Origin of the sequence: Undibacterium sp. Di27W, assembly GCF_049340345.1 — a bacterium.
In the GTDB taxonomy this organism is placed as follows: Bacteria; Pseudomonadota; Gammaproteobacteria; order Burkholderiales; family Burkholderiaceae_D; genus Undibacterium.
Genome location: NZ_JBMPOS010000005.1, coordinates 345113 through 402783 on the forward strand (window position 1 = coordinate 345113; position 57671 = coordinate 402783).

Genomic DNA, 57671 nt, shown 5'->3' on the forward strand with positions numbered 1-57671 from the left:
CAGATCTATTACTTGCTGGTCTGCCGGGCCAAAAGTGCCAGCTTCTATGATGTACAAAATCACATCTGCCGCTGTCAGCGTGGTGGTGACAGTACGGTTCAACGTACGGTTCAGTGCATTTGAATGGCGGGTCTGAAAACCCGGCGTATCGATATACACGAACTGGGTATTATCTTTGGTTTGTATGCCAGTAATGCGGTGGCGCGTAGTTTGTGCCTTACGCGAGGTAATACTGACCTTGGCGCCTATCAGGGCATTCATCAGGGTCGATTTACCGACATTAGGTCGCCCGACGATGGCGATGTAACCACAGCGGAAATCAGGATTGTCTATTAATTCAGTCATGCGGTCGTCAGGCAGTCTTAGGGTGAGTCTCAGGGTGTAGCAGTTCATCTGCTGCAGCTGTGTTGGTGGTACTTGTTGCGGCTTTGGGCTTGTCAGCCTTGGGCATTTCAGCATCCAGCAAACTTTTTTGCTTGCCAGATTGTGCTTTGGTCTCGGCAGCAGGCTCACCTTGCACGGTAGCGATGCCAGCCAGTTTTAATTGCGATGCACGTGGCTTGGATTTCTTGGCAGCGGGTGAGCGCACCAGCATGGCCAAGGCAGTCTCCAGTGCCAGCTTGGCAGCAGCTTGCTCACCAGCACGACGACTGCCACCTGTACCAAAGACTTGTATTTCAAGCTTAGGCACCAGGCATTCGATTTCAAATTCCTGGTTATGTGCAGCGCCATGGGTTGCCACTACATTATATTGCGGCAAGGCGATTTTTTTACTTTGCAAGAACTCTTGCAACAAGGTCTTGGCATCCTTGCCCAGGGTAGTTGGATCAACACTGGCCAATACTGGCGCATACAGGGCGCGAATGACTTCACGAGCCGCATCAAAACCAGCATCCAGGAAAATCGCACCAAACAAGGCTTCCAACGTATCCGCCAGGATGGATGGGCGACGGAATCCACCGGACTTCAACTCCCCCTCCCCCAGGCGCAAGAACTGTGACAACTCTATTCTTTGGGCAATTTCATACAAAGATTGTTGCTTGACCAGGTTGGCACGTACGCGCGACAAATCACCTTCATCAATATTGGCAAAGCTATCAAACAACAAGGAAGCAACGACACAATTCAGAACTGAATCACCGAGGAATTCCAGACGTTCATTATGCAAAACACTATGACTACGATGTGTCAAAGCCTGCTGCAACAAAGCGGGGTTGCTAAACTGGTGCCCCAGCCTTTTCTGCAATAGTTGTTGATTCATACGCGTAACTTAATCTACCTTGGTAGGTTTTGTAGCAACGATGCCACTCTTTGCTGTGGTACCTGAGTACTCCATCAAGATGCTTGCCGGGCCGATCAAGGGGATTTTCTTTTCGTAAGCAAAACTGAGGTCAAAACCACCATCATTATTTCTGACGATAATCAAATCCTTGGAAGTAACGGCGTCAAAATAGCCAACACCTCTTTGCCTTTCAAAGGCGAGTTGTATATCTTTAGGTGTAGTACCTGCATTCTTGGTGCTATTGATGGCCTTCATAATGGAATTGTATTCAATTGCCGTAGGTACCACTTTCATTGCAATCATTGCAACCAAAATAACCAAGGATATCGCCATCAGCAAACCAATCAGGGTCATCCCTTTTTGTTTTTGCAAATAAAAATGTTGATTCTTAGACATAAATTTATTGTTCCTGTTTAAGATTGAAGTTTAATGAAAACTACCAATGCGTTCGATATCACCAAAATTCATCCAGATAAAAAATGCTTTACCAACAATATTTTCATCTGGCACAAACCCCCAATAACGACTATCAAGACTATTGTCGCGGTTGTCACCCATCATAAAGTAACGTCCCTGAGGCACAGTGCAAGTAAAACCATCATTTTCATAAGTACACAATTCCCGGCCTTTGAAGTCATGTGGATTGTCCACGTATGCCGGTCTTTGCTCGTTCACTAAAATACTATGGTTCACGCCTGTCAGGTCTTCCTTGTAATGTTTCAGGTAGTCCAGATTATCACGGAAGTCAGGCATGGTCGTGTATGAAACTTCCTTACCATTCACGGATAAGCGCTTGTTTTTATACACGATTTTATCACCAGGCACACCCACTACACGTTTAATATAGTCCACACTGGGGTCTTCTGGGTATTTAAATACCATCACATCACCGCGGTGCGGGTCATTGATGGAAATAATTTTTTTATTAATCACTGGCAAGCGTATGCCATAAGTGAATTTATTCACCAGTATCAAATCACCTACAAACAAGGTAGGCAGCATGGAACTGGATGGAATTTTAAAAGGTTCAAACAAGAAAGAACGCAAGAAAAACACCAGCGCAATGACAGGAAAGAAACTGCCGGAGTATTCTATCCATACTGGCTGCTTGAGCAAGTTCGCTTCCAGTTCGTGACGGGTACTTTCTTCCAGTCGTATACCTTCAGCAGTCAGCTTGGCTCTGCGCGCATCGTATTCAGCCAGGGCCTTGTCGGCAATTTGACGACGTTGCTTGGCAAACACAAAGACATCCAGGAACCAGATAACACCGGTTACGACAGTCAAAACAAACAGAATCAGTGCAAAGTTGCCTAAAATTGATTGAAAACTCATTTTTCATCCACTTGTAAAATCGCCAAAAACGCTTCTTGCGGGATCTCTACCGAACCTACTTGCTTCATGCGTTTCTTACCTGCTTTTTGTTTTTCCAGCAATTTGCGCTTACGGCTGATATCACCACCATAACATTTGGCCAACACGTTTTTACGCAAGGCTTTGACGTTTTCACGCGAGATGATGTTGGAACCAATTGCCGCCTGGATTGCCACGTCAAACATTTGACGCGGGATCAATTCACGCATTTTTGCTGCCACGGCACGGCCACGGAAATGGCTGTTTGCCCTATGGACGATAATTGCCAGCGCATCGACTTTTTCGCTATTGATGAGCATGTCCACCTTGACCACGTCGGCGGCACGGTTTTCCTTGAACTCATAGTCCATGGATGCATAGCCACGGGAAGTCGACTTCAGGCGATCAAAGAAATCCAGCACGATCTCGGCCATAGGCATTTCATAAGTCAGTTTGACCTGGCGACCGTGATAGTTCATATCCAGCTGCACACCACGCTTCTGGGTACACAGGGTGATCACCGAACCAACATACTCTTGTGGCATATAGAGATTGACGGTGACGATAGGTTCGCGGATTTCTTCTATCTTGGATGGCTCAGGCATCTTGGACGGGTTATCCACCATCAGGATACTGCCATCGGCCATCAGGACTTCATATACCACTGTTGGAGCAGTAGTGATAAGGTCCATGTCAAATTCACGCTCCAGGCGCTCCTGGACGATTTCCATATGCAGCAAACCCAGGAAACCGCAGCGGAAGCCAAAACCCAGCGCTTGCGAAACCTCAGGCTCATACATCAGGGCCGCATCATTGAGTTTGAGCTTTTCCAGGGAGTCACGCAGCGCATCATATTGATTAGCCTCAACCGGGAACAGACCGGCAAACACTTGCGGCTGGACCTCTTTAAAACCAGGCAAAGGTTCGGCAGCAGGCTTGTTGGCAACAGTGATCGTGTCACCGACTTTTGCAGACTTCAGTTCTTTAATGCCAGCAATAACAAAACCCACTTGACCAGCAGACAATTCTGTACGGCTCAGTGACTTGGGTGTAAATACACCAACACTTTCCACCAGATGCTGTGCTTCTGTTGCCATGAACAAAATCTTGTCTTTAGGGCGCAAAGTACCATTCTTGATACGCACCAGCATGACTACGCCTACATAGTTATCAAACCATGAGTCAACAATCAATGCTTGCAGAGGCGCTGTTGGGTCACCTTGTGGTGGTGGTACTTTTACAATCAGCGACTCCAGCACATCTTCCACGCCCAGGCCTGTTTTGGCAGAGCAATGCACGGCATCAGATGCATCTATGCCTATCACTTCTTCGATTTCCTGGCAGGCGTTGTCAGGGTCGGCGGATGGCAAATCTATCTTGTTCAAGACTGGCACGACCTCTACACCCAGCTCAATCGCGGTATAGCAGTTTGCTACTGTTTGCGCTTCTACACCTTGCGACGCATCAACCACCAGCAAGGCACCTTCGCAAGCAGACAGGGAACGACTGACTTCATAGCTGAAATCGACGTGGCCAGGCGTATCGATGAGGTTCAGGTTATAAATCTGACCATCACGTGCCTTGTAATGCAAGGCTGCTGTCTGGGCCTTGATGGTGATACCACGTTCACGCTCAATATCCATGGAATCAAGCACTTGCGCTTCCATCTCGCGGTCGGAAAGGCCGCCGCAAAGCTGGATAATACGATCTGCCAGAGTGGATTTGCCGTGATCAATATGGGCAATAATCGAAAAATTGCGGATGTTATTCATTGAAATTACGAAAGAAACAAAGGTGAAGCGAATACCAGCTATAAAAAAAGCGCTCTGAGCTGGGCAAGCTTCCCCAGGCGAGCGCCTTCAGTTTGGGTTTTGCAAAACGCCATTTTACCGGATTTCACCCCGGAAAGCCGATAAATCGTCGAGTTGATGTCAGTTGAGCACTACAAAAAAGACAAGAAAGCCAGAGTTTCCACCAATTCCCTTTGCGGCAAGCCCCATTTCTCTTCATAGTCAATTCTGGCCAGGTATAAACCATCAGGCATGAAGGTCGGCGCGGCGATTTCGCGGTTCATGCTGGCCAGCACTTGCCCCATCCACTCCGGCTCTCTCTTGCCCGTCCCAACAAAGATCAGTGAGCCGACGATATTCCTGACCATGTGATGCAAAAAGGCGCTGGCACGCAAAGTAAAAATAATCATCTCTCCCTGGCGTCGTATTTGTATGTCATACATATGCTTGACCGGGGTCTTGGCCTGGCAACCAGAAGCACGAAAGGCTGAAAAGTCATGCTCGCCCAAGAGATGAGCAGCGGCAGCACGCATACGATCCACATCCAGGGGACGAAAAGCCCAGCCCGCCCGCCCACTCCACATTGGTGAACGGATGGGAGCATTATGCAAAATATAATGATACGTGCGGGCGCGGGCACTAAAACGCGCATGAAAATTATCTTCCGAGTCTGGGTCCATAGGCAGTTCTTTCACCCACTGCACCGCCACTGACGCAGGCAAAAAAGCATTTACCCCATTCACCCAGGAATAGGGCTCTCGCACCAGATCAGTATCAAAATGCACAACCTGCTCTATACCATGGACACCAGCATCCGTACGCCCGGCGCAAGTAGTCTTGATGTCCGCCTTGGTGAATTGCTGCAAGGCTCGCTCCAGCGCATCCTGCACCGTATTTCCTGAAGGTTGCGTTTGCCACCCCTGCCAGGAGTTGCCATCGTATTGCACACCCAAAACTAATCGCTTCACCACAATCCCATATCCCCAAAAACAAAACGGGCGCCAGCATTTGCCGCGCCCGTCGTGATTACATCAAGAAACTCAAGCCATTTGCGCCATCATGGACTTGGCTCTTTCGATTTGCTCAGCAGTACCACCTTTGAGCACCTCGTCGAGCAGTTCACGGGCACCTTCCTTATCACCGATTTCATGATAAGCAACCGCCAGATCCAGCTTCGTCGCCATCTCTGCATTGTGCGCAGGAGCCTCTTCGAGAACTGAAGTGGCAGCTGGTTCCAGGTCAAGATCAATACCGGAAAGATCAAACTCAAATGCAGAGACTGCTTCTTCCTCAGCTTTTGCGCCAGTCAATTCTGGCAAGGGTGCATCTACTGGAGTTGTAGCAAGTGAAGCTGCCAACAGGTCTTCGTCAATTTTCTCATCCGCTGGAGAAAGGTCCAGAGACAATGGTGCCGCTGCAGCTTGATGGTCAGCAAAATCAATATGACCCAGATCCAGCTCAAATTTTTCAGGTGCATGCTCAGGGGCAACGACAGGTGCCACTTCAGCAAACACTGTAGCTGGTGCAGGCTCAGGCTCTTTAGTACCAAAATCAAAGTCTATGGTGCCAAAATCCACTTCAGGTATTGCATGGGATTCTTCAACTGGGGCTGCTTGCTTTGCAGCCTCAGGAATTTTTGGCACTTCTGGCTCTGGTATGGCAGAAATATCCAGATCAAAATCCAGGGCATGCTCATCCATAGCAGGCTCTTCTGCCTTGGCTTTTGCACCACCATCGCGCTGTGCCGTATCGATGATACTGATGGCTTCCAGCATGTCCTGGGACAAGGAGTTAGCCAGCAAAGCTTCTGGATCAAGATCTTCCAGCGGTTGAGTACCTGAACCCAGGCCTGATGCCGCAGCCATTTCAGCCTTAGCCTTGCCGCCAGCATACAGAGGATTGCCTGGCTCAAGCACAATACCCATGGACGCTGCTTGCGCCCAGTCATCGCCTTCACCACTGGTCATACCATACAATTCGCTAGCCAGACGCTCGAAAGTTTTTGCATCCTTGCGACCGAAATAAATTTCCAGCAGCTTGACCCTGACCGCATGACGATCTGGCTGGGTACGCAGCGCTTCTTTCAAAATTTCTTCCGCTTGCGAATCGCGGCCATAGGCGATGTAGACGTCGGCTTCTGCTACCGGGTCTACTTCATTGGCATCAAGCTGACTGGCTGAAGGCGCGAAATTGGAATTGAAGACACTGTTATTGGTATCCACACTCTGACCACCAGTAGAGCCAAACATGGAGTTGGCCTTCATGCTGGAACCGGTCAGGATACTATCTTCAAATTGCTGCAATTTTTTCTTGCGCTGGCTAGTCCAGATACCAACGCCGCCAAGAATGGCCAGCAAACCTATACCGCCAGGCAACAGATAGTCGGAGATACTATCAAAGAAGCTAGGCTCTGGAGGTGGCGGTGGTGGTGGCGCAACAACTTTACGTTTTGGCGGCTTAGGTGTTTCTGTCGAAGCGACTGAGGCTGTTGCGGCAGTTGTCGCTGCAGGCATGCTGGCAGCAGCACTGGCTGGTGCAGCTGTCGCAACTGATGCCGGCGCTGCAGCTGTTGATGCAGGTGCTGGCGTAGAAGCAGGGGCAGCAGCAACGCTGGCAACGGCTGGTGTGGATGCAGGAGCAGTAGCCGATGCACGCACACTGGCGCTAGCAGCAGATGCGCTGGCACTCGCACTGGCTTTGGCATCCGCACGCGGCTTGCTCAGCTCGGCCTGCTTCGCTGCCATTTCTTTGTTCTTGATTTCTATCTTTTGCGCTTCCAGCAAACTTTTCAGATCGCTGACGTTTTTTTCCAACTCTTTGACACGCGCATTGGATTCTTGTGCCGCTCTCTCTTTAGCTACCTTATCTTCTTCGCTCGCCTTGCCAGCACTACGTGAAGAAGCAGGTCCAGCCTTGGACAATTTCAGCTTGTCTGGGGAATCTGTTGTGGGATTTGGCACTTCCTTGACTTTGGCAGTGATCTTGCCTCCGCCACTTTGCTTGGTTGTCGGTGCCCGCTCCGCAGGTGCTTCAGCAACCTGGCCCGCCAGTTTATTGCGATAAGCATTGAAGTCAGCTGCATGGGCGATGACGACTGAATGCGCCTCACCAGTGCCACCAGCATTGGTGCGTGCAGAGTCAGCATCAGGAATCGTCAAAATCTGCCCTGATTTCAGGCGATTCATATTATTCCCGGCAAAAGCTTGCGGGTTCGCACGATAAAGGCTGACCAGCATCTGGTCGAGAGAAACACCTTCAGTACGATAGTTACCAGCAATCTTACTTAAACTATCGCCGGCTTTGACTTGATATTCGCCGGCTGATTTAACTTCTTTGCCGGCGTCAGGGTTTTTTGCTGCGGCCCTGCTTGCGGCAAAAGCTTCAGCAGCACTTGAACGGTTATTTTTTCCAGAATTTGCAGTACTGGAATTTTGTGGCTGATTAGCAACAAGTGTTGGATTACTGACTTGCGCAGATTGACTATTTCGCAATTCAGCGGGGTCCAGCAAGAAGGTGTACTCTCTCAGCAACTTGCCGTTGGAGGAGTTCATTTCCAGCAACATGTCAACGAATGGTTCGTTCATGGCCTGGGAAGAACTGATGCGAATGACATAATTGGCACCACGCTGCTCAATAGCAAAACGCAATGACAATAATGCAGCATTAAAGTCTATGTTCGCTTGTTTAAAGGCTTCCTGAGATGCCAGCTTGGGCACGAGGGAATCAATTTCCTCTTTAGATGGAGAAGTTAACTCCACCTCTGCGCGCAAGGGCTGCCCCAGTGCGGATAGCACAGTAAGCTTACCGAGACCGGTAGCATGGGCGCTCGAAAGCGCAAACAAGGACGACGCAACAGCAACACTTAACGCCTTGCGTCCCAGGGTACTCACAGACGATTTTTTTTGATTATGCATTTTGTCAGACATATTGGGAATTTTTGGCGAACAAAGTCCGCTGGGTGACGCTTTTCACACAACCTAGCGACGCGTCCTAATGTTTCACATTAACATTACAAACATAGCCACGCAAGCTTAACGCGATTTATCACAGTGGTAAATACATTAAGAAGCTTGGCATGCAAGGATATCGCATAAATGTTGTTGCCAAATGACAAGTGAAATAAAAATCACCAAATCCTAATTGTTTATTTATTAAAAATTAAAACTAAAAACCTCCGCCAGCAAATAAGGCTGAGTTTTTAAAGTTTTAAAAACGACAAGGGGGCGTTAAACGCCCCCCTATATTCTACAACATCTTTCTCAGACTACCTCAAAACATCAGTCTTCGATCAAAATTCGCAACATGCGGCGCAACGGTTCTGCGGCGCCCCACAGCAATTGATCGCCAACCGTGAAGGCACCAACATACTCTGGGCCCATCGCCAATTTACGAATACGACCAACCGGTATGGTCATCGTACCGGTGACTGCCACAGGTGTCAGATCACGGACGCTGGCTTCACGGGTATTTGGCACCACTTTTACCCATTCATTGTCAGCAGCAATCATGGCTTCGATATCTGCCAGCGGCACGTCTTTTTTCAGTTTGAATGTCAAAGCCTGGCTGTGGCAACGCATAGCACCTATGCGTATGCAAAAACCATCAACTGGCACGGCTGCAGTACCGAATCCCTCACCTTGACCCAGGATTTTATTGGTTTCTGCCATGCCCTTCCATTCTTCCTTGGACATGCCATTACCCAGGTCCTTGTCTATCCAGGGGATCAGGGAGCCACCCAGTGGGACGCCAAAATTAGCCGTCTCAGCTTCCGACAAGGAACGCTGTTTCGCAATGATCTTGCGATCGATTTCCAGAATTGCGCTCTTGGGGTCATCCAGCAATGCGCGCACTTCTGCATTCAAGGTGCCATATTGCGTCAGCAATTCACGCATATGCTGTGCACCGCCGCCAGATGCCGCCTGGTAAGTCTGGGTGCTCATCCACTCCACCAAACCTGCCTTATACAAAGCACCAACACCCATCAGCATGCAGCTGACTGTACAGTTGCCACCTATCCAGTTTTTCTGACCTTTGACCAAAGCCTGTTTGATCACGGGCAAATTAACGGGGTCAAGCACAATCACTGCATCATCATTCATGCGCAGGCTCGATGCGGCGTCTATCCAGTGACCATTCCAGCCTGCTGCACGCAACTCGGGATAAATGTCGCTGGTATAGTCACCACCCTGGCAGGTAATAATAATCTCGCACTTCTTGAGCGCATCAATATTATTTGCGTCTTGCAAGGTCTTTTCATTCTTTGCCATTGCAGGGGCCGTGCCACCTGTATTGGACGTTGAAAAGAACACGGGTTCAATATGATCGAAATCACCTTCTTCCTGCATGCGTTGCATCAGGACAGAACCCACCATACCGCGCCAACCTACCAGACCTACCAGTTTCATCATTTTTCCCTAAAATTTTGCAGGACGTCCCTGCCCTTCACCAACAAAAACTTAACTCAATGCCTGTAAAACAGCCTGCCCCATCTCGCCAGTACCCACCTTGGTTGTGCCAGCCTCGTAAATATCCGGGGTACGCAAACCCAAAGCCAATACTTTCTTGACGGCATTTTCTATACGGTCAGCCTGCTCAGCCTTATTCAAGGAATAGCGCAGCATCATAGCCGCAGACAAGATAGTTGCCAGAGGATTCGCCACACCTTTACCGGCGATGTCTGGCGCTGAGCCATGAGAAGGCTCGTACAAACCTTTATTGTTCGCATCCAGGGATGCCGATGGCAGCATACCTATGGAACCAGTCAACATGGATGCCTGGTCAGACAGGATATCGCCGAACATATTACCCGTCACAATGACGTCAAATTTCTTCGGTGCGCGCACCAGTTGCATGGCAGCATTGTCGACATACATGTGATCGAGCGCAACGTCTGGATATTCTTTATGGACATCAGTGACAATTTCTTTCCAGAACTGGAAAGTCTCCAGCACATTGGCCTTGTCTACACTGGTCAAGCGCTTGTCGCGCTTTTGCGCCGCCTGGAAAGCCACATGCGCAATACGGCGCACCTCGGACTCGGCATAACGCATGGTATCGAAACCTTCGCGCTCGCCTTTGAACGGGCCATCAGGACAGACTCGCACACCACGCGGCTGACCAAAATAGATATCGCCAGTCAGTTCACGGATGATCATGATATCCAGACCAGAGACGACTTCAGGCTTCAGTGTTGAGGCACCTGCCAGTTCTGGATACATGATGGCCGGACGCAAATTGGCGAACAGTTGCAGGTTTTTGCGCAAACCAAGGATAGCTTGCTCAGGACGCAAAGGACGGTCCAGCGTATCGTATTTCCAGTCACCGACTGCACCAAACAGGATAGCGTCAGCGTCCAGCGCCAGCTTCAAAGTTGCTTCAGGCAAAGGGTGGCCAGATGCTTCATATCCGGCGCCGCCGACAGGCGCTGTTTCCATTTCAAAAGACTCGCCCAGTGCATTCAAGACCTTGACTGCCTGTTCAACGATTTCCGGGCCGATACCATCGCCCGGCAAAATAGCAATTTTCATATTTTTTATTTAATTTAGATGGTGTTGGCCAGCCAGGGCTGTGCAGCAATATGGCGCTCTTCAAAAGCGCGTATCTTGTCAGCCTGACGCAGAGTCAGACCGATATCATCCAGGCCGTTGAGCAAGCAATATTTGCGAAAAGCATCAATCTCAAATGGGTAGCTGGCACTGCCATTGCTGGTGCGCACGACTTGCTGTTCCAGATCGACGATAAGACGATAGCCCGGGAAGGCCTTGACTTCATTGAACAAGGCATCAACTTGCGCCTCACTCAAGACAATGGGCAGCACACCATTTTTATAGCAGTTATTGAAGAAGATATCTGCAAAACTGGGGGCAATGATGGCACGAAAGCCGAATTGCTCCAGCGCCCAGGGGGCGTGCTCACGTGAAGAACCGCAGCCAAAATTTTTGCGTGCCAGCAAGATGGACGCACCCTGGTAGCGTGCTTGATTCAATACAAAATCCGGATTGACAGGACGCTGGCTATTGTCCATGCCAGGCTCGCCATGATCGAGATAACGCCACTCATCAAACAGATTAGGGCCAAAGCCACTGCGTTTGATGGATTTTAAAAACTGCTTGGGGATGATGGCATCGGTGTCGACATTTGCCCTGTCCATGGGCGCAACCAAACCATCCAGTAAAGTAAATTTTTCCATGTCGCTACTTATTTTTTGCCTGCATTTTCGACTGCTTCGCCAGCCTTTTTAACGTCCTTACCCAAACCCTGAACGGTATTGCAGCCTGCCAGAATGAAAGCGCAAATCGCCAGTGCAAATAATTTCTTCATGTCTTTCCTCCGCAATAATTAATTCAAGCTACGTATATCAACAAAATGTCCGGCCACGCCTGCTGCGGCAGCCATGGCTGGAGACACCAGATGGGTACGCCCGCCCTGTCCCTGACGCCCCTCGAAATTACGATTCGAGGTAGAAGCACAGCGCTCACCCGGCTCCAGCCTGTCGGCATTCATGGCCAGGCACATGGAACAACCTGGTTCACGCCATTCAAAACCAGCCGCCTTGAATATTTGATCCAGGCCTTCACGCTCAGCCTGCTCTTTGACCAGACCAGAACCTGGCACTACCAGGGCCAGCTTGACATTCGATGCGCGATATTTACCGCGCACCACCGCAGCGGCAGCACGCAAATCTTCTATGCGCGAATTGGTGCAAGAGCCAATGAAAACCTTATCTATGCGAATATCTGAAATTGCCGTATTTGGCTGCAATGCCATATAAACCAGCGCTTTTTCTATCGCATCACGTTTGACAGCGTCTTTTTCTTGCTCAGGATCAGGTACACGACTATCTATCGCAACGACCATTTCAGGTGAAGTGCCCCAGGTGACTTGCGGTTTGACTTCAGCCGCATTCAAAGTCACTACCATATCGAATTTGGCACCGGCATCTGTGTGCAAGCTACTCCAGTATTCAACAGCCCTGTCCCAATGCGGCCCAACCGGTGAGAAAGGACGACCTTTGACATAATCTATCGTAGTTTGATCCACTGCCACCATACCAGCGCGCGCGCCAGCTTCTATGGCCATGTTACAGACAGTCATGCGACCTTCCATGGACAGGCTGCGGATAGTGGAACCGGCAAATTCAATCGCATAACCAGTGCCGCCTGCCGTACCTATCTTGCCTATGATGGCCAGAACGATGTCTTTTGCTGTCACGCCAGCAGGTAATGCACCATCGACCTGCACCAGCATGGATTTGGATTTTTTAGCGATCAGGGTTTGCGTCGCCAGTACATGCTCAACTTCAGAGGTCCCTATCCCATGCGCCAGGCAAGCAAAAGCGCCATGGGTGGAAGTATGTGAATCACCGCAAACCACGGTCATACCGGGCAGGGTTGCACCTTGCTCAGGGCCGATCACATGAACGATGCCCTGACGTTTATCTGCCATACTGAAATAAGTCAGGCCATAATTCTTGGCATTGGCATCCAGTGTTTCCACCTGCAGACGCGAGGTCGGATCATCAATACCATTGATGCGATTTGTGGTGGGCACATTATGATCAGCCACCACCAGATTGGCCGATAGTCGCCATGGTTGACGACCAGCCAGCTTCAAGCCTTCAAAAGCTTGCGGGCTAGTAACTTCATGTAATAAATGGCGGTCTATATACAGTATCGCAGTGCCATCGTCCTCGGAGTGGACTACATGGGACTCCCATAATTTATCGTAAAGCGTTTTAAGCATAATCTGAAGCCTGGAAATAAGTCATTGGTTCTTACTACATCCTGTACTGCATCTTTTTTTCGCATTTGATTATGCCACAATTGTGCAACGCAAAACCAACCCTCACGCCAAATTGGTGCATGAAAATTTCAATAGAAATGTAGGAATTTAAAGAAAATCACCAAATTTTCATCTGGTTTTTGTGAGGAATCAGGAAAATTGCTGGTGAATATTTTGACATACGGCAATTACGATCCACAATTATCCGTGCTACCCAAGAAAGCAAGTGGTATTGGCATTTGCTTTGTAAGAATGCAGGCTCCCCCTACGGGGTATAGTCAATATAGCGAAACTGGCTTGTATCAAGCGGCTCCCACGCCGTCAAAAGGAAGTGGGAGCACAAATATCAAGAATATCATTTAAATGATATCAGCTGCCATGTTTGACATCACCGCATTGCGCCCTGTGACGCAAGGCATGGTCCATCAATACCAGGGCTAGCATGGCTTCTGCAATCGGCGTGGCACGTATACCAACACAAGGGTCATGGCGGCCAAAAGTTTCTACCATGACAGGATTGCCATCCTTATCCACAGATCTTCTGGGTGTACGTATGGACGATGTCGGTTTGATGGCAATGGAAACGGTAATATCCTGGCCAGTAGAAATACCGCCAAGTATGCCACCAGCATTATTACCAACAAATCCTTCTGGCGTCAGTTCATCGCCATGTTCGGAGCCACGCTGGGCAACACTGCGAAAACCTGCACCTATCTCTACGCCTTTTACGGCATTGATCCCCATCATGGCGTAGGCAATCTCAGCATCAAGCTTGTCGTAGATAGGTTCTCCCAATCCCACGGGCACATTGGAGGCAACGACATCGATCTTGGCACCGATGGAATCGCCATCCTTGCGCAGCGCATCCATGTAATCTTCCAGTTGCTGTATCAACGCTGCATCCGTCGTTGGCGCAAAAAAAGGATTGGCCGCCGCATGCTCCCAGGCTTGAAAAGGAATGACGATGTCCCCCAGTTGGCTCATGCCGCCATGAAATACTGTTCCGTATTGCTGATTCAGCCACTTTTTGGCGATCGCTGCGGCCCCGACCACAGGTGCAGTCAAGCGCGCAGAAGAACGGCCACCTCCGCGTGGATCACGGATGCCATATTTATTCCAGTAAGTAAAATCGGCATGCCCGGGGCGAAAGGTTTCTGTGATATTGCCATAATCTTTGCTACGCTGGTCTTGATTGCGTATAAGCAAGCCTATAGGCGTACCTGTGGTCTTGCCCTGGTAGACACCAGACAGGATTTCCACAGTATCAGGTTCCTGACGCTGGGTGACGTGGCGTGATGTACCAGGGCGACGGCGATCCAGTTCTGGCTGTATGTCTGCTTCAGACAATTCCATGCCCGGTGGGCAGCCATCAATCACGCAACCTATCGCCGGGCCATGCGACTCGCCGAAGGTTGTAACAGTAAACAAAGTACCAAAAGTATTACCGGACATAATATTTCGAAATGAAGAGTTGGACAGAGTGCCGGGCATTTTACCAGCGAAGCTTACAGCACAGAATTTAGCTTCTTGCCTCCAGCGAGAAAGATTTCACTATTTTTCGCACATTCGGGCCAAATTATTGGCTTTTTTCCCCCTTTAAAGCGAATCTTGTTTTATTCTTACCAATGAAAAATATTTGAAGCTTGGCTCGCGCTACATTTAGTGTCATAGTTCCGCAAGGGAACCAATTTTGCAGTGCCCTTACCATACGATATGCCAAGCATGGAGCCGCATTACCGATGAATTCAACGATCCACTCTTCTGAAGATGATCTGGTTTTTCTTGATGAACCAGACAGCGATGAAACTGCCGCGGCCTCACGGCCTGCGCAGACTTGGCGGATCATGATTATTGATGATGATCCCGATGTACATTCAGCCACAACTTTCGCATTGGGCAGCCTGGAAATCCAGCATAGAGCCCTGAGCTTTCTGCATGCCTACTCTGCGGCTGAAGCACGCGACATCCTCAAAAACGAAACCGATATTGCCATCATCCTGCTGGATGTGGTCATGGAACAAGAAGATGCCGGCCTGCAACTGGTCAGCCATATACGCAAGACCCTGGGCTTGACCGATGTACGCATCATCCTGCGCACCGGACAACCAGGATATGCGCCTGAAATTGATGCCATACGCGATTACGACATCAATGACTACAAGACCAAATCAGAACTGACGCGCACCAAGCTGTACACCGCAGTCACCTCGGCAATCCGTTCCTACGAGCAGATTTGCGCCATCAGTGCCAGTCGCCGTGGTCTGGAAATGATAATTCACGCCAGCACTGAGTTAATGGCCTTGCAGGGCCTGCAAAATTTTGCTGCCGGTGTTCTGGTACAAATTGCAGGCTTGCTGGGCCTCAATACCGAAGGCTTCGTATGCGCCCGGCAAGTACCGGTTGAGTTGCAGGAAGACAGTGACGACTTATACATTATCGCTGCCACTAATCTGTATCTGGGCAGCCTGAATAAGCCACTGGAAAAATTAAGTAATCTATCCGCCAACGATATCGTCTCGCGCTCACTGGAAGCACGCCAGAGCATATTTGAAGCTGAATCTACTGCGCTTTATTTTAATAATGTCGCCCAAAAAGATTTCACGCTCTATCTGAACACTGGCCTGCACCTGAATGAGATGGACAAACGCCTGCTAGGCGTGTTTTGTGGCAATGTATCAGTTGGGCTGGATAATGTCATGCTGACTTCGCGCCTGCATAACTACGCCTTTTACGACCCGCTGACAGGCTTGGCAAACCGCCTCAAACTCTTGCAAACACTGAACGAGACCCTGCTTACCTCGCTCAAGAACCATAGTTCGCTGTCACTCATCGATATAGACCATTTTGCTGAAACAAATGATGCACTCGGCCATCAGTTTGGTGACCAGTTACTGTATTCGGTGGCCCAAAGATTACTCGCCCACTTTGGTGAGCATTGTCAATTGGCCAGAGTGGGTAGCGACACTTTTGCCTTGCTGGGTGATGAAACTCTGGTGTGCCCGGATAAAATTCTGGCGCTGTTCAATTCAGCTTTTGATGTTGATCAACAAGAAGTGCAGTTATCGGCAACGATAGGCTTGATCAAGCTTGATGACTATGACAGCGATGGTTCGGAAGCCTTAAAGGACACCAATATCGCCCTCAAGCGCGCGAAAATGAATCGCCGCGGTGGTTATGAATATTTCACCCGCAACATGGGTGTGGAAATTCGCGAGCGCGTCTTGCTCATGCATGCTCTCAGGGCAGCATTTGAACAAAAAAAATTGTTCCTGGTTTTTCAACCCCAGATTGATATGCGCGATGGCCGCGTACTAGGGGCAGAAGCTTTATTGCGCTGGAAAACGGATGAAGGCAAGTTCATTCCACCCGATCAGTTCATTCCTATTGCCGAATATTCTGGCCTGATTGTGGAAATCGGCGAATGGGTGCTGCGCACGGCATGCCTGGAACTTGTGCATTTGCGCAGTCTTGGCTATACCAATTTCCAGATGGCCATCAATGTCTCGCAAGCCCAGTTTTCCCACCCCTTGTTCATGCAATCACTGAACAAGGCATTGGCAGATACTCAGGTGCCTCCCCAATATGTGGAGCTGGAAATTACCGAGTCCATGGCCATGAAGGATCCAGAATTGTTGATCAAGACTTTACATCAGATCAAACAACTCGGCATCAGTGTCTCCATCGATGATTTCGGCACGGGCTTCTCTTCGCTCAGTCACTTGCAAAAACTTGATGTGGACAAATTGAAAATTGACCGCGCCTTTGTCAATGAAATCCAGAAAAACCCGAATGAAGGCAGCATTGCCAAGATGATCGTTCAACTCGGCCAAAACCTGGGCCTGTCGATTATTGCCGAAGGTGTAGAAAGTGAAATGCAGGCAAACACCCTGCTTTCCTACGATTGCCATATCGCCCAGGGTTATCTGTACTCCAAGCCTCTGACCCGCGACGACTTGCATGCCTGGCTGGCAAGCAGGTAAGTCACTGACACCCAGCAGGGCCCATTCCTGGCCTGCTGTGCGTGTCAAATCCGCAGCCCCTCATCTTCGACCCCGTAACAAACATGCATATTAAATGTGGCATTTTTCGTTCTGTCCCGCCAATTTTGCAGACTGTCGCAAGTCGCTATTCAAGCAGGAACGCTTTCCCTACAGTATCAACATGGACTGAAAAGTCACAGGCAGCAAGAATGACGAATTCTTGCTGATATGTCTGGGATAAACGTTAAAAGAGAAGCATCATGAACAATACCAATGCAGATACTATCAAGCAGCTTATCGCCGCACTCATGGCCTGGCTTAGCAAAAGTTTTGATAAGACGGCAACATGGGTCACTCAATTATCCTGGTGGAAATTTTTCTTGTTTGCCATCATTGCCATCGTGGCAGGCAGCATGCTGCAAGATTTGCTATTTACTGCCGAAGAAAATGTAGTCATCACCAGGAACAGCTCACCTGGCAAAGCCAAAAAAACCAGCAAGATTACTGACGGTGAAACCAACATAGAAATCGATGACACCGGGCTGCGCATCCACAAAAACAATGCTGAAGGCCGCGGCAAGCAAATCGAGATCGATGAGAGTGGTATACATGTCCGCACGGATGGCAAAACTGCAGCTACCGCAGCAACAGCCCCTCCAGTACCACCAGCAGAACCGAATGCAACAGGCGAGGTACCTACGCCACCCAAACCTCCTTCCATCAATGAGAGGGATGATATCCACATCAAGTTACCAGCAGAGGTTGCCCAAAAAATTAGCGAAGGTATCAATGATGCTGTCGCCGATGCAGCTGATGAAGAAGTGCGCAGTTTTAAGCGCACATCCTCAAAATGGTTTGCCAACTTTGTCGTCTTGCTGGTAGTTTGCCTGTTTGGCATGAAAGCCCTGATGAGTGGAAAAGTGCGCGCCGAAGAGAAGGCCAAAGAAGCTGGCATGGCCGCTGAACGTGAATCCTTGTTGCGCCAGGTCAGTGAAGCGCAAATGCAGATGATGCAAGCCCAGGTTGAACCACATTTTCTGTTCAACACCCTGGCTTCGGTTGAGCACCTGATAGAAACTGATCCACCGCGTGCCGCTGCCATGCAACGCAGCCTGATTGCTTACTTGCGCGCTGTCTTGCCGCAAATGCGAGAAAATGCCAGTGTCACCAATCTGGGACGTGAAGCTGACATGATCAAGTCTTATCTGGAATTGCTGAAAATGCGTATGGAAGAAAGATTGAATGTCGATTTCATTATGCCCGAAGGCTTGCGCAGTGCGTCCTTCCCGCCGATGATGTTGCAGTCACTGGTAGAAAATGCCATTAAACATGGCCTGGAATGCAAGGCAGAAGGTGGCACCATACACTTCCTTGCCGAGGTTGCGCATAACAAACTGCGCGTCTCTGTACGTGACGATGGGCTGGGATTTGGTGCCATGCCCAGCAATGGCACTGGACTGGGCCTGCAAAATATACGTGAACGCCTGAAATTGATTTATAAAGAAAAGGGACAAATGATCATTACTCCCAATCAACCTAGCGGTGTTTGCGTTACTATAGAAATCCCTTACGAATTAGCCAACTAGATTTCAATTTCGCTGACCATGCCTACTGCCATAATTGCTGATGATGAAAGACTGATGCGCGACCAGTTAAAGTCGCGCCTGGAACAAGTGTGGCCAGAACTGGAAATACTCGATGAAGCCAAGAACGGTGAAGAAGCCGTTGCACTGGTAGAGACACATAAGCCTGACCTGGCTTTCCTGGATATACGCATGCCAGTCAAGACCGGTCTGGAAGCAGCCAAGGAGATAGGCAATAAGGCACATATCGTTTTCATCACAGCCTATGATCAATATGCCATACAGGCTTTTGACCATGGTGCTGTCGATTATGTCTTGAAACCTGCCGATGTAGAAAGACTGACGCGCACGGTTGACAGGCTAAAGACCAGACTAAGCGCCCAAAGCCAGCCCAATGACATGAGCAGCATGCTCTCGCAACTGGCCAAACAAATGGGGATTGCCGCCAAGCCCAATTACCTGCAGTGGATACAGGCATCCATAGGCCAGGAGTTGCGCCTGATACCGGTAGAAGAGATTTTGTTTTTTCAGTCCGATGAAAAATATACTCGTGTACAAACAGCATCTTATGAAGCTCTGATACGCAAACCAGTACGCGACCTGGCGGATGAACTGGACCCTGCCCTGTTCTGGCAAATCCATAGGTCAACACTGGTAAATGCCAAGGCCATTTCCGGTGTGGTGCGCGATCTGCGTGGCCGCCATCTTGTGCAGATCAAGGGCTTGACCGAAAAACTTGAAGTCAGTCGCAGCTTTGTTCATTTATTTAAACAAATGTAAACACCCGGCAGCAGAACTTGCAAGCAATAAAAAAGCGCCTCATGAATCGAGGCGCTTTTTTTCATGCAGTCAGAGATTACAGAATCTGCTTACCTATCCACCACGCAATCGCAGCGACAAAAGCAGATGCAGGTATCGTCAGGATCCATGCCCAAACGATATTGCCTGCCACACCCCAGCGCACCGCTGACATTTTCTGGGCAGAACCTACACCGACGATGGCACCGGTAATAGTATGCGTGGTCGACACTGGCACACCCAGTACGGTCGCCATGATCAGGGTAATTGCACCACCCGTTTCAGCACAAAAACCGCCTACAGGTTTGAGTTTGGTGATTTTCTGGCCCATGGTTTTCACGATGCGCCAGCCACCGAACAAAGTCCCCAGGCCTATCGCTGCATAGCAGGAATAAACGACCCAGCTTGGTGGTCCTTTGTCAGCCTCGCTGGAGTAACCAGCAGCAATCAAGAGCATCCAGATAATACCCATGGTTTTTTGTGCATCATTGCCGCCATGCCCCAGACTGAATACCGAAGCTGAAATCAATTGTAGGCGACGGAACCATTTATCCACTTTCCTTGGCGTCGATTTAACGAATAACCACGATACGATGAGCATCATCACCGAGCCCAGGAGAAATCCCAGCAATGGTGACAAGACGATAAACAAAATGATTTTGTAGAGACCCGCAGCAATCAAGGCACCGGTCCCTTCTTTTGCTACTGCAGCACCAATCAAACCGCCGATCAAGGCATGTGAAGACGAGGAAGGAATACCAAAATACCAGGTCACCAGGTTCCAGAATATCGCCCCTACCAGAGCACCAAAGATGACATAGTGATCCACAATGACTGGATCAATAGTACCCTTGCCTATGGTTTTCGCCACTGACAGATTAAAAACAAAAAACGCAAAGACATTGAATAAGGCAGCCATGGCCACTGCCTGACTAGGCTTCAATACCCCCGTAGAAACAACGGTTGCGATCGCATTGGCGGCATCATGGAAGCCGTTCATGAAATCAAATAACAATGCCAGCACCACCAATAAGATGACGACGTGCAGGCTCATATGTAAGGATTGCATAAAAGTGAATTCCCTTGTTCGCTCTCTGCATTGACAGAGAACTGTTAAGCGTCAATTAAGCGTCAAAATAAAAAAGTCAGACGCTTAAGCGTTCTCAACAATAATGCCTTCTATGATATTGGCAACATCTTCGCAACGATCTGTCACTGTTTCCAGTATTTCGTAAATCGCTTTGAGTTTGATCAGGTTACGAACATCAGGTTCATCGCGGAACAATTTGGACATGGCAGCACGCATGACATGGTCAGCATCCGATTCCAGGCGATCGATTTCCTCGCACAAGGCCAGGATTTCACGGGAGTTATCCATGTTGTGCAACAAGGCAACCGCAGCTTTGACTTTCTCAGCACAGCCCAGGCATAGTTCTGCCAGACGCTTGGCTTCTGGCGTGATTTCGCGGATATCGTACAGGGAGATAGTCTGGCCAGCATCTTCCAGCAAGTCCAGAATATCATCCATGCGCGTGATCAATTTATGAATGTCATCACGGTCCAGGGGAGTGATGAAAGTTTTGTGCAACAGCTCTATCGTATTGTAGGTGACAGTATCTGCCTGCTTTTCTATGCTCTCGATGGCGTGAACACGGATCTCCAGATCATCAAAGTTTGTCATCAAGGCAACCATTTCCTTGGAGCCTTTGACACATAACTCTGCATGTTGATTGAAGAGTTCAAAAAATTTGCCCTCGGTGGGCATCAAGCGTCCAAACATTTTATTCTCACTGAAAATATAAGATTTCTAGAATTGCCCAGGCAAGCGCGTGCAATCAAGCATGCCTGGCAACACTGTTCTACTTTTTTTAAGTCTTGATTTACTACTTTGCGTCTACCCACCAACACCAGCATTTTTGCTTAGAACCTGCTTACGATCTTAGAATTATTCACTATCACCGTAAATCGACAGGGAACCAACATAGTTGTCGAACTTGGTATATTCACCCAGGAAAGTCAGGCGCACACTACCGATAGGACCATTACGCTGCTTACCAATTATGATTTCTGCAGTACCTTTATCAGGCGAATCCGGGTTATACACCTGGTCACGATAAATAAACATGATGACGTCAGCATCCTGCTCAATCGCACCAGATTCGCGCAAGTCAGACATGACGGGGCGTTTATTTGGTCTTTGCTCCAGCGAGCGATTCAACTGGGACAAGGCAATCACAGGGCAATGTAGTTCTTTTGCCAGGCCCTTCAAGTTTCGGGAAATCTCGGAAATCTCGGTCGCACGGTTTTCACCAGCAGAGTTGGCTGACATCAATTGCAAGTAATCGACGATCACCAGGCCCAGCTTGCCACACTGACGCGCCAGGCGACGCGAACGGGCACGCAATTCTATGGAACTCAGCGCCGGCGTTTCATCGATATACAATTGTGCTTCATTCATCTTTTGAATGGCATGCGTCAGGCGTGGCCAGTCTTCGTCGGTCAATTTACCGACACGCAGGCGACTTTGGTCCAAACGCCCTACCGAGCCCAGCATACGCATGGCCAGCTGAGCTCCACCCATCTCCATGGAGAACACAGCGACTGGCAAGCCGCTGTCTATGGCCACGTTCTCTCCGATGTTCAGGGAGAAGGCTGTCTTACCCATGGATGGACGACCGGCAACAATCACCAGATCACCAGGTTGCAAGCCTGAAGTCATTTTATCCAGATCGGCAAAACCAGTAGGTACACCAGTAATATCATTTTGATTATCACGGTTATACAGCTCGTCAATACGTTCGACCACTTGTGTCAGCAAGGGTTGAATAGCCTGGAAACCCTGGGCACCACGTGCGCCCTCTTCGGCAATCGCGAAAATCTTGGACTCAGCCTCGTCCAGCATTTGCTTGACTTCTTTACCCTGGGGATTAAAGGCATTGCCGGAAATTTCATCTGCAACCGTAATCAGTTTGCGCAACACGCCACGGTCACGCACGATTTCTGCGTAGCGACGAATGTTGGCGGCTGAGGGAGTATTTTGTGCCAATGCATTCAAGTAGGTCAGGCCACCGGCATCTTCTGCCTTGCCTGTGCTCGTCAGCGCCTCAAAGACGGTAATGACGTCAGCCGGACGAGAACTATTGATGAGCTTGACCATGCACTGGAAGATAATCCTGTGGTCATAACGATAAAAATCTTCTTCGCCAATAAAGTCAGCGATACGGTCCCAGGCCGCGTTATCCAGCAATAGACCACCCAGAACAGATTGCTCTGCTTCTATGGAATGGGGAGGGACGCGTAGAGCGTCAACTTGAGGATCAGAACCAGCTTTCATGGCGCGCATTATAACCGTTAAATCAAACTACCAGAGGGTTCAAATTACGAGAAATTGGCGAGTTTGTGACAAGTTTGTGACAAACAGGTAAATCGGGCGATATTTCCCCCAAACATGAAAAAAGCCGGGAATTCCCGGCTTTTTTCCAGCAATTTGTAAAAAACAAATTACGCGTGTTCGCCCACTACTGCAACGTTAACGTCAACTACAACGTCAGTGTGCAAAGCAACGGAAACACTGTGTTCGCCAGCGATCTTCAACGGACCTTGTGGCAAACGTACTTGTGCTTTTTCTAAAGCGAAACCTTGTTTAGTCAGGGCTTCAGCGATATCAGCATTAGTAACGGAACCGAACAAACGGCCATCCACACCAGCTTTTTGTGTAATTTGTACGGTCAGACCGGACAGTTTTTCGCCTTGAGCTTGAGCTGCTGCCAATTTGGCGGCTGCTGCTTTTTCCAGTTCAGCGCGTTTTGCTTCGAATTCAGCAACTGCAGCTGTCGTAGCACGACGAGCCATACGTTGTGGAATCAAAAAGTTACGTGCATAGCCGTCTTTAACGCGAACTACATCACCCAGATTGCCGAGATTAACGACTTTATCCAACAGAATAACTTGCATATTTTTCTCCTTTACCTTGTCGTCAATTACGCTGTGTGCAAATCAGTGTATGGCAGCAACGCGAGGTAACGTGCACGTTTGATTGCAGTGTCAACTTGACGTTGATACAGCGCTTTTGTACCGGTCAAACGTGCTGGCATGATTTTGCCGTTTTCTTGCACGAAATCTTTCAGTGTGTCGATGTCTTTGTAGTCAACTTTTTCTACATGTGCTGCTGTGAAGCGGCAGAATTTTTTGCGCTTGAACAAAGGGTTTTGTTGTTGACGCTTTTGCTTCAATTTGCTTTTGTCGAATTTTTTACCGAATGCCATTTTTGGCTCCTAATCTAGTAAATGTGTCCCGAATTCAGTGACGTGAAAAACGAGACTTTTGCTATTGCGATTTTTGCGCGCTAAAAAACCGGTGAATTCCATGGGCTGTTCCAGAGCAATTTCTGTAAAACGCTGGGATATTTCACCAGCAGCCATCGCAGAAATCTCAAACTCGACCTGCCGAACTGTGTTCGCCTCACGAGTTTCTGAACTATGCATCAAGGTAGCAGAAGCTATCGGGATACCGGCCGGGGTGTAGCGCAATGCACTTTTTTCCACAATCCGGGCTACGAGCTTCAGCTGATTCACTATTTTTTTACGCGACCTTTGTCAATTATTAAGCAGCAGGCGCTTCAACACGTTGCGCTTTTGCAGCATCTTCTTTCTGAACAGCTTTCATCATAGGAGAAGGTGTTGTTTCTGCTTTTTTCAATTTGACTGTCAGGTGACGCAAAACAGCATCATTGAATTTAAATGCTGTTTCCAACTCGAGCAGAGTTTCAGCATCGCATTCGATGTTCAAGCAAACATAGTGTGCTTTTGCCAATTTTTGAATCATGTAAGCCAATTGACGACGGCCCCAGTCTTCAACGCGATGGATTTGACCACCACGGGCTACAACACTTGCCTTGTAGCGCTCGATCATTGCAGGAACTTGCTCGCTCTGATCTGGATGTACGATAAATACGATTTCATAATGACGCATATATTCTCCTTGTGGACAATAAAATAGCCCGCCTCGGCGTCAAGACGAGTGCGGGAAGAGGAAAGCCGATAATAATAACCCAGTTTTTCATATTGATCAATTAGATCAGTGGCTTAGCTAAGTTATAGGCCGTTTTTCCATTGATAGTGAGGTATTTTTTCACATTTACTGGCGATCTCAGGGATTTTGACTTGCATATTCAGCTTTACTGTATAAAAATACAGACTGCTTGTATATACAGCACCTTAACACTAGAAAACGCCATGCTCAAACTCACTTCCCGCCAGGAACAAATCCTGAACCTGATTAAAGACGCCATTCAAAACACGGGCTTTCCCCCTACCCGTGCCGAGATTGCGACAGAACTGGGGTTCCGCTCAACCAATGCGGCAGAAGAACATCTGCAAGCCCTGGCACGCAAAGGCGTCATTGAAATTGCAGCAGGCACTTCACGCGGCATACGCCTGCTGGAGTCAGAGTTGTCCAGCCATATCACGGGCAAGCAACTGACCTTGCCCCACCCAGCCCTATTGCAGCTTGCCCTGCCACTGGTTGGCCGCGTTGCCGCTGGCTCGCCGATACTGGCCAGTGAACATATAGAATCCACTTACCATGTAGACCCAGCCCTGTTCTCTGCCAAACCAGACTTCTTGCTCAAGGTACGCGGGATGTCCATGCGTGATGCGGGCATACTGGATGGCGACTTACTCGCAGTAAAAAAAGCCGACAGTGCTCGCAATGGCCAGATCGTAGTTGCACGCCTGGGTGATGACGTGACCGTCAAGCGCTATAAGAAGACCGGCAGTTTGATAGAGCTGATGCCGGAAAATCCGGATTACCCTGTCATCAAGATTGGTGATACGGAAGAAGATTTCGCGCTGGAAGGCCTGGCTGTTGGCCTCATGCGCAACTGGGTTTGAGGTCAGCCCGGGCGTGATTTTACCCTCTCGTTTACGTCACGCCCGGGCAGCATCTCAAGCTGATATCTCAAGCTGATATCTCAAACTTACGTGTTTCTGCCCGCCGGCAAGCCTTTCCTGCATCCTCTCTGCCCCTCCCAATAAGCACCAGCCCTTTGAGTGATTAAAAAGCGAGAGACATAAAAAAAACGTCCGGATTTTCCGGACGTTTTTCATTTCAGAGCAACAAGCTGTTGCCTCAGAAACTTAGTGCTTAACAACCGTCGTATCTGCAGGAGTTTCCGTAGTCGCTGCAGCCGGCGTTGCAGCGGCTACAGGAACAGGCTCATCCACCAAAGGAACAGGCTGGGTTTCCAATGCGATTTCCAGAACCTTGTCTATCCACCTGACCGGGATAATTTCCAGCTTGTTTTTGACATTGTCCGGGATCTCAGTCAGATCCTTGGCATTTTCCTCAGGTATCAACACAGTCTTGATACCGCCACGGTGAGCCGCCAGTAATTTCTCTTTCAAGCCACCGATAGGCAATACTTCACCACGCAAAGTGATCTCACCTGTCATGGCGACATCAGCACGCACTGGAATACCAGTAAAAACTGACACCAAGGCCGTGGTCATGGCGATACCAGCAGACGGGCCATCTTTTGGTGTAGCGCCTTCAGGTACGTGGATATGGATATCACTCTTCTCGAACACATCTGCCTTGATACCCAGACGCTTGGCGCGGCTGCGTACCACTGTGCGGGCTGCCTCGATCGATTCTTTCATGACATCGCCCAGAGTACCAGTACGGATAACGCCACCTTTACCTGGCATGGCTACCGCTTCTATGGTCAGCAAATCGCCGCCCACTTCCGTCCAGGCCAAACCGACTACCTGACCAATCTGGTTATCCTTGACTGCAACGCCAAAGTCATAGCGACGCACACCCAGATATTTATCCAGGTTCTTGGAATTAACCGTGGCTTTTTTCTCGGTCTTTTTCAACAAGAGCATTTTCACGACCTTGCGACAAATCTTGGAGATTTCCCTTTCCAGCGAACGCACGCCAGCTTCACGTGTGTAATAGCGAATGATGTCGCGCAAAGCACTTTCTGCCACCGTGATCTCGCCCTCTTTCAAACCATTGTTCTTGATTTGCTTAGGCAGCAGATAACGTTGTGCAATGCTGGTTTTTTCATCTTCGGTATAACCTGAGAGACGTATCACTTCCATCCTGTCCAGCAAGGCTGGCGGGATATTGTAGGAGTTGGACGTCGCCACAAACATCACATCGGACAGATCAAAATCAACTTCAATATAGTGATCCGAGAAAGTATGATTTTGCTCAGGGTCCAGGACCTCCAGCAAGGCAGATGATGGGTCGCCACGGAAATCAGCACCCATTTTGTCCACTTCATCCAGCAGGAACAAAGGATTGCGCACGCCGACCTTGGACAGGCTTTGCAAAATCTTGCCTGGCATGGAGCCTATGTAAGTACGGCGATGGCCACGGATTTCTGCCTCATCACGCACACCACCCAAGGCCATACGTACAAACTTGCGATTTGTTGCACGGGCGATGGACTGCCCCAGCGAGGTTTTACCCACGCCTGGAGGACCTACCAGACACAGGATAGGTGCTTTCAGCTTGTCAACGCGCTGTTGCACTGCAAGATATTCCAGAATGCGCTCTTTGACCTTATCCAGGCCAAAGTGTTCGTCTTCCAATACTTTTTCAGCATTCGTCAAATCATTATTGACCTTGGATTTTTTCTTCCATGGCAAATTGACGATGGTGTCGATGTAATTGCGTACGACAGTTGCCTCTGCCGACATAGGCGACATCATCTTGAGTTTTTTCAACTCATTCTGTGCTTTGTCGCGGGCTTCTTTAGGCATTTTGGCGGCCAGGATTTTTTTCTCCAGTTCGTCAATATCAGCGCCCTCTTCACCCTCGCCCAGCTCTTTCTGTATCGCCTTGACTTGCTCGTTCAGGTAATACTCGCGCTGGGATTTTTCCATCTGGCGCTTGACGCGACCACGGATGCGCTTTTCAACCTGCAGGATATCGAGCTCGCCTTCGAGCTGGCCCAGCAAGTGTTCAAGACGCTTGGCCACACTGAAAATTTCCAGGATGACTTGCTTTTGTTCCAGTTTCAAAGGCAGGTGCGCAGCGATAGTATCAGCCAGGCGACCAGCATCATCAATGCCGGACAGGGATGCCAGGATTTCTGGTGGAATTTTTTTGTTCAGTTTGACGTATTGGTCAAATTGCTGAACGATGGCACGACGCATCGCCTCTACTTCCGATTCGTCACCTTCGTCAACGGCGATAGGTGTCAAGTCAGCAAAGAAATGCGATTCAGAGTCATGGATCTTGCTGATGCGCGCACGTTGCGCACCTTCGACCAGTACCTTGACAGTACCGTCGGGCAATTTCAGCATTTGCAGGATATTGGCAATACAGCCAATTTCATAAATGTCATCTGCCGAAGGTTCGTCCTTGGCAGCAGCTTTCTGGGCAGCAAGCATGATGCTCTTGCCTTGATCCATGGCAGCTTCAAGGGCTTTGATGGATTTGGGGCGTCCCACAAACAGAGGGATTACCATGTGCGGGAATACAACAACATCACGCAGTGGCAATAACGGCAATTGGGTTTGTTCGGTAATCAGAGTAGTCGTCATGGCGCACCTTTCATAAATACTGGTTAACAATGTTGGCGCACTGGGCGGAAACACAAGCCCATTCTGGAAAAAAACAATAAAAAAAGCCACTCAGAGAGCTTCCCCGGGTAGCTTTACGAATGAAGCCAGAATCGTTTTGTTAAACCATTGTACTTCGAATCAATTTAAAACAAGGCAAAATAAATAAAAAATGGAGAGCAAGCTCTCCATTTTCTTTTACTTCATGGCAAACAATGCCATCAGGCACCAGCTACCTTGGGTTGCTCATGGTAAATCAGCAAGGGTTTTGCACCATTGGTGATGGTACCCTCGTCAATCACTACCTTCTCCACATTTTGGTGGCTAGGCAAGTCGTACATGACATCCAGTAAAGCGTGCTCAAGAATGGAACGCAGGCCACGGGCACCTGTTTTGCGGGCAATCGCCTTCTTGGCGATCGCTTGCAGGGCTGCAGGGCGGATTTCCAGTTCAGTACCTTCCATCTCCAGCAATTTGGCATATTGCTTGATCAGCGCATTTTTAGGCTCAACCAGAATTTGGATCAAGGCGGCTTCATCCAGCTCATTCAAGGTGGCAATCACAGGCAGACGGCCAACCAATTCAGGAATCAGACCAAACTTGATCAAATCTTGTGGCTCAGCATCTTGCATGACTTCGCTGGCGCTCTTTTCTGCCTGACTCTTGACGCTGGCAGAGAAACCTATGCCACTGCGCTCAGAACGGTCAGAAATGATCTTGGCCAGGCCATCAAACGCGCCACCACAGATGAACATGATGTTGGTGGTATCAATCTGGATGAAATCCTGGTTGGGATGCTTGCGGCCACCCTGGGGCGGCACAGAAGCCATGGTGCCTTCAACCAGTTTCAGTAAAGCCTGTTGCACACCTTCGCCAGAAACATCACGGGTGATCGAAGGATTATCGGATTTACGGGAAATCTTGTCGATCTCATCGATATAAACGATCCCTTTTTGTGCGCGCTCAACTTCATAATTGCAATTTTGCAGCAATTTTTGAATGATGTTTTCCACGTCTTCACCAACATAACCCGCTTCAGTCAGGGTAGTCGCATCGGCGATGACGAAAGGTACATTCAACATGCGTGCCAGCGTTTGCGCAAGCAGGGTCTTGCCTGAACCGGTAGGACCAACCAGCAAGATATTACTCTTGGCCAGTTCGACATCGTCTTTTTTACCCAGGTGCTTGAGGCGTTTGTAATGGTTATATACCGCTACTGCCAGGATGCGCTTGGCATTGAGCTGACCAATGACGTATTGATCCAGCAAATCAGTGATTTCCTGGGGCGTAGGCAATTCTGTTTTTGCACTGGCAATATTATCAATTTCGGACACTTCGTCACGAATGATGTCATTGCACAAATCTATGCACTCATCACAGATAAATACGGATGGCCCTGCTATTAATTTCTTAACCTCATGCTGACTCTTGCCGCAAAACGAGCAATAGAGCAACTTTTCTCCGCTGGAGGATTTTTTATCGGGCATGATACGTATATAAAATAAACAAAATTAATCTATAAAACTGGTGATTAAGCTGTGACCAGACCAGATATTAATTGGGTCTTGCCTGCGCAAAATTCAACACAAATTTCCTCAGCTTCTTGGACTTGCATATTACCTGCAAAAACGGCTTTCGTCATGACATCAATATGCAACAATGGGAGCAATGAGACATTATAGAACAGAATAAAAAAACGCCCGGACCATCACGGAACAGGCGTTCTTTTTTTACAAGCTACTTGGACAGGTGCTTAAGATAACTAATTAAGCGCGATGCGCCAGCACCTTATCGATCAGGCCATATTCTGCGGCAGCATCTGCCGACATGAAATTGTCACGGTCGGTATCTTTAGAGATTTGCTCCAGGCTACGACCAGTTTTTTCTGCCAGGATGCCATTTAAACGTTCGCGCAAATACAGGATTTCGCGCGCCTGGATTTCGATATCAGATGCCTGGCCTTGAGCGCCGCCCAGAGGTTGGTGAATCATGATACGTGAATTTGGCAGGGAGAAACGCTTACCTTTTGCACCCGCAGCCAGCAAGAAAGCACCCATGGATGCCGCCAGGCCAGTACAGAGTGTAGACACATCAGGCTTGATGAACTGCATGGTGTCATAAATGGCCATGCCAGCAGACACCGAACCGCCCGGAGAATTAATGTAGAGTGAAATATCCTTGTCAGGATTTTCACTTTCCAAAAACAGCAATTGTGCCACGATGAGGTTGGCAGCCTGGTCATTGACCGGGCCAACCAGGAAAATCACACGTTCCTTGAGCAAGCGGGAATAGATGTCGTAAGCACGCTCACCTCTACCGCTTTGCTCAATCACCATAGGCACCATGCCCAGCATGTTTGTGTCCAGTGCCGAATTACGGATGATGCCTGTCATGTGTTTTCCTTTATTTGTTACGCTTGTGCGTTGTTACCCATCAATTCGTCGAAAGGCAGAACCTTGTCTGTGACTTTCGCTTTACCAAGCACATAGTTAACGACGTTTTCTTCTAATACAAGGGCTTCAACTTCAGCCAGACGGTTGCGATCGCTGAAATAATATTTAACGACTTGTTGCGGATCTTCGTAGCTTTGTGCAAAATCTTCAACTTGCGCCTTGATTTGCTCAGTTGTCGCCTGCAGGCTGTTAGCCTTGACCAGTTCAGCCAGGATCAAGCCCAGGCGAACACGACGTTCAGCTTGTGCATTGAACAAATCAGCTGGGAAAGGTACGTCTTTAACGTTCATGCCGCGTTGCGCCATGTCCTGACGTGTCATTTCTGCCAGACGCTCGCCGTCTTGTGCAACCAGAGTCTTAGGTACGTCGAACGCCACTACCTTGACCAGGGCGTCCATAACGCTTTCTTTAGTCTTGGCTTTAACGCGACCACGTACTTCACGCTCCAGGTTTTCTTTGATGTCTGTACGCATCTTGACCAGGTCGCCGTCTTCTACGCCCAGCATTTTGGCAAATTCGGAATCAACTTCAGGCATGTGCGCCCATTCCAGTTTTGTCAAAGTGATCGTGAATTCTGCAGTTTTACCTGCAACATCCTTGCCATGGTAGTCTTCTGGGAAAGCCAATGGGAAAGTCTTGGATTCGCCAACTTTCAAACCGATAGTTGCTGTTTCAAACTCAGGCAGCATGCGGCCTTCGCCCAATACAAATGCAAAACCGTCAGCTTTACCACCAGCAAATTCGACGCCGTCGATCTTGCCAACGAAATCTACAGTAGCGCGGTCGCCATTTTGTGCGGACTGGTCTGCACCACCGTCACCATGCGCGCCCTGCTCACCTTTAACGTGGAAATGTACGCGTTGCTTGCGCAGGATATCGATGGTTTTATCGATTTCAGCATCAGTCACGTCAGACTTGACTTGCTCTACTTCTGCAGCAGACAGGTCGCCAACTGTGATTTCTGGATACACTTCAAAAGTTGCATCAAATGCCAAGCTGCCTTCAGCCACGTCTGATCCAGACTTTGGCTCTATGCTTGGATAACCAGCAACACGCAATTTGTTTTCATTTGCAGCAGCAGCAAAAGCCTGACCGACTTTGTCGTTCAGCACTTCTGTTTCTACTTGATAGCCGTATTGCGCAGCTACCATTTTCATAGGTACTTTACCAGGACGGAAACCAGGCGCTTTTGCTGTGCGCGCGCGTTGTTTCAAACGCTTTTCCACTTCCGATTGCACATCAGCGACCGGGAAGGAAATCGTCAAGCGGCGTTCCAATTTATCTAAAGTTTCGACTGCAGTTGCCATGAAAATCGTCCAAATAGTAAAAATTCTGTGGTGCGAGGAGGGGGACTCGAACCCCCACACCATTGCTGGCGTCAGGACCTAAACCTGGTGCGTCTACCAATTTCGCCATCCTCGCGGGATGTATGTTTATGTTCACCGGCGCAATGCCGCCACACGTTGAGCACGGCCGTCACAAAAGCAAAGGGCGACCCGAAATTCAAGCGTCGCCCAAAACTGATGTATGTGGCATTACAACTCCAGCCCGATATTCTACTGGATTTTACCAGTATGTGCCTTATTTTTTTAAATACAGGCACTGCAACTATTGTTTCAAGGTGTTTTCCAAACTTTTATCCCTGTCAGCAGCACGCGCTGACAGGGATAAGGCCATCAATAGACCATGCTATACACTGGTTTTCTTGACACGGAACCAGGCAGCATACAAAGCTGGCAAGAATAACAAGGTCAAGGCTGTCGCGATAATCAAACCACCCATAATGGCAACTGCCATCGGGCCCCAGAATACCGAGCGCGACAAAGGTATCATCGCCAACACTGCAGCAGCAGCTGTCAGGATGATGGGGCGGAAACGACGTACAGCGGACTCCACGATCGCATCCCAGGGTGCAACACCCTCGCCTATGTCGTGCTCAATCTGATCAATCAAAATCACCGAGTTACGAATAATCATGCCGAACAAAGCGATCACACCGAGTTGCGCAACAAAACCAAAAGGACGTTGCAATATCAACAAGGCCATTGCCGCACCAGCCACACCCAAAGGCCCGGTCAGGAACACCAGCAAGGATCTGGAGAAGCTATGCAATTGCAACATCAGCAAGGTGAAGATGATGAAAATCACAAATGGGACATTGGCTGCAATCGATTCCTGCGCCTTGCCACTATCGGCTGCCGCACCTGCCAGCTCTATCTTATAACCTGGCAAGAGGCTGGCCCTGATCTGATCCAGCTTGGGTGAAACCTGGCTGGATACAGTTGGACCTTGTATCCCATCCACCACGTCGGACTGCACCGTCACCGCCCATTCGCGACCTTCACGCCAGACCACACCCGGCTCCCACACCAGATTAATACGTGCCACTTGGGACAAAGGCACATATTTACCACTACCAGTCGGCACATTGGCATTACCCAGCGCTTCTATGGTGGAACGTTCATCCACAGGCTGACGCACCACGATGTCGATGAGCTTATTGCCATCGCGGAACTGGCCTACGGTAGAACCGGTGAGGATAGTATTCGCGGCCCGCATGACGGATTGCGAAGTAATGCCCAGAGTACGCAATTTATCCTGGTCCAGATCAATACGCACCACTTTGACAGATTCATTCCAGTTGTCATTAACGCCAACCGTATTTGGATTGGCACGCATGACTTCTTTCACACGGTCAGCAATTTCCCTGACTTTACTTACTTCCAGGCCTGTTACGCGGAACTGCACAGGATAAGGAACTGGCGGGCCATTCGGCAAGAGCTTCACACGACCACGTACTTCAGGAAAATCCTTCTTGAAGGCTTCAATAATCTTCAAGCGCAATGCTGCACGTGCCTTCAAATCCTTGGGCAAGACCACGATTTGCGAGACGTTGGTCTGCGGAAAAATCTGATCCAGTGGCAGATAGAAACGCGGGCTACCCGTACCTACATAACTGGTGACACTTTCCACACCTTCCTGCTTTTGCATGAAAGCTTCGAATTTTTTGGCTTGCGCCTCGGTCGCCTGGAATGAAGAACCTTCTGGCAACCACAACTCCACCATCAATTCAGGACGACTGGAATCCGGGAAGAATTGCTGTTCAATAAATTTAAATCCAAATACGCCCAGCATGAACACACCCAGCGTAATGACGATAGTCGTCTTGCGCCAGGTCACGCACCAGTTTACCAATGCGCGGAAGCGCGAATAAAAAGGTGTATCGAAAATTTCATGCTCACTACCACCGCCACCAGCATGCGGCTTGACCTTCAGCAGCAAATAACCGAGATAAGGCGTGAAAATAACAGCCGCCAGCCAGGAAATCAGCAATGCCAGGGCATTCACCGAGAACATCGAGAAGGTGTACTCACCCGCAGCCGATTTAGCCAGGCCAATAGGCAAGAAGCCTGCCGCTGTAATCAAAGTACCTGTCAGCATGGGCATGGCAGTCGAGGTATAGGCAAAGGTCGCGGCATCAAAGCGCGAGAAGCCCTCCTCCATCTTCCTGACCATCATTTCTACGGCGATAATCGCATCATCGACCAGCAAACCCAGGGCAATAATCAATGCACCCAAGGATATCTTGTGCAAATCGATATCAAATATGCGCATGAACAGGAAGGTAATCGCCAACACCAGAGGTATTGTCAAACCCACCACCAGACCAGGCCAGATATCCAGGCGCAAGGGTTTGGTATGCAAACCCAATGCCAGGAAACTGACTGCCAGCACGATAATCACCGCCTCGATCAAGGTACGGATAAATTCACCAACGGAAGACTTCACGGCATCCGGCTGATTGGTCACCTGCTCCAGCGTAATACCTACTGGCAACTTGGCCTTGATTTCAGCAACATCAATTTGCAGATGCTTGCCCAGTTCAATAATATTGCCGCCCTTTTCCATGGAAATACCGAGGCCAACCACTTCTTTGCCATTGAAGCGCATCTTGTCTTGTGGCGGGTTTTTATATTCGCGTTTGACCGTCGCAAAATCACCGAGTCGGAAGCTGGTTCCATTGGCGCGCAACTGCAGGTTTTCCAACTCTTTCACTGTCATCAGCGCGCCAGAAATGCGCACTTGCAGATTATCAGTAGAGGTCGTCAACACACCTGTGGCTTCTACCCCATTTTGTGAATTGATTTGCCCTACGATGACGTCAAAAGGCACGCCCAGTTGCGAGAATTTTTTCTGAGAAAATTCAATATTGATTTTCTCGTCCTGCACGCCAAATAATTCAACCTTGGAGACCGAGGGTATGCGCAAGAATTGCTGACGCACAAAATCCGCATATTCCTTGACTTCTTCATATTTGAAGCCATCGCCGGACAAGGCAAAAATAGAGCCGTAGGTATCACCAAATTCATCATTGAAGAATGGGCCCAGTACACCAGGCGGCAAAGTCGAGCGTATATCACCGATCTTCTTGCGCACCTGGTACCAGGATTGCGCCGTATCTTTAGGCGGCGTTGATTCACGTAATTGCAGGATGATTAAAGTTTCACCTGGCTTGGAATAGCTACGTATTTTGTCTATGTAAGGCGTCTCTTGCAGCTTTTTTTCCAGCTTGTCAGTCACCTGATCGGCCATTTGCAAAGCCGTCGCACCTGGCCAGATAGCCCGCACCACCATGGCACGGAAAGTAAACGGCGGATCTTCATCCTGCCCCAGCCTGCCGTAGCTGAGTATACCGCCCAGCAAGAGCACGACCATCAGATAGCGCGTTAGCGGAATATGCTCAAGCGCCCATCTGGATAAATTGAAACCACGTGAAGAGTCGCTCATTTAGCAGCTCCTGAGACCGACGCTGCATCACTGGCAGCAGCCACTGCCTTGGCCGGCGTTGGTGCTGGTGCTGCGGCCGCAGCAGGCGCCGCCTCGACACCAAGGATAGTCACTTTTTGACCATTCTTGAGCAGGTTGGCGCCAGCTGTTACCACGACCTGGCCCGGTTTGACACCACCAGCCAGCAAAGCTTCTTCACCAGAAGAACCCGCAAGCTGCACAGGCACCAGGCGAACTACACCTGATTCAACCACCCAGACCGAAGTAGCATTTTTTTCCTGAAACAAGGCAGTCAAAGGTACTTTGATCGCATTGTTAGGATTTTTTGCATTGAAGCTGACATAGGCAGTCATGCCAAGCTGCACATCCTTATTATCACCACTGAGACTGACCTTGGCGGTATAAGTACGTGTTACTGCATCTGCTATCGGCGACAATTCACGCAGCTTACCTGGAATGGATTGACCAGGATTGGCCCACAAACGCACATTGACATCAGTCATCTGACGAATGGAATTGATTTTATCTTCAGGGATACCCACTACAACATCCAGTGCGCCCAATTGAGCTACCCGCACTACTGGCGTACCGGCCGCAACCACCTGCCCCACCTCAGCATCTATACCCGTTACCACGCCATCGACATCCGCCACCAGGCTGGTATAAGACGACTGGTTGGATTGGTTTTTATAGCCTGCCAGTGCCTGCTCATAAGTGGATTGAGCTGACTTATATGCCACTTCCTTGCCATCGAGCACTGCAGCGGCGACAAAATTCTTGGCCCGCAATTCCTGATAGCGCTTCAATTCAGCCCTGGCCAGATCGCGGTTACTCTCTGCCGCTGACAAACCTGCCTTGGCCTGAACCTGTGCCAATGCCAGGTCCTGGGGATCGAGCTGCATCAACACCTGGCCACGTTTAACCAATGTACCAGCATCCACCTTGCGTACGACAATTTTGCCTGGAACACGAAAACCCAGGCGTGACTCTATACGTGGGCGCACCTCTCCAGGCAACTCAGCATTGACATCAATATTGCTGCTCGCCAGCGTAATAGTCCTGACTGGGCGTATATCTTCAGTTTTATCGACAGGCTTGGAACAAGCTAGCAATAGTGTCGCAGATGCAAGGATGAAGGCAAATGGAGCAATACGCCTTCCAGCAAACTGCCTCGCTTGAGGGTGATTGGTAGTTTCTGGTGTTAACACAAGAGTTTCCTTTACTATGCAGGCTTTCTGGGCCGGGACAAAACGGTAAGAACTAAAAAACGATGAAATATCTTATTAACTTTTTATATTGACTGCATGCTATTATTAAGTAACTGACTTTGCGGTTAGTAATTATAGTTAAGCATCCTGTTTTTGCCAATGACTTTTCAGTCATTAAGCTTTTTCATGAAATTTATTTCAAATAATGTCTGTTTGTGTCTGCTTATGCCTGCTTATGCCTGTTAACCATTACGAAAACTTCCCGGTTGCCTCGGTTTTACTTCCTGCCCGCCTCAGACCTGCAGTCGAAGTCATCTACGCCTTTGCCCGCAGTGCCGACGATATTGCCGACGAGGGTGATGCCAGCCCAGAGCAAAGACTCAGGGAATTGACTGAATACGAACAAGAACTCGATAACATAGAGAAAAATAGTAGCAGCGAATCACAACTATTCAAGGCACTGGCCAAAGTGATCTGTGAATATGGCCTGCCTTTGCAATGCTTTCGGGATTTATTGTCGGCATTCAAACAAGATGTGATCACCGTCAGGTATGCTGACTTCCCTGCCCTGCTTAATTATTGTGAGCGTTCTGCCAATCCGGTAGGCAAACTCATGTTGCATTTGTATGGCGCAGCCGGCCCAGACAATTTGCGCGACTCAGATGCTATCTGCAGCGCATTGCAATTGATCAACTTCTGGCAAGATGTCGCCATAGACTGGCAAAAGCAAAGGATTTATTTACCTTTAGATGACCTGAGTCGTTTTGGCATCAGCGAGCAGCAAATTGCCAGCGGTATGCAAAATGAGGACTGGCGCAATATGATGCGCTTCCAGGTGGCGCGTGCCAGAAACATGATGCTCAGCGGCAGCGGTCTGGCCAAGCGCCTGCCTGGCAGGCTGGGATGGGAATTACGCCTGGTGGTACAAGGCGGCTTACGCATATTGGAAAAAATCGAAGCAGGCAATTTTGATGTGTTTCAGCATCGCCCAAAATTGAACGCGCTGGATTGGCTGAAACTGGCCTGGCGTGCTACACGTATGTAAGCAAGCCCTGAAGTGCGCCATGATATGGCTGTGTATCGATAAGGAGCAAACGATTGCGAAGATCGACCTGTATCAAAAATAACGATCTCCCCGCAATCATTCCTGCAATTCTCCGATAGCAATAGGAGATATGCAGGATTGAACTTAAAATTCATCTATTGATCAGACTAAAAATCATACTAAACAGATATGGGCTTGGCAATTTAGTTAATTTGCTGCCCAGCTCGCCTAGAATCCGGAGTCAGCCTTGCTAACTTGTATCTATCGTTGTGCTTTCCTACTATGTTTATTGTCGCTGAATGCTTGCACAGTTATCGCCATCGCAGACGCAGCTGTTTCCACCACAGTTAAGGTTGGCAGCGCGGTCGTTGGGACTGCCGTGGATGTCACGCGCGCTGGCGTGAGAACAGTCACGGGTAGCTCGAGTGACAACAAGAATGCCGGCGGCAATCAAAACAAATGAGTAGCAAATAAGAAAACAAGCTCAGCATTTTTTGTACGATAGACCATACCATATCATGCCCAGCCCATTGCAAATCGCCAAGCACAGGGAAATACAAACCGCTGCCAAGACGGTTCTGGCACGCCTGACCAGCATGATCACCGCAGAAGATAGCGAGCAAAGCATCGCCGACAAGGCATATGCCATGCTCTGCGAGTCTGGCTATGCCGACACTTGGTATCACCAATGCCCTGCGCTGGTCTTGCTGGGCTCACGCAGTTGCGTCTCGATTTCTGGCAGTGACTATCAACCCTGCAAGGAAGCAGTTGGCAACGCCAATCTGATCACGGTGGATTTAAGCCCCAGTCAGCAAGATTACTGGGGAGACTGCGCCCGCTCGTTTGCGGTAGAAAATGGCAGAGTAACGTCAACTCCCCAGCTACTGGAGTTTCGCAACGGTCTTTGCTTCCAGCAGCATTTACATGCACAAATGCTGGAAACCGTGACGCCAAAAACCACTTTTGGTCAGTTATTTGATTGGGCCAATTTGCGCATACGGCAAAATGGTTTCGTTAATCTGGATTACCGCAATAATGTAGGACACAGCATAGTCACGGACCGCGATGACAGGCAATATATTCATGCGGACAACAAGCTGGAATTGGGCGAGATTGGACTTTTCAGTTTTGAACCCTTCATACGCCTCAAGGGTGGTAAATGGGGTTTCAAGCATGAGGGAATTTTTTATTTCAATGAACAAGGTCGACTCGAAGAACTATAGCTAGCTCGTTGACGTCGCATTGCCATTTGATGGCTGTATAAAACAAAAAGCTGGGCAGATATCAATCTGCCCAGCTTTTTTCATCAACTCACAAACCAACACTGATTAAGTTTTGGCACAATCTACTACGATGTTGGCAGAAGCAGCCAGATTAGCGGCATTAACCACACCGGTACCTGCAGTTACTTTGCAAGTCTGACCTGTAGGCTGGGTATCTACGGTAACATTAAAGGGCTTGCCACTCAACCAACTCCAGTTGAACAGATAGTTGCCTGGTGCAGTAACAGAGTATTTATCAGCAAAACCATCGACTGTATTGACCATGGTCAAAACTGTGCCTGCCGTCAAGCCGTTGACAGTAAACTTGACTGGCACAGCAGGCACGCAAGTGACTACAGATGTCAATGCCGCTGGCAAATTGGTATTACTGGCTGTGCCCGTGCCATTAGCAACGGTACAGTATTGTGAAGGTGGCGGAACCCCAACGGTAATTGCATACGTTGTGCCACTAACCACGTAGTTGGCAAATGTAAAGCTGCCATTGGCAGTTGCTGTCGCATTGTATAAGGCATTATTAACCAGGGTCATGCTTGCGCCATCGGTCATGCCGACAACTGTACCGCCTAAAGGAACATTAGGAATACAAGTGACCGCAATGTTTCTGACTGAAGCTTCACCACTCATCCGGCCAGAACCATTGACAACAGTGCAATTAACAGAATTTGGCTGAGATGCGACAGTAATCGTGTAGTTACCATTGCTGGCCACATTGAAGCTGAAGCTGCCATCAGCAGACAGGGTCTGCGTGTAGTTTCCTTCATTGCGCAAAACGATGGTATCACTAGCCCCTAAGCCAGTCACCGTGCCACCCACCGTGGTATATACAAAGCCGCCACATCCGGCGAGGACTATGCCTACACCAGCCAACAATGCTGCAAATTTCGATTTATTCAAGATATTTGTCCGGATTGATAATTTTTCAAAAGCCGTGCTATTTAAATACAATATTAAATTAAGCACAAAGTAAAGCGCCGCCTATTATACGTTCACTCCTGAGCAAGAAGACAGTTCTTCGTTTCGATTACAATATGTTACGACAAAATAAAAATCCTGCTATCGCTCGCCTGGCACAGCTGCCAGCAGCACATCAGACAATACAATCTGACAAAAAATCCCTGTCAGCAATAAGCTCAAGCATGACAAAGTATATGGTTTCATCACAATAATTTCATATTTTCCATGTAAACTACGAGGTAATTCCTAATAGTACATTGCATTAAAGGCAAAATCTGTATGGAATTTGTGGGCTTTGCCACAGTTTGTTAACATAGCTACTTTTTTGGCTACCCCTGCCGCCACTTACTACAAAACCAAGCATGTCCCCAGACGAATATTGCCAGCAAAAAGCTGCACAAAGTGGCTCAAGTTTTTACTATAGTTTCTTATTCCTGCCCCAAGCCAGAAGGCGGGCGATTACCGCCCTGTATGCATTTTGCCGGGAAGTCGATGATGTTGTTGATGAAAGCACGGACGATATGGTGGCCCGCAGCAAGTTGGGCTGGTGGCGCAAGGAAATCCAGGCCATGCTGGCAAATCAGCCTACCCATCCGGTGACCAAGGCTTTGTTGCCGCATATGGCGGAATATCAGCTTGATGGTGCGCATTTGCTGGCAATTATCGATGGCATGGAAATGGATTTGAACCAGACTCGCTACCTCGATTTCAATGCCCTGCAAAAATACTGCTGGCATGTGGCGGGCGTCGTCGGTATTTTATCGGCCAGTATTTTTGGCATAACCAACCCGCAAACCCGTCAATTTGCCGAAAAACTGGGCCTGGCTTTCCAGATGACGAATATCATCCGCGATGTGGGTGAAGATGCGCGTAAAGGCAGAATTTACCTGCCCGTTAATGAATTACAGCAATTCAATGTCACTGCAGCCGATATTCTGAATGCCCGTCATAGCACGCAATTTGAAACCCTGATGCAGTTCCAGTATGAGCGAGCGCAAAAGCTGTATGAAGAAGCCTTTGCCCTGCTGCCGCCGGAAGATCGCAAGGCGCAAAGAACTGGCCTCATCATGGCGGCGATCTACCGTGCTCTGCTGGTGGAAATCCAGCGCGATGGTTTCCATGTACTCAATCAACGTATCTCACTGACACCGATACGCAAACTCTGGCTGGCCTGGAAAACTTACGTCCGTGGCTAAAAAAGATGCGCTGAAAAACAAGTCCTTCGCCGTCATCGGCGCTGGCTGGGCTGGTTGCGCGGCTGCCTGTGAACTGGCACAGCAAGGGGCAACTGTGAGCTTGTTGGATTCCAGCCGCCACCTTGGTGGACGTGCGCGTGGCGTCACAGTACATGGGCTTGAACTGGATAACGGCCAGCATATCTTGCTGGGCGCCTATACCCAGAGCTTGCGCCTCATGCGTTTGCTTGGTGTGGATACACAAGCAGCTTTGCTGAACTTGCCACTGCAAATGGTCTACCCGGCGCTGGAAGATGGTATGTCGTTCATCGCGCCACGCTTCCCTGCTCCGCTACACTTATTACTGGCGCTGATTAAATCCAGTGGTCTGAGCTTTGCCGACAAAATGGCGCTGGCCAGATTTTCTTCGACAGCACGCTGGATGGACTGGCGTCTGAATGAAGATTGCAGTGTCATGGAATTGCTGGAGCGCTTTGATCAGACACCCCGCTTATGTCGTCTGATGTGGATACCACTCTGCATTGCCGCACTGAATACCCCGCCTGAACGAGCATCCGCCCAGGTATTTTTAAATGTACTGCGCGACAGCCTGGGCGCCAAGCGTGCGGCATCCGACATGCTGATACCCCGCCTGGACCTGAGTAGCATTCTCCCAGAAAAAGCGGCTGACTACGTACGTGCTCATGGCGGGCAAGTTTTAACAGCACATACAGCAACAGGCCTTGTGCAAAATGAAGATGGCAAATGGCAAGTACAACTGAAACAAGCTGAAGCACAATTGCCGCACTATGATGCGGTCGTACTTGCCTGCGATTTTGCCAATGCTGACAGACTACTGTCCACATTGCCGGCCAAAGATTCGGCAACACCCTTGCCGGCCATGAGTTACGAACCCATTACGACTTGCTACCTGCAATATGCGCAGAGTGTGCGATTGCCCCGCCCCATGCTGGCCCTGCTTGACGATGCCGGGCAAAAAAAATGGGGACAATATGTATTTGACCGTGGTCAATTACAGGCGGCACAGGCTGGTTTACTGGCGGTGGTGGTCAGCGTTTCACAAGCTGCCACAGACATTGACAGGCATGAACTGGCGTTGGATATTGCCGCGCAACTGGCACGGAGCCTGGGTATGCCAGAACTGGCGCAACCCATCTGGCATCAATGCATCTCGGAAAAACGCGCCACCTTCAGTTGCACACCTGGTTTGAACCGGCCAGATAATCATACTGCTTACGCTGGCCTGTATCTGGCAGGCGATTATACCAAGGGCGATTACCCTGCCACCCTGGAAGGTGCAGTGCGCAGTGGCATCGCAGCCAGCCAGGCCATCACCAAAGACGTGAAGGCAGCAGCAAAAATCTAATCCGGGATTTCACTATCCACATCACGGATTCTGGATAAGGCTTCTTCTATCCTGTCTACGCCTATGATGGTCAGGCCCTCGATTTTTTGTTTAGGCGCATTCGATTTGGGGATCATGGCGATGGAAAACCCCAGCTTGGCCGCTTCGCGCAAGCGTTCCTGGCCACGTGGTGCTGGTCGTATTTCACCCGCCAACCCGACCTCGCCAAATACCACCAGACCGCGTGGCAGGGGTTTATTACGCATGGAAGAGTTAATCGCCAGCAGCACCGCCAGATCGGCTGCTGGCTCGGCAATCTTGACGCCGCCCACCGCATTGATAAACACATCCTGATCGAAAGCTGCCACACCAGCATGCCTGTGCAACACTGCCAGCAACATCGCCAGGCGGTTTTGCTCCAGACCTACTGACAAACGACGAGCATTCGGCGCATGCGAACTATCAACCAGCGCCTGTATTTCTACCAGCAAGGGCCGTGTGCCCTCTTGTGTAACCATGACGCAAGAACCTGCCACCTGAGTATCATGCTGCGACAGGAACAAGGCCGAAGGATTGGAGACGCCCTTCAAGCCTTTTTCCGTCATGGCAAACACACCCAGCTCATTGACTGCGCCAAAACGGTTTTTGATGGCTCTCACCAAACGGAAGCTGGAATGGGTATCGCCTTCAAAATACAAAACCGTATCAACGATATGCTCAAGCACACGCGGCCCGGCCAGGGCGCCTTCTTTGGTGACATGGCCGACCAGGATCATGGTGATGTCCATGGTCTTCGCAACCCGTGTCAACTGGGCAGCACATTCGCGCACCTGGGCAACAGAACCTGGCGCCGAACTCAGGGCATCTGAATACATGGTCTGTATGGAGTCAATGACTACCACCTGGGGCTTGTGCTCGGCCAGGGTATTGAGGATTTTCTCCAGTTGTATCTCGGCTTGCAGTTGCAAGTCCTTGGCGTCCAGCGACAAACGCTTGGCGCGCAGGGCAATTTGCGCGCCCGACTCTTCACCACTAACATACAAAACCTTTTTTTTCTGAGCCAGGTTCGCCAGCGCCTGTAACAGCAAAGTCGATTTACCTATGCCAGGATCACCACCGATCAGCACGACCCCACCCGCTACCAGCCCGCCACCAAGGACGCGATCAAATTCGTCAATATCAGTGCCAAAACGTGGCACATCCAGTGCCTCGATGTCGGCCAGATTCAAAACCGGCGCAGATTGCGCCAAGCCCTGGGGTTTTACACTAAAACGGTTACCCACAGATTCGACGATGGTTTCAACCAGGGTATTCCATTGCCCGCAGGCTGGACACTGGCCTGCCCATTTATTGACAATACCACCACATTCGGTGCAGGTAAAATTGGTTTTTGCTTTTGCCATCTTCGGACCAGGGAAATTTACGGGATTTATAACATCTGCCAGCAATTGCGTGCAGAGCAGAAAAACACTGATATTTTAACCAGTATTCAGTAATTAGCTTGCCTAATTTCACTAATTCCGCACAATTTTCATGGTATAAAGCTGCCAGAGACATTTTGTAGCAGGTAGACATAAAGCATGAATAAAGCATGAAGAGCGGTTTTTACACGATCATGGCGGCGCAGTTTTTTTCTTCGCTGGCCGACAATGCCCTACTGATAGCCGCAATGGCATTGCTGACTTCCATAGGTTCGCCCCATTGGATGCCACCATTATTAAAATTATTTTTTGTTTTGTCCTATGTCTTGCTGGCACCTTTTGTCGGTGCCTTCGCTGACTCCCTGCCCAAGGGCAAGGTCATGCTCATTACCAATATGATCAAAGTCGGTGGCTGTGCCCTGATGTTTTTTCATGTCCATCCCCTGGTCGCCTACGCTGTCGTTGGCTTCGGTGCAGCAGCATACTCACCGGCAAAATATGGGATCCTGACCGAATTGCTGCCACCAGAAAAGCTGGTCGCCGCCAATGGATGGATAGAAGGCCTGACAGTTTCGTCCATCATTTTTGGTACGGTACTCGGTGGCGCTCTGGTCAATTCCAAAGTATCGTCAGTATTGCTCAATTTTGATTTTCCGCTGATAGACTTTAATATCACCACCGCTTCCGAAGCTGCACTATGCGTGGTCACTGCATGCTATGCGACTGCGGCCTTATTCAATATGCGCATCCCGGATACAGGTGCACGCTACAAGCATCAACAGCGTAATCCTGCCAAGCTGGTGACTGAATTTGCTGAATGTGTAACCACACTGTGGAAAGACAGGCTGGGGCAAATTACCCTGGGCGTCACCACTCTGCTATGGGGTACTGCAGCTACCCTGCAATTCATCGTCCTGGAGTGGGCAAAACAGTCCCTGCATATGAAACTGGACGAGGCCGCCATTCTACAAGGCGTAGTTGCTGTTGGCGTTGCTCTTGGAGCGGTGGCTGCCGCCCGTTTCGTGCCTTTGAAAAAATCGCTGAACGTCATGCCTTTGGGTGTGGCAATGGGCCTGGTGGTCATCACCATGATTTTTGTGCACACAGTCTGGATCGCCTACCCTCTCCTGATCCTGGTTGGTGCCCTGGCCGGCTTCTTTGTCGTCCCCATGAATGCCTTGTTGCAGCACCGCGGTCACGTCCTGATGAGTGCCGGACACTCTATTGCTGTGCAAAATTTCAATGAAAATTTGTCAGTCCTGACTATGCTGGCCATCTATACCTTACTAAATTCCATGAACATGGACATCATGGTCATCATCGTGCTGTTCGGTCTGTTTGTGTCCAGCACTATCTATGCTGTCATACGCAAGCATATGGCCAATCAGCGCGAGTATGATTCACTGGCTCTGATAGGCGAACACAAGCATTGAGAAATACAGTGTGCCCTGACCAGGCACACTTATTCAAAAGAAGCGTTTCAGTATTTACTTGAGAGGCTTTTGTTTGACAGCATCGGCCTGTTCAAACCAGTTATCCGGCACAACCATGCCGCGCCTGTATTCCTGCATGACTCCCTGATTTTCCTGCATCAATGCCAGCATCAATGGCGTATGCGAACTGGAAAAATAGGCTTGCATGCTGGGCAAAATGGTCGCTTTATCCTGGGTCATGCCTGTAGCAACCTGGACTGGTGCCAGCCAGTCCAGCCTGTCCAATAGCAGGGCTTGACCGAAATCCAGTGCCTGCACTTCTGAATGCGTCCAAATGGCTCCACGGTAATGTTCTTTACTCAGGCCAACCATATGCGCATGTTCTGACCAACAGACATCCACTATCTGCTCATCGCGATAAAACAACCAGCCCAGTACTAATGCTTGCGCGCTTTGCACTGTTTGCGGCAACACTCGCTGCGCCAGAGGATGCTGCGACAATTGCAATTGCTGGACGATGATCTTGTGTAGTTTGGCACCCAGGCTATCTGCCAGATTGGGGCCAAGGTAGTCATACAAATCCGGCTGTACATTTGCGCCAGGATGATACAAATAGAATTTGGTTGCCAGCTCCACATGCTGCAAACCCGAACTGGTTTCCAGCAAAAAATCAAACTCGCCTATCGTGCCCGCACCTTTGTCATGCACTTGCAAACCATGCGCAGACAACAAGCCATGCACAGTCAAATAGAATTCATAGAGTCGCTCGGCATACAAGCCCAGGCGACGCGAGGGATGTCGCAGCAATAAATCCAGCAAGGGGGCGGGATGCCTGTCGAGCTCACCCAGCCAGCCCGGCAAAGCCTGTGCGTCTGTGAAGGTGGCAATAGTCAGTGCACCGTTCCAGGCAGTATCATGCCTGTCCAGCAAACCTGGTGCAGTCAGCATCCAGGCAAGCGCACGCACATGGGGATTATGTAAATGCTGCCATTGTTGATGAAAGGTGGCTTGTGCGCTGTACATGCAATTCAGCTTGCTGACAGGGCTTTGATGGCCAGGCACAGATCTGCCCATGCCTTGGCTTTGTCTGCCGGTTTGCGCAAGAGGTAGGCCGGATGATAAGTCGCCACTACCGGTATGCCCTTTAATTGGTGTACCCGGCCACGCAATTGTCCGACTGGCGTCTCCAGGTCCATGCCCAACAACGATACCGCAGCAGTTTTGCCCAAGGCCACGATGATTTGCGGTTGTATCAAGGCAATTTGCCTGTGCAGATAAGGCAGGCAAGCCGCAATTTCATCCGCAGTTGGCGGCCTGTCCTTGCCTTGCGCATCAGTCGGGCGGCATTTGACGATATTGGCGATATAGCTTTGCTCACCACGCGGCACACCAAGTGCCTTGAGCATATTGTCAAGCAACTGCCCGGCAGCACCAACAAAGGGCAAGCCTTGCAAATTCTCGTTATAGCCCGGCCCCTCGCCTACAAATAACCATTTAGCCTGTTTATCACCCGTGCCAAATACGGCTTTTTTCCTGCCCTGGCATAAACCGCATTGCCTGCAAGTTTCGACCATGGGCTGCAATGCGTCCCATGACAGCATGGAGACAGAGGATTCGTGGCTGACGGAAGGTATTTCCTCCACTGGCAAGTCTGTGGGTATTGCTTGCGCAATCCAGTCATCTGCTTCGAGACTGCTTTCAAATGCAGGCGCTTCGAACTGGGCTTCTGGCTGGGCTTCTGGCTGGTCTTTAGGTGCGATCACTTCAGGTTCCGACCAGGCTGCAGCCACTTCTGCTGCTGCATTTACTACGACTGGCTGCGGAGTATGATCAAAGGCTGGCGCAACTGCGGTTTCTGGAGTTTCTGAAGTTTCCATTACGACCGCAGGCATGTCTGGCTCAGCATCGCGCAATAGCCACATGGGCCCCAGGCCCAGCTCGTGCAAGGCTCTTTGTCTGTTATAGATATCAAACGCCTGCATTAACTCATCCTCCGCATCACAATTGCATCTTCACGCTGCTGATCATGCGCAGGGTAATAGCCCTTGCGCACGCCTATGGACGCAAATCCTGCGCCTTCATACACACTGATTGCACGCACATTGCTGCGCCTGACTTCCAGCAAAATAGAAGCATAGGCATGCTCGTTCGCATAAGCGAATAATTTGCCCATCAATAATTTTGCATAACCCTGCCCCTGATAAGGCAGGTCTACCGCAAAATTCAGCAAATGTAATTCATCCAGTATGGGCATGACGACAAAGTAGGCGAACAAATCCTGCTCAGTGTTCCTGAAACCAACAGCCTCATAGCCACTGGATAAGGAATCGGTAAAATTCCCGCGCGACCAGGGGTGGGTATATACCCGCTCTTCTATGTTAAGCATACTGTCAATATCGGCAAAACCGAGCTTGCCATAAGGCGGCATAGTCAAATTCGCATCCATCAGCAAATCCATCACGACAACACTTTGCCAGCCTGGAGCTTGACTTGCTCACGCTCAGCCGTGGTCAGGGCAATTTTATTACGCAAGTATAGTGGCTGTGCCTGGTCAGCTGGCAAACCCAATCCCGCATTGAAACCACCACGTCCGAGCACACCCACCTGTTTTGCATGTGGCATGCAAAGCAAGCTGGCATATCGCACAGACTCAGGCAAAGTCAGGCCATTGCCCAACACCAGTTGCGGATTTTCCAGGCTAATGGCAGCCAGGGCAGCCTCCAGGCTTGTCAGCGCTGGGGCAGTTATTTCTTGCCAGCCAGCGTCGCTCAAACGATATTGCGCCCAATACACTTCATTCATGCGCGCATCGAGTATGCACACAAACTCACTGACCGTGACTTGCTCTCGTGCGGCCTCCGCCATGGCCAGCAAACTGACTACCGGCACTACCGGCAGGTCTGCTCCATACGCCAGGCCCTGCACGATGCCACAAGCCGTGCGTATGCCAGTAAAGGCACCCGGGCCACAGCCAAAGGCAATCGCATCGCAATCCTGCAAGCGTACGCCAGCCTCCAGCAGCAAAGCTTGTATGGCGGGCAAAATGCCTTGTGAATGGGTTTGTACACCGCTCAGTTCGCGGATAAACATGTCACTGTCAGTCAACAAGGCTGCAGTGGCAAGTTCTGTCGAGGTTTCAATTGCTAAAATTCTGGTCATACGCGTATTTTACCGTGTTCCGTCGATTTCAAGACTGGCACTTTGCCATAGCTCACACCAGGAAGCATCACTTCGTTTAAAATTGCATGATGAACTCGACTATGAATACCGAAGACATTTCCTCAATCAAGACAAACCTGGCAAATAAGGACTGGCTCATCGCCTGCCTGTGCGCAGCCTGGTGCGATACCTGCAATTTTTACAGGGCTTCCTTTGACGATCTGGCCAACAAGCATCCAGACAAATGCTTTGCCTGGATAGACATAGAAGACCAGGCCCATCTGGTCGATGCAGTGGATATAGTCAATTTCCCCACCATCCTGATCCAGCATCGCGACCAGGTAATTTTCCTGGGCACAGTATTGCCTGACGCAGCCCAGTTGCAGCGCATGATCCTGGCGATGACTGCAGAAGCGCCGAACCAGCAAGCCAAACGCAGCGCACTGAACCAGGACGCACCTGTAGACTGGAATATCAGGGAATTGATACTCGCCAACTAAACAGCCAATAAGAAATCTGCAGCAAACATGCTGCAGATCACACAAGCAACTCATTCATGGCGCAAAAAAGACAAAAGGGACTAGATTTTCATCTAGTCCCTTGAATCTGGTGCGGCTGGCAGGAATCGAACCCACGACCCCTTGGTTCGTAGCCAAGTACTCTATCCAGCTGAGCTACAGCCGCGAAAAACAAGATTATAGCTGGACTGAGGAAAAATGGAAAGCCCCAAGCTCAGATTATTTTTAACTTAAGCAAAAGACACATACAGACACTTCCAACACAACGCAATCCCCTGACATTCAACTCCAGCATCAAAAGCAGAAGATAAAAAGACAAAAGGGACTAGATTTTCATCTAGTCCCTTGAATCTGGTGCGGCTGGCAGGAATCGAACCCACGACCCCTTGGTTCGTAGCCAAGTACTCTATCCAGCTGAGCTACAGCCGCGAAAGACCAAGAGTATAGCACAGGCATTTTGATTTGATAAGCACCTGTGCCAAGTTTTTAGATTTCCACTTGCGAACCCACCTCTATCACCCTATTGCTCGGTATTTGATAAAAGTCAGCGGCATCACGGGCGATGCGCGACATGGCCACAAATACACTCTCGCGCCACATCGCCATACCGCTGCCTGGACTGGAAATAATGGTCTGGCGAGAAATGAAGTAAGAAGTCTCCATGGGTTCAAACGTCAGGCCATAAGGTTCACACAAGGCCAAGGCACCTGGAATATCCGGTTCGTTTTTAAAGCCGTAGAACACATCAATCTGGAAACAGGCATTGCCCAGATCAGTAACTCTGACGCGTTCTGACGTGGCTACCCAGGGGATTTCGCGGTTATGCAGAGTCAGGAAAATCACGCGCTCATGCAAAATCTTGTTGTGCGACAGATTATGCAACAAGGCATGCGGTACACCATCGGCCTCACCTCGCAAGAATACTGCCGTGCCTGACACTCTTATTGGTGCAGAGACAAACAGGGATTCAAGAAAGTCTTCCAGGGGAATCGCATGTTTTTTCAGATTATCAAAGACCAGTTCGCGACCACGCTTCCAGGTCATCATCAGGGTAAACATCACGACACCCAAGATCACTGGGAACCAGCCACCTATGCCATGGAATAATTTCAGCACGTTGGCAGAAAACAGTGAGATATCAATGAACAAGAAGAAGCCGGTGGCGAGGAAGCACAATATAAGATTGTATTTCCAGCCATAGCGAATAACGAAGAAGGTAAGCAGTGACGTCACCAACATGGTTCCTGTCACGGCAATACCGTAAGCAGATGCCAGGCTCGATGATGAACCAAACCCCACCACAGCTGCAACAACTGCAGCCAGCTGCAACCAATTGACTGCTGGTATGTAAATTTGCCCTATTTCTTTCGATGACGTATGGACAATCTCCATCCTAGGCATAATGCCAAGGGAAATCGCCTGCTTGGTCATGGAGAAAGTACCCGAGATCGTGGCTTGCGAAGCAATTACTGTCGCCACCGTGGATAAAATCACCAATGGGTAAATGCTCCATGCACCAAGTTGCTGGTAAAACGGATTGCCAGCGGCATCTGGATTGACCAGCAATAATGCCCCTTGCCCAAGATAATTTACGCCCAAAGAAGGGAAAACGATCATGAACCAGGCAGCACGAATTGGCTTGCTGCCAAAATGGCCCATATCTGCATACAGAGCTTCTGCGCCTGTAAATGCCAGCACAACAGCACCCAAAGCCAAAAATGCCAGCCCCTTGTTAAGGACCATGAAAGCTATAGCGTGCATAGGATTGAGCGCCCATAAAATGCCAGGCATTTTAGCGATGTTATAAATCCCCATACCGGCCAGCACTAAAAACCAGACGACCATGATGGGACCGAACCACTTGCCTATGCCTGCAGTGCCCTTGTATTGCACAGAATACAAAAGCAAAAGCACGACCAGCGTAATCGGTACTACATAAGGTGTGAATGCAGGCGTTGCCACTTCCAGCCCCTCAATTGCAGACAACACTGAAATTGCTGGAGTAATGACGCCGTCACCGTAAAACAGAGCAGCACCAAACAAGCCGAGTACGAGTAAGGTGAAATGTGATTTGGCAGATTTGCCAACAGATTCTAGCGCCAAAGCAGTCAGCGCCATGATACCGCCTTCACCACGATTATCAGCCCTTAGTATGAGGGTGACATATTTGACAGCAACGATAATGATCAATCCCCACAGTATCAGTGAGACGACGCCAAAGATATTCGCCTCATTGAGTGGTAGACCGTGTTCTTTTGAAAATACCTCTTTCATCGTGTAAAGAGGACTAGTACCTATATCGCCGTAGACGATGCCGACAGCAGCCAGGGTCAAGCCCGCGAGGCTGCTTTTTGTGTGTTGATTAGCCAATTGTGTACCTTGTTATTATTGGTGCATTGCACAATAGGTGAATTCGATTAGATTTTCAAGTAAGTGCAACAAAAAAAGGATGCTTGACAAGGATCAAATTCAAGCGTCGACTTTTCCTGATAATTCAATTTTTTTGACCTGCTATCATTTTAAATATTTGTGTTTTTGAAAATTCAAACTTGTAATGGTAAATCCAGATAAAAACTGGTCCCTGAACCCAGGCTGCTTTTGACGTTGAGTTGTCCATGCAAAATCGAGGTGGCAATGTTGTAGCAAATATTCAAGCCCAGACCGCTCCCCCCTTGTCCCAGTTTAGTCGTAAAAAAGGGATCGAAGATGCGTTTTTGATTGGCTTCAGGTATGCCCGCACCGTCATCACTGAACTCGATCAGGACGCGCTGTCCGTCTACTTGCGTGACATTGATGCACATATGGCCCACCTGCTTTTTATCAAAAGCATGCAAAAGGGAGTTTTCTACCAGGTTGCTGATCACCTGCCCCAAAGAACCAGGATAACTATCCATATGGATGTTATACGGCACATTGACTTCTATGCTGTGGCCAGTCTGGGTAATGCGTATATTCAGGGTGGCAATGATATCGTGCAAAACCTGGCGCAAATCAAAACTGCGCCTTTGCTCAGAGGTGCGGTCAACCGCAACCTGCTTGAAACTGCTGACCAGGGTAGCTGCGCTGCTGAGACCACGCATCAGTATTTCTGACGAAGTTTTGACTTCTTCGCAAAAATTATTCAAGTCTGAGCGGCGCAAAGTCTGACCAGCCAGTTTGCCTATCAGATAACGGCTGCCATCTTGCAAAGTGCTGGCCACCAGCAGGCAATTCCCTATGGGAGTATTGAGTTCATGCGCGACACCGGCAACCAGAGAACCCAGGGCAGCCAGCTTTTCCTGTGCCAGCAAATGTTCCTGAGTTTTTTGCAGGCGCAAATAGGCATCAGCATTACCCAGGGCGATAGCGCCATAGGCACATAGCGAGCGAAAAATCATCTTCTCTCTATCGCCATAGACATGCTGACGTGAGGACTGTATGGTCATGGCCCCCAATATTCTGTCGCCGATGATCAGCGGAGCAAACAACATGCTCTGCACCAGCTCCGTACCAGGAATCAAGGTTGGCAATAATTCATCTGCGGACGTGAGTTCGATGGCAATTTCACGACGCTCTCTGACGCAACGCACTGAGTTGGAAACTGCACTGGCCATGTATACCGTGTCGGGCTCTATAGGCACGCCGTTTTCTACGCCATAAGCAGATGTCATGCTTTGCTGATCGTCATCCATCAAGTAAATGACGAAGGCAGTGACATGCAGTAAATCATGCACATGCCGGTTCAGTGCTTTAAACACGGCGGGCGCATCCAGGCTGGCCGTGATCTCCTGGCCTATGGTACCCAGTTTTTCCAGCACGACGCTGGTTTGTTGCAAGACTTCGGCTCGCTGAGCTTCAGCAGCGGCCAATTGACGCAGATGCTCGCTCTCGGCTTTCATGCGCTCGGTTTGCTGACTGAGTTGCATGGCATTCAGACGATTGGCAGCTTCACGGTTATGGTTTTTTTCACGTGCAGTCAGGGCTAGCCCGGCAAACTCATACGCCCGCTGAAAATCATGCGCGGCAGCATAGGCATTCGCCACTTCTTCATAGAGTTCAGCCGGAACCGTAAAATTGCTGATGCGCCCGGCGATGTCCAGCGCCTGACGCAAGTAATGCAAGGAGGCGCTGATGGCCTGCATCTCGGCTGGTTCGGGCAAGCTATGGCGCATATGTAAGGCTGCCAACACGCGTAAAACTTCTATGTGTCGATAACTGTCTGTGCTCTGGCGCGCCAGTGTCAGCGCTTCCAGCGCAATATCCAATGCCGCCCTGGCCTGGCCCTGCATGGACAAGGCATTGGCATAACCACGGCGCGAACCTATGCGAAAATCCAGGTGATTTTTTTTATCAGCCCAGGAAATCAATTCATGGAAACTCGTCAAGGCAGTCGCATAATCGCCCATGTCGAGTGACAAATCACCAAGATAACGCAGGGCCAGCAAATGCGAGCGTGAGCCAACCACATTTACCAAGATGGGCAAGGCATTTTCCAGCATCTCCTTGGCGGCGTCGAGTCGGCCCAGCCTGCGCAAGGTCTCGGACATTTGTATGAGTCCACTGGCAATGCTATTGGGCCAGCCCGCAGTCCTGGCCAGATCCAGTCCTTCCTGTATCCACTGCAATGCAGACTGGTGATCACTCATGCTGTTGAAGGCATCGCCAACATTGCTGGCGACATTGATCATGCGCCGCTTTTGCCCATGGTTTTCAGCGAATTCAAATACCTGTATACCACGCGCAGCAGACTGCCCGAAATCGCTGGTCAGAGAATAGGTATAAATCAAAAATTCATTGATATAACTACGCATGACGGGATCATCACACTGGATTTCCGGGTTGCGACCGGCCCCCCAGCGCTCCAACGCAAAAGGCAGGTTACGCAAGACCATTTGATTTGCCAGCAAAGACTCAGCAACCGTCACACGCATATTATCTTGAGCCTTACGGGCAAACTGCATGGCCAGGCCAATTTGCACTTCAACTACCGGGATTTCCCCTTTTTGCAAACCTACGCAAGCGAGCAAATAATGGGCATCCGCTGCTGCTTTTGCGGCTTCGTCAGTTTCACAGTTTTCAGCCAACTGCAAGGCCAACTCGGACAACTGCCATGACTTGTCAAATTCGCCGTACAACCATGCCGCTTCAGCCCTGACTAAGACCAGCCTGGTACGCATGAGCTTGAATTGCTCACTACCAGAATTCGTGTCAAGATAAGCGGGATACAGTGTGCTCAGCAAATGCTCTGCAGCTTCAGCCAGATAGAGCGCACGGGAGGTGTCGCGCTGGCGTAAATGCCAAGCCAGGCGCAAATGCATATCCAGTAATTCCAGCCCCTGCAAACCAGGCAGTTCGCATTCCCATTGCTTGACTTCGTCATTCGTAACGAGCATTTCCATGGGATGAACAGTGTTATGGGTGGATGATTTTCAGATTCTGGATATTAGAGAAATAGTATCAGATCAATAGGAAATTTGAAGTTTATCCTGAGCTTATCCATCAATTACGCACTGCTTTTGAACAATATTTACAAAACGATGCCGTGAATGGAATAAAAAAACCCATGCACAATGTTTAAGCATGGGTTTATGATATTTCGCTAAAGCATTAGATTAAATTTTAGTTAACATTGACTCGCGTATAAGGCAAACTCACTCCTGTCTTTTAGCTACCAGGGTCAGAATATCGTAGGACGCCACCAGTTCATTATCCTGGTTAGTCACTTCCACATCCCAGGCCACCACACCCTGCCCCAAGCCTTTGGCATCTTTCTTTTGCCTGTCTATCTTGCGCTTGCAGGTCAGGCGTGCACGTATGGTGTCACCTATGCCTACTGGCTTAATGAAGCGCAGGGTATCGAGGCCATAGTTGGCCAGGACAGGGCCAGGTGCAGGAGACACAAATAAACCAGCAGCCGCTGACAATACGAAATAACCATGCGCGATACGCTTGCCGAAGGGGCTTTCCCTGGCAGCAATCTCATCAAAATGCATGTAGAAAAAATCGCCCGACAAACCACCGAAGGCAACGATATCGGCTTCGCTGACTGTGCGCCTGTGGGTCAGCAGAGACATACCTATCTGCAAATCTTCAAAATAACGGCGGAAAGGATGAATGTCAGATTCCAGCACAGCCGCACCACGCACATGTTCTGCCGTCACTGCAGACAGCATGGTAGGTGAGCCCTGGACAGCAGCCCTTTGCAGATAGTGTTTGACCGCGCGGCTGCCGCCCAGTTCTTCACCACCACCAGCACGGCCAGGGCCGCCATGCTTCAATTGCGGCAAGGGCGAACCATGGCCGGTTGATTCCGGTGCTGATTCTGCATTCAAGATCATGAGGCGACCATGCCGTGCTGCCATATGCGGTATCGCCATGGCAGCGATATGCGGGTCCTTGGTGACCAGGGTAGCTACCAGACTGCCACAACCCTTTGCAGCCAGCGCCAGGGCTTCTTGCATATCCTTGTAAGGCATCAGGGTGGTTACCGGACCGAAGGCTTCTATCTCGTGTACTGCTGAATTTTCCATAGGCTGGAGGCAGACGATCAGCGTCGGGGAGACGAAAGCCCCCTGCTCCAGTCCTTCACCCTGCAATTGCGCAGGCACAGTGCCACCGCAGATAATTTGATTGCCTGATGCCAGTTGCTCAATACTGGCAAGTACATCATGCTGCTGTGCGCGGCTGGCCAGCGGCCCCATGCGCACGCCTTCAAGACGTGGATCACCGACGATGGTTTTTTCCAGTCTGGCGCGGACTTTTTCTGCCACCACATCCAGTTGCGCAGCGGGCACCAAGGCCCTGCGTATGGCAGTACATTTTTGCCCGGCCTTGGCTGTCATTTCACGCACAACTTCTTTGACGTACAGATCCAGCTCTTCATCATCAACCGTGACATCCGGCCCGAGTATCGCGCAATTCAGTGAATCGGCTTCGGCATTGAAGGGGATAGCACGGCGCACGATATTTGGATGCACCTTCAGCTGCGCTGCCGTGGCTGCAGAACCGGTGAAGGTGACAACGTCAGTTTCTTCCAGCAAGTCGAGCAAGTTGCCAGTAGAACCGATGATCAGTTGCAAACTGCCCTCGGGCAGCAAGCCACTCGCATGAATTTGCCTGACCAGTGCCTCGGTCAGATACGATGTTGCAGTCGCCGGTTTGACTATGCAAGGCATGCCCGCCAAAAAGCTGGGCGCAAATTTTTCCAGTAAACCCCAGACTGGAAAATTGAAGGCATTGATATGCACTGCCACCCCCTGACGCGGCACAAGAATGTGCGTGCCAGAAAAATGTCCTTGCTTACCCAAAGGCATGGCGGGGCCCTCATGCACAACATTCCCGGACGGAAATTCATTCGTGCCTATGCTGGCATAGGCAAATACGGTACCTGCACCACCTTCTATATCTATCCAGCTATCGCTACGGGTTGCGCCGGTGTGGGATGAAATAGCGTATAGCTCTTCCTTGTGTTCAGTCAGGTATTTGGCCAGAGTGCGCAAGATGGCGGCACGTTGCTGAAAGTCCAGCGCCAGCAAATTTTTCAGGCCAGTCTGCCTTGCATAAGCCAGCGCTGCGCCAAAGTCCAGGGCTTCGGCATGGCTGGCGTAAATCGCACTGCCATCAATGGCGCTATACAAGACTTGTTGCGCTTCTGTACCTGTCCATACACCGGCTATCCAGCTTTGCAAAATTTTCATGGGCTACTCTTTATTTAAAAGATCAATGACTCAAGACTTGGTGCCATAAATTGGCAAGCCTGCTGCCAGCGCAATACGCGGGCGGTTTTCTTCTACGGCAGTCAGCGCTTCCACTTCCTGCATGCTGGCGAGTGAGCGTCTGGTGAGTGCATGGTATTGCGCCGTGCCTTCGGTCTTCCAGGCGATTTCTTCATCACGCAAGGCACGCGCAATGCGTGCCGGTGCGCCCATGACCAGGCTGCGTGGCGGCACGTCCATACCGGCCTTGACAAAGGACATGGCAGCAACGATCGAAGATTCACCAATAACTGCCTTGTCCATGATCACGGCATTCATACCTACCATGGCGTTTTTACCTATGCGGCAGCCATGCAATACCGCGCCATGGCCGATATGCCCATCCAGCTCTACCACGGTGTCGCTATCGGGGAAACCATGGATGACACAGGTATCCTGCACATTCGCACCTTCTTCGAGAACAATGCGGCCAAAGTCACCACGCAAGCTGGCAGATGGGCCTATATAACAGCCAGGCCCGACGATCACATCGCCTATCAGCGTGGCGCTGGGATGTATATAGGCGCTGGGGTGCACCACAGGTATCAGGCCATCGATTGCATATATAGTCATGCCGCTTCCTTAACTTCAGGCCCGTTCTATGATGAGGGCAATACCCTGCCCTACGCCTATGCACATGGTACACAGGGCGTAACGGCCATTGATACGTTCCAGCTGATTCAGTGCTGTAGTGACCAGGCGCGCACCAGATGCGCCCAGTGGATGGCCTATCGCTATCGCTCCACCATTTGGATTAACATGTGCTGCATCATCCGCCAGGCCAAGGTCACGCGTGACTGCCAGACCCTGTGCCGCAAAGGCTTCATTAAGTTCTATGACATCCATCTGCTCCAGATTCAAACCTGTCTGCGCCAGCAGTTTACGGGTTGCTGGTGAAGGGCCAAAGCCCATGATGCGTGGAGCCAGGCCAGCTGTCGCCATACCCACGATACGGGCACGTGGTGTCAGGCCATGCTGTTTTACTGCCGCATCGG

46 protein-coding genes, 3 tRNA genes and 1 pseudogene (2 of these 50 running past the window's edge) are annotated in these 57671 nt (G+C 49.7%); 10 read left to right on the forward strand and 40 right to left on the reverse strand.

The window, feature by feature from the left end:
- The 13 genes from era to aroC form a co-directional block, all read right to left on the reverse strand.
- Positions 1–345 carry the 5' end (the start) of a GTPase Era gene (gene era / locus ACO0LF_RS13185; RefSeq protein WP_423014571.1) on the reverse strand. The gene continues 558 nt to the left of window position 1, outside the view, so 345 of the gene's 903 nt are visible here — the first part of the coding sequence; the start codon lies at positions 343–345; the stop codon falls past the left edge of the window.
- 7 nt (positions 346–352) lie between these two features.
- Complete coding sequence (rnc, locus tag ACO0LF_RS13190) at positions 353–1261, reverse strand: ribonuclease III (RefSeq protein ID WP_423014574.1); 909 nt, start codon at positions 1259–1261, stop codon at positions 353–355.
- Positions 1262–1270: 9 nt separating this feature from the next.
- Positions 1271–1654 (reverse strand): DUF4845 domain-containing protein, encoded by a 384-nt coding sequence (locus ACO0LF_RS13195; RefSeq protein WP_423014576.1) that lies wholly within the window; start codon positions 1652–1654, stop codon positions 1271–1273.
- 54 nt (positions 1655–1708) lie between these two features.
- Positions 1709–2614: a signal peptidase I gene (gene lepB / locus ACO0LF_RS13200; RefSeq protein ID WP_423014578.1), complete on the reverse strand. Its 906-nt coding sequence runs from the start codon at positions 2612–2614 to the stop codon at positions 1709–1711.
- Complete coding sequence (lepA, locus tag ACO0LF_RS13205; RefSeq protein WP_186955486.1) at positions 2611–4404, reverse strand: translation elongation factor 4; 1794 nt, start codon at positions 4402–4404, stop codon at positions 2611–2613. Before lepA ends, lepB begins: the two co-directional genes overlap by 4 nt.
- A gap of 170 nt (positions 4405–4574) precedes the next feature.
- Complete coding sequence (truA, locus tag ACO0LF_RS13210) at positions 4575–5390, reverse strand: tRNA pseudouridine(38-40) synthase TruA (protein WP_423014580.1); 816 nt, start codon at positions 5388–5390, stop codon at positions 4575–4577.
- Positions 5391–5462: 72 nt separating this feature from the next.
- Positions 5463–8312 (reverse strand): FimV/HubP family polar landmark protein, encoded by a 2850-nt coding sequence (locus tag ACO0LF_RS13215; RefSeq protein ID WP_423014582.1) that lies wholly within the window; start codon positions 8310–8312, stop codon positions 5463–5465.
- A gap of 387 nt (positions 8313–8699) precedes the next feature.
- Entirely contained in the window at positions 8700–9830 is a 1131-nt protein-coding gene (asd, locus tag ACO0LF_RS13220) for an aspartate-semialdehyde dehydrogenase (protein ID WP_423014584.1), read from the reverse strand.
- 48 nt (positions 9831–9878) lie between these two features.
- The gene (leuB, locus tag ACO0LF_RS13225; RefSeq protein WP_423014586.1) at positions 9879–10949 is read right to left on the reverse strand and encodes a 3-isopropylmalate dehydrogenase; all 1071 of its coding nucleotides are present in this window, start codon (positions 10947–10949) and stop codon (positions 9879–9881) included.
- Between the two features lie 14 nt (positions 10950–10963).
- Positions 10964–11611, reverse strand: coding sequence for a 3-isopropylmalate dehydratase small subunit (gene leuD / locus ACO0LF_RS13230; RefSeq protein ID WP_423014588.1), 648 nt, complete (start codon positions 11609–11611; stop codon positions 10964–10966).
- Between the two features lie 8 nt (positions 11612–11619).
- Complete coding sequence (locus ACO0LF_RS13235) at positions 11620–11742, reverse strand: entericidin A/B family lipoprotein (RefSeq protein ID WP_186945679.1); 123 nt, start codon at positions 11740–11742, stop codon at positions 11620–11622.
- 18 nt (positions 11743–11760) lie between these two features.
- Entirely contained in the window at positions 11761–13164 is a 1404-nt protein-coding gene (leuC, locus tag ACO0LF_RS13240; protein ID WP_423014590.1) for a 3-isopropylmalate dehydratase large subunit, read from the reverse strand.
- A 408-nt stretch (positions 13165–13572) separates the two neighbouring features.
- On the reverse strand, positions 13573–14655 hold the full coding sequence (gene aroC, locus ACO0LF_RS13245) for a chorismate synthase (protein WP_423014592.1): 1083 nt from the start codon (positions 14653–14655) through the stop codon (positions 13573–13575).
- Between the two features lie 287 nt (positions 14656–14942).
- Here aroC and ACO0LF_RS13250 point away from each other — a divergent pair, with 287 nt between their 5' ends.
- The 3 genes from ACO0LF_RS13250 (at position 14943) to ACO0LF_RS13260 (ending at position 19546) form a co-directional block, all read left to right on the forward strand.
- Complete coding sequence (locus ACO0LF_RS13250; RefSeq protein WP_423014594.1) at positions 14943–17183, forward strand: GGDEF/EAL domain-containing response regulator; 2241 nt, start codon at positions 14943–14945, stop codon at positions 17181–17183.
- Positions 17184–17443: 260 nt separating this feature from the next.
- Positions 17444–18769, forward strand: a complete 1326-nt coding sequence (locus tag ACO0LF_RS13255; protein WP_423014596.1) for a sensor histidine kinase — start codon at positions 17444–17446, stop codon at positions 18767–18769.
- 18 nt (positions 18770–18787) lie between these two features.
- Positions 18788–19546 (forward strand): LytR/AlgR family response regulator transcription factor, encoded by a 759-nt coding sequence (locus ACO0LF_RS13260; RefSeq protein WP_423014598.1) that lies wholly within the window; start codon positions 18788–18790, stop codon positions 19544–19546.
- A 76-nt stretch (positions 19547–19622) separates the two neighbouring features.
- Here the strand turns inward: ACO0LF_RS13260 and ACO0LF_RS13265 are convergent, their stop codons facing one another.
- The 7 genes from ACO0LF_RS13265 to rpsF form a co-directional block, all read right to left on the reverse strand.
- Positions 19623–20633, reverse strand: coding sequence for an inorganic phosphate transporter (locus ACO0LF_RS13265; protein WP_423014600.1), 1011 nt, complete (start codon positions 20631–20633; stop codon positions 19623–19625).
- A gap of 84 nt (positions 20634–20717) precedes the next feature.
- Positions 20718–21344 carry a DUF47 domain-containing protein gene (locus ACO0LF_RS13270; protein WP_110252962.1) on the reverse strand — a complete coding sequence of 209 codons (627 nt, stop codon included), beginning with the start codon at positions 21342–21344 and terminating at the stop codon, positions 20718–20720.
- A gap of 165 nt (positions 21345–21509) precedes the next feature.
- Positions 21510–22898: a replicative DNA helicase gene (locus tag ACO0LF_RS13275; protein ID WP_423008596.1), complete on the reverse strand. Its 1389-nt coding sequence runs from the start codon at positions 22896–22898 to the stop codon at positions 21510–21512.
- A 167-nt stretch (positions 22899–23065) separates the two neighbouring features.
- The gene (gene rplI, locus ACO0LF_RS13280) at positions 23066–23518 is read right to left on the reverse strand and encodes a 50S ribosomal protein L9 (RefSeq protein ID WP_423008541.1); all 453 of its coding nucleotides are present in this window, start codon (positions 23516–23518) and stop codon (positions 23066–23068) included.
- A 26-nt stretch (positions 23519–23544) separates the two neighbouring features.
- The gene (gene rpsR, locus ACO0LF_RS13285) at positions 23545–23829 is read right to left on the reverse strand and encodes a 30S ribosomal protein S18 (RefSeq protein ID WP_110252960.1); all 285 of its coding nucleotides are present in this window, start codon (positions 23827–23829) and stop codon (positions 23545–23547) included.
- A gap of 9 nt (positions 23830–23838) precedes the next feature.
- Positions 23839–24138: a primosomal replication protein N gene (gene priB / locus ACO0LF_RS13290; protein ID WP_423014602.1), complete on the reverse strand. Its 300-nt coding sequence runs from the start codon at positions 24136–24138 to the stop codon at positions 23839–23841.
- 28 nt (positions 24139–24166) lie between these two features.
- Positions 24167–24535, reverse strand: coding sequence for a 30S ribosomal protein S6 (gene rpsF, locus ACO0LF_RS13295; RefSeq protein WP_110252958.1), 369 nt, complete (start codon positions 24533–24535; stop codon positions 24167–24169).
- Positions 24536–24798: 263 nt separating this feature from the next.
- On the opposite strand from rpsF, the gene lexA reads away from it, so the two are divergent.
- Complete coding sequence (lexA, locus tag ACO0LF_RS13300; RefSeq protein WP_423014604.1) at positions 24799–25455, forward strand: transcriptional repressor LexA; 657 nt, start codon at positions 24799–24801, stop codon at positions 25453–25455.
- A 246-nt stretch (positions 25456–25701) separates the two neighbouring features.
- Here lexA and lon read toward each other — a convergent pair whose 3' ends face one another.
- From lon to ACO0LF_RS13335, 7 genes are all read right to left on the reverse strand, one after another.
- Positions 25702–28122 carry an endopeptidase La gene (gene lon / locus ACO0LF_RS13305; protein WP_423014606.1) on the reverse strand — a complete coding sequence of 807 codons (2421 nt, stop codon included), beginning with the start codon at positions 28120–28122 and terminating at the stop codon, positions 25702–25704.
- A gap of 239 nt (positions 28123–28361) precedes the next feature.
- A complete protein-coding gene (gene clpX, locus ACO0LF_RS13310; RefSeq protein ID WP_423014608.1) occupies positions 28362–29627 on the reverse strand; it encodes an ATP-dependent Clp protease ATP-binding subunit ClpX in 1266 nt (421 codons plus the stop codon).
- A 279-nt stretch (positions 29628–29906) separates the two neighbouring features.
- On the reverse strand, positions 29907–30533 hold the full coding sequence (clpP, locus tag ACO0LF_RS13315) for an ATP-dependent Clp endopeptidase proteolytic subunit ClpP (protein WP_423014610.1): 627 nt from the start codon (positions 30531–30533) through the stop codon (positions 29907–29909).
- Positions 30534–30550: 17 nt separating this feature from the next.
- Positions 30551–31900, reverse strand: a complete 1350-nt coding sequence (gene tig, locus ACO0LF_RS13320) for a trigger factor (protein WP_423008530.1) — start codon at positions 31898–31900, stop codon at positions 30551–30553.
- A 28-nt stretch (positions 31901–31928) separates the two neighbouring features.
- Positions 31929–32015: transfer RNA gene (locus tag ACO0LF_RS13325), tRNA-Leu, on the reverse strand.
- Positions 32016–32282: 267 nt separating this feature from the next.
- Positions 32283–35381, reverse strand: coding sequence for an efflux RND transporter permease subunit (locus ACO0LF_RS13330; protein ID WP_423014612.1), 3099 nt, complete (start codon positions 35379–35381; stop codon positions 32283–32285).
- Complete coding sequence (locus tag ACO0LF_RS13335) at positions 35378–36589, reverse strand: efflux RND transporter periplasmic adaptor subunit (RefSeq protein ID WP_423014614.1); 1212 nt, start codon at positions 36587–36589, stop codon at positions 35378–35380. Before ACO0LF_RS13335 ends, ACO0LF_RS13330 begins: the two co-directional genes overlap by 4 nt.
- 235 nt (positions 36590–36824) lie before the next feature.
- On the opposite strand from ACO0LF_RS13335, the gene hpnC reads away from it, so the two are divergent.
- Both hpnC and ACO0LF_RS13345 read left to right on the forward strand, forming a co-directional pair.
- The gene (gene hpnC / locus ACO0LF_RS13340) at positions 36825–37634 is read left to right on the forward strand and encodes a squalene synthase HpnC (RefSeq protein ID WP_423014616.1); all 810 of its coding nucleotides are present in this window, start codon (positions 36825–36827) and stop codon (positions 37632–37634) included.
- A gap of 518 nt (positions 37635–38152) precedes the next feature.
- Positions 38153–38857: a M24 family metallopeptidase gene (locus tag ACO0LF_RS13345; protein ID WP_423014618.1), complete on the forward strand. Its 705-nt coding sequence runs from the start codon at positions 38153–38155 to the stop codon at positions 38855–38857.
- Positions 38858–38962: 105 nt separating this feature from the next.
- On the opposite strand, the gene ACO0LF_RS13350 is transcribed toward ACO0LF_RS13345, so the two are convergent.
- Positions 38963–39811: a hypothetical protein gene (locus ACO0LF_RS13350; protein ID WP_423014620.1), complete on the reverse strand. Its 849-nt coding sequence runs from the start codon at positions 39809–39811 to the stop codon at positions 38963–38965.
- Positions 39812–40233: 422 nt separating this feature from the next.
- Between ACO0LF_RS13350 and hpnD the strand changes: the two genes are divergently transcribed.
- Together hpnD and hpnE are read left to right on the forward strand one after the other, a co-directional pair.
- Complete coding sequence (gene hpnD / locus ACO0LF_RS13355; RefSeq protein WP_423008520.1) at positions 40234–41067, forward strand: presqualene diphosphate synthase HpnD; 834 nt, start codon at positions 40234–40236, stop codon at positions 41065–41067.
- Positions 41060–42388, forward strand: a pseudogene (gene hpnE, locus ACO0LF_RS13360) (hydroxysqualene dehydroxylase HpnE); the annotation flags it as partial. The gene hpnD and the pseudogene hpnE, both read left to right, overlap by 8 nt.
- Positions 42389–42429: 41 nt before the next feature.
- Here hpnE and radA read toward each other — a convergent pair.
- The gene (gene radA, locus ACO0LF_RS13365; RefSeq protein WP_423014622.1) at positions 42430–43815 is read right to left on the reverse strand and encodes a DNA repair protein RadA; all 1386 of its coding nucleotides are present in this window, start codon (positions 43813–43815) and stop codon (positions 42430–42432) included.
- 188 nt (positions 43816–44003) lie between these two features.
- Between radA and lplT the strand changes: the two genes are divergently transcribed.
- The gene (gene lplT / locus ACO0LF_RS13370; RefSeq protein WP_423014624.1) at positions 44004–45266 is read left to right on the forward strand and encodes a lysophospholipid transporter LplT; all 1263 of its coding nucleotides are present in this window, start codon (positions 44004–44006) and stop codon (positions 45264–45266) included.
- Positions 45267–45320: 54 nt separating this feature from the next.
- Here the strand turns inward: lplT and ACO0LF_RS13375 are convergent, their stop codons facing one another.
- From ACO0LF_RS13375 to tsaB, 4 genes are read right to left on the reverse strand one after another with little or no spacing between them, the layout of a single operon-like run.
- A complete protein-coding gene (locus ACO0LF_RS13375) occupies positions 45321–46289 on the reverse strand; it encodes a DUF1853 family protein (protein ID WP_423014626.1) in 969 nt (322 codons plus the stop codon).
- Positions 46290–46294: 5 nt separating this feature from the next.
- Positions 46295–47248, reverse strand: a complete 954-nt coding sequence (locus ACO0LF_RS13380) for a uracil-DNA glycosylase (RefSeq protein WP_423014628.1) — start codon at positions 47246–47248, stop codon at positions 46295–46297.
- Positions 47248–47712, reverse strand: coding sequence for a ribosomal protein S18-alanine N-acetyltransferase (rimI, locus tag ACO0LF_RS13385; RefSeq protein ID WP_423014630.1), 465 nt, complete (start codon positions 47710–47712; stop codon positions 47248–47250). The genes ACO0LF_RS13380 and rimI overlap by 1 nt, the downstream gene beginning before the upstream one ends.
- Before the next feature lie 11 nt (positions 47713–47723).
- A complete protein-coding gene (tsaB, locus tag ACO0LF_RS13390; protein WP_423014632.1) occupies positions 47724–48425 on the reverse strand; it encodes a tRNA (adenosine(37)-N6)-threonylcarbamoyltransferase complex dimerization subunit type 1 TsaB in 702 nt (233 codons plus the stop codon).
- A gap of 101 nt (positions 48426–48526) precedes the next feature.
- Between tsaB and ACO0LF_RS13395 the strand changes: the two genes are divergently transcribed.
- Positions 48527–48925, forward strand: coding sequence for a thioredoxin family protein (locus ACO0LF_RS13395; protein WP_423014634.1), 399 nt, complete (start codon positions 48527–48529; stop codon positions 48923–48925).
- Positions 48926–49032: 107 nt separating this feature from the next.
- Here ACO0LF_RS13395 and ACO0LF_RS13400 read toward each other — a convergent pair.
- The 7 genes from ACO0LF_RS13400 to pcaF form a co-directional block, all read right to left on the reverse strand.
- Positions 49033–49109, reverse strand: a tRNA-Arg gene (locus ACO0LF_RS13400).
- Between the two features lie 186 nt (positions 49110–49295).
- Positions 49296–49372, reverse strand: a tRNA-Arg gene (locus ACO0LF_RS13405).
- 57 nt (positions 49373–49429) lie between these two features.
- A complete protein-coding gene (locus tag ACO0LF_RS13410; protein ID WP_423014636.1) occupies positions 49430–51313 on the reverse strand; it encodes a potassium transporter Kup in 1884 nt (627 codons plus the stop codon).
- A gap of 173 nt (positions 51314–51486) precedes the next feature.
- Positions 51487–54321, reverse strand: a complete 2835-nt coding sequence (locus ACO0LF_RS13415) for an ATP-binding protein (RefSeq protein WP_423014638.1) — start codon at positions 54319–54321, stop codon at positions 51487–51489.
- A gap of 252 nt (positions 54322–54573) precedes the next feature.
- Positions 54574–56619 (reverse strand): phenylacetic acid degradation bifunctional protein PaaZ, encoded by a 2046-nt coding sequence (paaZ, locus tag ACO0LF_RS13420; protein WP_423014640.1) that lies wholly within the window; start codon positions 56617–56619, stop codon positions 54574–54576.
- 30 nt (positions 56620–56649) lie between these two features.
- Positions 56650–57249: a phenylacetic acid degradation protein PaaY gene (locus ACO0LF_RS13425; RefSeq protein ID WP_423014642.1), complete on the reverse strand. Its 600-nt coding sequence runs from the start codon at positions 57247–57249 to the stop codon at positions 56650–56652.
- A 15-nt stretch (positions 57250–57264) separates the two neighbouring features.
- On the reverse strand, positions 57265–57671 hold the 3' end of the coding sequence (gene pcaF / locus ACO0LF_RS13430; protein ID WP_423014644.1) for a 3-oxoadipyl-CoA thiolase. The gene runs 796 nt beyond the window's last position; 407 of the gene's 1203 nt are visible here — the last part of the coding sequence; its start codon lies off the right edge, out of view; the stop codon is at positions 57265–57267.

Bases quoted from the DNA above. Each gene is read 5' to 3' on its own strand.
- lepB (WP_423014578.1), bottom strand. From the start codon at position 2,614: ATGAGTTTTCAATCAATTTTAGGCAACTTTGCACTGATTCTGTTTGTT.
- ACO0LF_RS13255 (WP_423014596.1), top strand. From the start codon at position 17,444: ATGAACAATACCAATGCAGATACTATCAAGCAGCTTATCGCCGCACTC.
- hpnD (WP_423008520.1), top strand. From the start codon at position 40,234: ATGTCCCCAGACGAATATTGCCAGCAAAAAGCTGCACAAAGTGGCTCA.
- ACO0LF_RS13235 (WP_186945679.1), bottom strand. From the start codon at position 11,742: ATGAAGAAATTATTTGCACTGGCGATTTGCGCTTTCATTCTGGCAGGC.
- radA (WP_423014622.1), bottom strand. From the start codon at position 43,815: ATGGCAAAAGCAAAAACCAATTTTACCTGCACCGAATGTGGTGGTATT.
- aroC (WP_423014592.1), bottom strand. From the start codon at position 14,655: ATGTCCGGTAATACTTTTGGTACTTTGTTTACTGTTACAACCTTCGGC.
- ACO0LF_RS13425 (WP_423014642.1), bottom strand. From the start codon at position 57,249: ATGACTATATATGCAATCGATGGCCTGATACCTGTGGTGCACCCCAGC.
- hpnC (WP_423014616.1), top strand. From the start codon at position 36,825: ATGCCTGTTAACCATTACGAAAACTTCCCGGTTGCCTCGGTTTTACTT.
- ACO0LF_RS13415 (WP_423014638.1), bottom strand. From the start codon at position 54,321: ATGGAAATGCTCGTTACGAATGACGAAGTCAAGCAATGGGAATGCGAA.
- lon (WP_423014606.1), bottom strand. From the start codon at position 28,122: ATGACGACTACTCTGATTACCGAACAAACCCAATTGCCGTTATTGCCA.
- rplI (WP_423008541.1), bottom strand. From the start codon at position 23,518: ATGCAAGTTATTCTGTTGGATAAAGTCGTTAATCTCGGCAATCTGGGT.
- clpP (WP_423014610.1), bottom strand. From the start codon at position 30,533: ATGACAGGCATCATCCGTAATTCGGCACTGGACACAAACATGCTGGGC.
- rimI (WP_423014630.1), bottom strand. From the start codon at position 47,712: ATGGATGCGAATTTGACTATGCCGCCTTATGGCAAGCTCGGTTTTGCC.
- leuD (WP_423014588.1), bottom strand. From the start codon at position 11,611: ATGGAAAAATTTACTTTACTGGATGGTTTGGTTGCGCCCATGGACAGG.
- lexA (WP_423014604.1), top strand. From the start codon at position 24,799: ATGCTCAAACTCACTTCCCGCCAGGAACAAATCCTGAACCTGATTAAA.
- ACO0LF_RS13395 (WP_423014634.1), top strand. From the start codon at position 48,527: ATGAATACCGAAGACATTTCCTCAATCAAGACAAACCTGGCAAATAAG.
- leuB (WP_423014586.1), bottom strand. From the start codon at position 10,949: ATGAAAATTGCTATTTTGCCGGGCGATGGTATCGGCCCGGAAATCGTT.
- clpX (WP_423014608.1), bottom strand. From the start codon at position 29,627: ATGCCCGATAAAAAATCCTCCAGCGGAGAAAAGTTGCTCTATTGCTCG.
- rpsR (WP_110252960.1), bottom strand. From the start codon at position 23,829: ATGGCATTCGGTAAAAAATTCGACAAAAGCAAATTGAAGCAAAAGCGT.
- ACO0LF_RS13275 (WP_423008596.1), bottom strand. From the start codon at position 22,898: ATGAAAGCTGGTTCTGATCCTCAAGTTGACGCTCTACGCGTCCCTCCC.
- rpsF (WP_110252958.1), bottom strand. From the start codon at position 24,535: ATGCGTCATTATGAAATCGTATTTATCGTACATCCAGATCAGAGCGAG.
- ACO0LF_RS13265 (WP_423014600.1), bottom strand. From the start codon at position 20,633: ATGCAATCCTTACATATGAGCCTGCACGTCGTCATCTTATTGGTGGTG.
- leuC (WP_423014590.1), bottom strand. From the start codon at position 13,164: ATGCTTAAAACGCTTTACGATAAATTATGGGAGTCCCATGTAGTCCAC.
- ACO0LF_RS13260 (WP_423014598.1), top strand. From the start codon at position 18,788: ATGCCTACTGCCATAATTGCTGATGATGAAAGACTGATGCGCGACCAG.
- ACO0LF_RS13330 (WP_423014612.1), bottom strand. From the start codon at position 35,381: ATGAGCGACTCTTCACGTGGTTTCAATTTATCCAGATGGGCGCTTGAG.
- lepA (WP_186955486.1), bottom strand. From the start codon at position 4,404: ATGAATAACATCCGCAATTTTTCGATTATTGCCCATATTGATCACGGC.
- tig (WP_423008530.1), bottom strand. From the start codon at position 31,900: ATGGCAACTGCAGTCGAAACTTTAGATAAATTGGAACGCCGCTTGACG.
- asd (WP_423014584.1), bottom strand. From the start codon at position 9,830: ATGATGAAACTGGTAGGTCTGGTAGGTTGGCGCGGTATGGTGGGTTCT.
- tsaB (WP_423014632.1), bottom strand. From the start codon at position 48,425: ATGACCAGAATTTTAGCAATTGAAACCTCGACAGAACTTGCCACTGCA.
- ACO0LF_RS13345 (WP_423014618.1), top strand. From the start codon at position 38,153: ATGCCCAGCCCATTGCAAATCGCCAAGCACAGGGAAATACAAACCGCT.
- rnc (WP_423014574.1), bottom strand. From the start codon at position 1,261: ATGAATCAACAACTATTGCAGAAAAGGCTGGGGCACCAGTTTAGCAAC.
- paaZ (WP_423014640.1), bottom strand. From the start codon at position 56,619: ATGAAAATTTTGCAAAGCTGGATAGCCGGTGTATGGACAGGTACAGAA.
- ACO0LF_RS13375 (WP_423014626.1), bottom strand. From the start codon at position 46,289: ATGTACAGCGCACAAGCCACCTTTCATCAACAATGGCAGCATTTACAT.
- ACO0LF_RS13270 (WP_110252962.1), bottom strand. From the start codon at position 21,344: ATGTTTGGACGCTTGATGCCCACCGAGGGCAAATTTTTTGAACTCTTC.
- ACO0LF_RS13380 (WP_423014628.1), bottom strand. From the start codon at position 47,248: ATGCAGGCGTTTGATATCTATAACAGACAAAGAGCCTTGCACGAGCTG.
- lplT (WP_423014624.1), top strand. From the start codon at position 44,004: ATGAAGAGCGGTTTTTACACGATCATGGCGGCGCAGTTTTTTTCTTCG.
- ACO0LF_RS13250 (WP_423014594.1), top strand. From the start codon at position 14,943: ATGAATTCAACGATCCACTCTTCTGAAGATGATCTGGTTTTTCTTGAT.